53 protein-coding genes and 1 pseudogene (1 of these 54 running past the window's edge) are annotated in these 57,671 nt (G+C 34.0%); 28 read left to right on the forward strand and 26 right to left on the reverse strand.

Going from position 1 to position 57,671, the window contains the following annotated elements; translation table 11 throughout:
* The 3 genes from AABL85_RS08455 to AABL85_RS08465 form a co-directional block, all read left to right on the forward strand.
* Window positions 1-4,627: hypothetical protein (locus tag AABL85_RS08455; protein WP_341309791.1), on the forward strand; the 4,627-nt coding region annotated here is incomplete at its 5' end.
* A gap of 53 nt (window positions 4,628-4,680) precedes the next feature.
* On the forward strand, window positions 4,681-6,219 hold the full coding sequence (locus AABL85_RS08460; RefSeq protein ID WP_341309792.1) for a hypothetical protein: 1,539 nt from the start codon (window positions 4,681-4,683) through the stop codon (window positions 6,217-6,219).
* Between the two features lie 374 nt (window positions 6,220-6,593).
* A complete protein-coding gene (locus AABL85_RS08465; RefSeq protein WP_341309793.1) occupies window positions 6,594-7,220 on the forward strand; it encodes a 2OG-Fe(II) oxygenase in 627 nt (208 codons plus the stop codon).
* Between the two features lie 53 nt (window positions 7,221-7,273).
* On the opposite strand, the gene AABL85_RS08470 is transcribed toward AABL85_RS08465, so the two are convergent.
* From AABL85_RS08470 to AABL85_RS08495, 6 genes are all read right to left on the reverse strand, one after another.
* Window positions 7,274-8,878: a PepSY-associated TM helix domain-containing protein gene (locus AABL85_RS08470; protein ID WP_341309794.1), complete on the reverse strand. Its 1,605-nt coding sequence runs from the start codon at window positions 8,876-8,878 to the stop codon at window positions 7,274-7,276.
* A 21-nt stretch (window positions 8,879-8,899) separates the two neighbouring features.
* A complete protein-coding gene (locus AABL85_RS08475) occupies window positions 8,900-9,190 on the reverse strand; it encodes a hypothetical protein (protein WP_286414932.1) in 291 nt (96 codons plus the stop codon).
* Window positions 9,191-9,193: 3 nt separating this feature from the next.
* Entirely contained in the window at window positions 9,194-9,526 is a 333-nt protein-coding gene (locus tag AABL85_RS08480; protein ID WP_286414934.1) for a hypothetical protein, read from the reverse strand.
* A gap of 221 nt (window positions 9,527-9,747) precedes the next feature.
* Entirely contained in the window at window positions 9,748-10,113 is a 366-nt protein-coding gene (locus AABL85_RS08485) for a DUF1801 domain-containing protein (protein ID WP_341309795.1), read from the reverse strand.
* A gap of 1 nt (window position 10,114) precedes the next feature.
* Complete coding sequence (locus AABL85_RS08490; protein ID WP_341309796.1) at window positions 10,115-10,576, reverse strand: GyrI-like domain-containing protein; 462 nt, start codon at window positions 10,574-10,576, stop codon at window positions 10,115-10,117.
* Between the two features lie 41 nt (window positions 10,577-10,617).
* A complete protein-coding gene (locus tag AABL85_RS08495) occupies window positions 10,618-11,352 on the reverse strand; it encodes a helix-turn-helix transcriptional regulator (RefSeq protein WP_286419528.1) in 735 nt (244 codons plus the stop codon).
* A gap of 98 nt (window positions 11,353-11,450) precedes the next feature.
* Between AABL85_RS08495 and AABL85_RS08500 the strand changes: the two genes are divergently transcribed.
* Both AABL85_RS08500 and AABL85_RS08505 read left to right on the forward strand, forming a co-directional pair.
* Window positions 11,451-13,535, forward strand: coding sequence for a hypothetical protein (locus AABL85_RS08500; protein ID WP_341309797.1), 2,085 nt, complete (start codon window positions 11,451-11,453; stop codon window positions 13,533-13,535).
* A gap of 196 nt (window positions 13,536-13,731) precedes the next feature.
* Window positions 13,732-14,148 carry a hypothetical protein gene (locus AABL85_RS08505; protein ID WP_341309798.1) on the forward strand — a complete coding sequence of 139 codons (417 nt, stop codon included), beginning with the start codon at window positions 13,732-13,734 and terminating at the stop codon, window positions 14,146-14,148.
* 61 nt (window positions 14,149-14,209) lie between these two features.
* On the opposite strand, the gene AABL85_RS08510 is transcribed toward AABL85_RS08505, so the two are convergent.
* Window positions 14,210-14,407: a heavy metal-associated domain-containing protein gene (locus AABL85_RS08510; RefSeq protein ID WP_341309799.1), complete on the reverse strand. Its 198-nt coding sequence runs from the start codon at window positions 14,405-14,407 to the stop codon at window positions 14,210-14,212.
* A gap of 765 nt (window positions 14,408-15,172) precedes the next feature.
* Entirely contained in the window at window positions 15,173-15,853 is a 681-nt protein-coding gene (locus tag AABL85_RS08515) for an aspartate/glutamate racemase family protein (protein WP_341309800.1), read from the reverse strand.
* Window positions 15,854-16,035: 182 nt separating this feature from the next.
* On the opposite strand from AABL85_RS08515, the gene AABL85_RS08520 reads away from it, so the two are divergent.
* Complete coding sequence (locus AABL85_RS08520) at window positions 16,036-16,932, forward strand: LysR family transcriptional regulator (RefSeq protein ID WP_286414947.1); 897 nt, start codon at window positions 16,036-16,038, stop codon at window positions 16,930-16,932.
* A gap of 70 nt (window positions 16,933-17,002) precedes the next feature.
* Window positions 17,003-17,947, forward strand: coding sequence for a YeiH family protein (locus AABL85_RS08525; RefSeq protein ID WP_341309801.1), 945 nt, complete (start codon window positions 17,003-17,005; stop codon window positions 17,945-17,947).
* Between the two features lie 62 nt (window positions 17,948-18,009).
* Here the strand turns inward: AABL85_RS08525 and AABL85_RS08530 are convergent, their stop codons facing one another.
* Entirely contained in the window at window positions 18,010-19,638 is a 1,629-nt protein-coding gene (locus AABL85_RS08530) for an acyl-CoA carboxylase subunit beta (RefSeq protein WP_286414951.1), read from the reverse strand.
* 664 nt (window positions 19,639-20,302) lie between these two features.
* Here AABL85_RS08530 and AABL85_RS08535 point away from each other — a divergent pair.
* A complete protein-coding gene (locus AABL85_RS08535; protein ID WP_286415073.1) occupies window positions 20,303-20,947 on the forward strand; it encodes a DUF47 domain-containing protein in 645 nt (214 codons plus the stop codon).
* 19 nt (window positions 20,948-20,966) lie between these two features.
* On the forward strand, window positions 20,967-22,064 hold the full coding sequence (locus AABL85_RS08540) for an inorganic phosphate transporter (protein ID WP_286414954.1): 1,098 nt from the start codon (window positions 20,967-20,969) through the stop codon (window positions 22,062-22,064).
* Between the two features lie 109 nt (window positions 22,065-22,173).
* Here the strand turns inward: AABL85_RS08540 and prfB are convergent.
* Window positions 22,174-23,272, reverse strand: a protein-coding gene (prfB, locus tag AABL85_RS08545) for a peptide chain release factor 2 (protein WP_341309802.1) whose coding sequence is annotated in 2 segments (ribosomal slippage) — window positions 22,174-23,208 and window positions 23,210-23,272 — 1,098 coding nt in all. Because the reading frame shifts where the segments join, the coding sequence is not laid out codon by codon here.
* Window positions 23,273-23,319: 47 nt separating this feature from the next.
* Between prfB and AABL85_RS08550 the strand changes: the two genes are divergently transcribed.
* Together AABL85_RS08550 and AABL85_RS08555 are read left to right on the forward strand one after the other, a co-directional pair.
* Complete coding sequence (locus AABL85_RS08550) at window positions 23,320-24,345, forward strand: GntG family PLP-dependent aldolase (protein ID WP_341309803.1); 1,026 nt, start codon at window positions 23,320-23,322, stop codon at window positions 24,343-24,345.
* A gap of 96 nt (window positions 24,346-24,441) precedes the next feature.
* On the forward strand, window positions 24,442-24,753 hold the full coding sequence (locus AABL85_RS08555) for a DUF6787 family protein (protein WP_006258589.1): 312 nt from the start codon (window positions 24,442-24,444) through the stop codon (window positions 24,751-24,753).
* Between the two features lie 72 nt (window positions 24,754-24,825).
* Here the strand turns inward: AABL85_RS08555 and AABL85_RS08560 are convergent, their stop codons facing one another.
* The 3 genes from AABL85_RS08560 to dnaA all read right to left on the reverse strand — a co-directional run bounded on the left by AABL85_RS08560 (window position 24,826) and on the right by dnaA (window position 27,545).
* Window positions 24,826-25,551, reverse strand: coding sequence for an SAM-dependent methyltransferase (locus AABL85_RS08560; RefSeq protein WP_341309804.1), 726 nt, complete (start codon window positions 25,549-25,551; stop codon window positions 24,826-24,828).
* A gap of 99 nt (window positions 25,552-25,650) precedes the next feature.
* A complete protein-coding gene (locus AABL85_RS08565; protein WP_016648925.1) occupies window positions 25,651-26,106 on the reverse strand; it encodes a low molecular weight protein-tyrosine-phosphatase in 456 nt (151 codons plus the stop codon).
* Window positions 26,106-27,545: a chromosomal replication initiator protein DnaA gene (dnaA, locus tag AABL85_RS08570; protein ID WP_006258586.1), complete on the reverse strand. Its 1,440-nt coding sequence runs from the start codon at window positions 27,543-27,545 to the stop codon at window positions 26,106-26,108. The genes AABL85_RS08565 and dnaA overlap by 1 nt, the downstream gene beginning before the upstream one ends.
* Window positions 27,546-27,732: 187 nt before the next feature.
* Here dnaA and AABL85_RS08575 point away from each other — a divergent pair, with 187 nt between their 5' ends.
* Window positions 27,733-28,140: an acyl-CoA thioesterase gene (locus AABL85_RS08575; RefSeq protein WP_286414965.1), complete on the forward strand. Its 408-nt coding sequence runs from the start codon at window positions 27,733-27,735 to the stop codon at window positions 28,138-28,140.
* A 137-nt stretch (window positions 28,141-28,277) separates the two neighbouring features.
* Window positions 28,278-29,018: a hypothetical protein gene (locus AABL85_RS08580; protein ID WP_286414967.1), complete on the forward strand. Its 741-nt coding sequence runs from the start codon at window positions 28,278-28,280 to the stop codon at window positions 29,016-29,018.
* Window positions 29,019-29,078: 60 nt separating this feature from the next.
* On the opposite strand, the gene AABL85_RS08585 is transcribed toward AABL85_RS08580, so the two are convergent.
* From AABL85_RS08585 to ribD, 3 genes are all read right to left on the reverse strand, one after another.
* Window positions 29,079-30,116 carry an alpha/beta hydrolase family protein gene (locus AABL85_RS08585; RefSeq protein ID WP_341309805.1) on the reverse strand — a complete coding sequence of 346 codons (1,038 nt, stop codon included), beginning with the start codon at window positions 30,114-30,116 and terminating at the stop codon, window positions 29,079-29,081.
* A gap of 149 nt (window positions 30,117-30,265) precedes the next feature.
* Window positions 30,266-30,892, reverse strand: coding sequence for a YigZ family protein (locus AABL85_RS08590; RefSeq protein ID WP_341309806.1), 627 nt, complete (start codon window positions 30,890-30,892; stop codon window positions 30,266-30,268).
* Window positions 30,892-31,962, reverse strand: coding sequence for a bifunctional diaminohydroxyphosphoribosylaminopyrimidine deaminase/5-amino-6-(5-phosphoribosylamino)uracil reductase RibD (ribD, locus tag AABL85_RS08595; protein ID WP_341309807.1), 1,071 nt, complete (start codon window positions 31,960-31,962; stop codon window positions 30,892-30,894). Before ribD ends, AABL85_RS08590 begins: the two co-directional genes overlap by 1 nt.
* A 34-nt stretch (window positions 31,963-31,996) precedes the next feature.
* Between ribD and prmC the strand changes: the two genes are divergently transcribed.
* Window positions 31,997-32,839, forward strand: coding sequence for a peptide chain release factor N(5)-glutamine methyltransferase (gene prmC / locus AABL85_RS08600; protein WP_341309860.1), 843 nt, complete (start codon window positions 31,997-31,999; stop codon window positions 32,837-32,839).
* 191 nt (window positions 32,840-33,030) lie between these two features.
* Here the strand turns inward: prmC and AABL85_RS08605 are convergent, their stop codons facing one another.
* The 3 genes from AABL85_RS08605 to AABL85_RS08615 all read right to left on the reverse strand — a co-directional run bounded on the left by AABL85_RS08605 (window position 33,031) and on the right by AABL85_RS08615 (window position 39,024).
* Complete coding sequence (locus AABL85_RS08605) at window positions 33,031-34,242, reverse strand: efflux RND transporter periplasmic adaptor subunit (RefSeq protein WP_341309808.1); 1,212 nt, start codon at window positions 34,240-34,242, stop codon at window positions 33,031-33,033.
* A 10-nt stretch (window positions 34,243-34,252) separates the two neighbouring features.
* Window positions 34,253-38,602, reverse strand: a complete 4,350-nt coding sequence (locus tag AABL85_RS08610) for a CusA/CzcA family heavy metal efflux RND transporter (RefSeq protein ID WP_341309809.1) — start codon at window positions 38,600-38,602, stop codon at window positions 34,253-34,255.
* Between the two features lie 80 nt (window positions 38,603-38,682).
* Entirely contained in the window at window positions 38,683-39,024 is a 342-nt protein-coding gene (locus tag AABL85_RS08615; RefSeq protein WP_341309810.1) for a DUF6660 family protein, read from the reverse strand.
* A gap of 258 nt (window positions 39,025-39,282) precedes the next feature.
* Here AABL85_RS08615 and AABL85_RS08620 point away from each other — a divergent pair, with 258 nt between their 5' ends.
* The 12 genes and pseudogenes from AABL85_RS08620 (at window position 39,283) to AABL85_RS08675 (ending at window position 49,335) form a co-directional block, all read left to right on the forward strand.
* Window positions 39,283-40,683 (forward strand): NAD-dependent succinate-semialdehyde dehydrogenase, encoded by a 1,401-nt coding sequence (locus AABL85_RS08620; protein WP_341309811.1) that lies wholly within the window; start codon window positions 39,283-39,285, stop codon window positions 40,681-40,683.
* 308 nt (window positions 40,684-40,991) lie between these two features.
* Entirely contained in the window at window positions 40,992-41,315 is a 324-nt protein-coding gene (locus AABL85_RS08625) for a GIY-YIG nuclease family protein (RefSeq protein WP_286414983.1), read from the forward strand.
* Between the two features lie 289 nt (window positions 41,316-41,604).
* Window positions 41,605-41,934 (forward strand): ArsR/SmtB family transcription factor, encoded by a 330-nt coding sequence (locus AABL85_RS08630; protein WP_286414984.1) that lies wholly within the window; start codon window positions 41,605-41,607, stop codon window positions 41,932-41,934.
* A gap of 65 nt (window positions 41,935-41,999) precedes the next feature.
* On the forward strand, window positions 42,000-42,485 hold the full coding sequence (locus AABL85_RS08635; RefSeq protein ID WP_341309812.1) for a DUF6428 family protein: 486 nt from the start codon (window positions 42,000-42,002) through the stop codon (window positions 42,483-42,485).
* 4 nt (window positions 42,486-42,489) lie between these two features.
* Window positions 42,490-43,391, forward strand: a pseudogene (gene arsB / locus AABL85_RS08640) (ACR3 family arsenite efflux transporter).
* Between the two features lie 669 nt (window positions 43,392-44,060).
* On the forward strand, window positions 44,061-45,470 hold the full coding sequence (locus AABL85_RS08645) for a hypothetical protein (protein ID WP_341309813.1): 1,410 nt from the start codon (window positions 44,061-44,063) through the stop codon (window positions 45,468-45,470).
* 116 nt (window positions 45,471-45,586) lie between these two features.
* Window positions 45,587-46,384 (forward strand): class I SAM-dependent methyltransferase, encoded by a 798-nt coding sequence (locus AABL85_RS08650; protein WP_341309814.1) that lies wholly within the window; start codon window positions 45,587-45,589, stop codon window positions 46,382-46,384.
* Between the two features lie 345 nt (window positions 46,385-46,729).
* A complete protein-coding gene (locus AABL85_RS08655; RefSeq protein ID WP_341309815.1) occupies window positions 46,730-47,296 on the forward strand; it encodes an AAA family ATPase in 567 nt (188 codons plus the stop codon).
* Complete coding sequence (locus AABL85_RS08660) at window positions 47,274-47,795, forward strand: GNAT family N-acetyltransferase (RefSeq protein ID WP_286414993.1); 522 nt, start codon at window positions 47,274-47,276, stop codon at window positions 47,793-47,795. Before AABL85_RS08655 ends, AABL85_RS08660 begins: the two co-directional genes overlap by 23 nt.
* Window positions 47,796-47,817: 22 nt before the next feature.
* Complete coding sequence (locus AABL85_RS08665) at window positions 47,818-48,378, forward strand: Crp/Fnr family transcriptional regulator (RefSeq protein WP_286414995.1); 561 nt, start codon at window positions 47,818-47,820, stop codon at window positions 48,376-48,378.
* A gap of 60 nt (window positions 48,379-48,438) precedes the next feature.
* The gene (locus AABL85_RS08670) at window positions 48,439-48,771 is read left to right on the forward strand and encodes a DMT family transporter (protein ID WP_341309816.1); all 333 of its coding nucleotides are present in this window, start codon (window positions 48,439-48,441) and stop codon (window positions 48,769-48,771) included.
* Between the two features lie 15 nt (window positions 48,772-48,786).
* Complete coding sequence (locus tag AABL85_RS08675; RefSeq protein WP_341309817.1) at window positions 48,787-49,335, forward strand: DUF4269 domain-containing protein; 549 nt, start codon at window positions 48,787-48,789, stop codon at window positions 49,333-49,335.
* Window positions 49,336-49,518: 183 nt separating this feature from the next.
* On the opposite strand, the gene AABL85_RS08680 is transcribed toward AABL85_RS08675, so the two are convergent.
* On the reverse strand, window positions 49,519-49,995 hold the full coding sequence (locus AABL85_RS08680) for a hypothetical protein (protein ID WP_341309818.1): 477 nt from the start codon (window positions 49,993-49,995) through the stop codon (window positions 49,519-49,521).
* A 165-nt stretch (window positions 49,996-50,160) separates the two neighbouring features.
* On the opposite strand from AABL85_RS08680, the gene AABL85_RS08685 reads away from it, so the two are divergent.
* Both AABL85_RS08685 and AABL85_RS08690 read left to right on the forward strand, forming a co-directional pair.
* Window positions 50,161-52,122, forward strand: coding sequence for a tetratricopeptide repeat-containing sensor histidine kinase (locus AABL85_RS08685; RefSeq protein WP_341309819.1), 1,962 nt, complete (start codon window positions 50,161-50,163; stop codon window positions 52,120-52,122).
* The gene (locus AABL85_RS08690; RefSeq protein WP_286415006.1) at window positions 52,115-52,747 is read left to right on the forward strand and encodes a response regulator; all 633 of its coding nucleotides are present in this window, start codon (window positions 52,115-52,117) and stop codon (window positions 52,745-52,747) included. Before AABL85_RS08685 ends, AABL85_RS08690 begins: the two co-directional genes overlap by 8 nt.
* Before the next feature lie 77 nt (window positions 52,748-52,824).
* Here the strand turns inward: AABL85_RS08690 and AABL85_RS08695 are convergent, their stop codons facing one another.
* From AABL85_RS08695 to AABL85_RS08720, 6 genes are all read right to left on the reverse strand, one after another.
* Window positions 52,825-53,553 (reverse strand): FAD-binding oxidoreductase, encoded by a 729-nt coding sequence (locus AABL85_RS08695; RefSeq protein ID WP_341309820.1) that lies wholly within the window; start codon window positions 53,551-53,553, stop codon window positions 52,825-52,827.
* Between the two features lie 157 nt (window positions 53,554-53,710).
* Window positions 53,711-54,568 (reverse strand): AraC family transcriptional regulator, encoded by an 858-nt coding sequence (locus tag AABL85_RS08700; RefSeq protein WP_286415011.1) that lies wholly within the window; start codon window positions 54,566-54,568, stop codon window positions 53,711-53,713.
* A 173-nt stretch (window positions 54,569-54,741) separates the two neighbouring features.
* On the reverse strand, window positions 54,742-55,497 hold the full coding sequence (tpiA, locus tag AABL85_RS08705; protein ID WP_286415013.1) for a triose-phosphate isomerase: 756 nt from the start codon (window positions 55,495-55,497) through the stop codon (window positions 54,742-54,744).
* Window position 55,498: 1 nt separating this feature from the next.
* Window positions 55,499-56,080: a TlpA disulfide reductase family protein gene (locus tag AABL85_RS08710; RefSeq protein WP_286415015.1), complete on the reverse strand. Its 582-nt coding sequence runs from the start codon at window positions 56,078-56,080 to the stop codon at window positions 55,499-55,501.
* A 25-nt stretch (window positions 56,081-56,105) separates the two neighbouring features.
* The gene (locus tag AABL85_RS08715; protein WP_341309821.1) at window positions 56,106-57,182 is read right to left on the reverse strand and encodes an ABC transporter permease; all 1,077 of its coding nucleotides are present in this window, start codon (window positions 57,180-57,182) and stop codon (window positions 56,106-56,108) included.
* Between the two features lie 12 nt (window positions 57,183-57,194).
* Window positions 57,195-57,671, reverse strand: partial view of a BT_3928 family protein gene (locus tag AABL85_RS08720; protein WP_286415020.1) — the 3' end only. It continues 624 nt past the right edge of the window; the window shows 477 of its 1,101 coding nt (coding positions 625-1,101); the start codon falls outside the window, past its right edge — the gene reads right to left on this strand; its stop codon occupies window positions 57,195-57,197.

Below are 57,671 nucleotides of genomic sequence, written 5' to 3' on the forward strand. Positions count from 1 at the left end.
CGGAACTTTCGAGTACTACAATGAGAAAGCAATAAACAAAGACGGTAGCTTAAATGAAGATTTAGCTGTAAAGTTTGATGCCAATACTTTAAGCATTGTAGAAGTATTAGCTGAGGACGAGAGTGGTACTGGAGTATTTAACTTCTATGACAAATCTCAGAAAGAGCCTATAGCTACTATCAATGTACCAGAGAGTGTAATTAACAATATCGTAGAGATCTTAAATGATGAAATAGTTCAAAATAGTATCTATACAACAGTAGCTAATAAGGGGAAAAAGGTAACAGGAGATGAAGCTATTGCAGTAACAGGTGGAGATAAAGCTGCTTTACAGGCGATGACTATCTCGCTAAAAGACGGAGGAGTTACGCCAAAGAAAATTCAAGCAGGAGGTAAAAAACAAATCTTGATTACCAATGAAAAAGGAGAAGTAGTATGGGGAGATGCAACTGATGAAGTGATTATAGATGCTGTTCAAAAGAATGAACGTATTACGCTTTTAGAAGTTCAGGATAATGGAACCTTTGTTTACTATAACGAATTGGCAGTTAATTCAAAAGGAGAAATTATAGGAGAGGGTGTTGAGTTTGATGCTAATACTTTATCTATTGAAGAAAACACACCTGGTATTTTTACTTTCTCAGACAAGAAAGGCTTTATTAAAGATATAGATATTCGTGCAAGTAATATCATTATTGATGATACTACTATTAATTCAGGAAATGACAATGTACAAGATGTTATAGAGACAATATTTGAGATTATCAAAAATATTGATAGTCAGAAAAGAGATTTGAAAGGAAACGGTATTTTAGTTAATAATGGGGAAGTAGTTGCAAATGCTCTTTTAGAAGAAGTAGAATTGTCTATAGCAGATAATGCAATTACAACAGCTAAACTGGATACCAATGCGGTAATAAATACCAAAGTTGCTAATCATGCCATTACAGAAGACAAACTGTGGGCAGGTCAAGGTAGAGAAAATCAAGTAGCTGTAGTACAAGCTGATGGTTCTGTTAAGTTTCAAGAGGTTAATGCTATTGTAGATGGTAAAGCACTTACAGTAGATAATTCATTAGATATTGAAGGTGATGCTTCTAAAGCACTTCTTTCTCCATTAGCAATAAAAGTAAATGACTTAGGGATTGTAACAAAGCATATTGATCACAATGCAGTAACTGCTGATAAAATAGGTTCAGAAGAGGCAAGTAAAGGATCAGTACTTATGGCTCAAGGAAATGGGAATAGCTCTTTTGTTACAGCTGATTCTATTATTGAAGGGATAATGCAGGCTGACTTGAAAGGTGATGAGGAGACCATTCACGTTAAAGATGGAGAGAATGTTCTTTTCGGAAATAAAGATAAAGAAGTTAAGATTAGCATTATAAAAAGAGGAGTTAAAGGCAGTCATATTGCAACAAATACAATTGTTGATGAAAATATTGCTGATACAACAATTACTGCAGCTAAATTAAACGGAGGAGAGAATAATGTCAATGCAGTTGCCACAGTTATTGATGCGAAAGGAACAGTAGCTTATCAATCTCTAAAAGGGGATGCTATTTCGGATAAAGCAGCTCTGAAAACGGATGGTATTATTACAATAGGAGGTTCAAATGAGCAAGCAGGTACCTTACTTAAAGAAGCGACATTAAGTATTGCTCCAAAAGGGATTAATACTACTCAAATTGCTGATAATGCAGTAAATAATTTGCAAATAGCTGATTTGGCTGTTTCATCTGATAAAATTACTTCAGGTACTGTTGGTACAGGAAGAGTATTGTTAAGCGATGTAGATGGAAAAACGAAGTGGGGAGAATTAGATGATATAACAACTCAACTAGCTGGGGACTTAACTACTGATGACATTATTCAATTGACTTCTCAAGACGGAGAAGGAAAAAAGGCATTATTAAAAGATGTAAAGTTAAGTATAAAGGATAATAGCATTACGAAAGATAAGTTAAGTTCTAAAGAAAACGATGTTCCAGTAGGTAAAGATAAAATATTAGTTACCAATGATAAAGGAGGATTTGATTATGTGTCTAAAGGAGCTTTTGAATCTGGTGGTGAGGATTTGTATGTAGGTGATGCATTAGAATTTACTGTAGGTGACGGATTGAATACAGTATTAGTTGAAACAAAGATTGATGTAAAAGAGGGCGGTATTCACACCGGAAAGTTAGCAGAAGGAGCTGTTACGGTAACGAAAATATCTTCTAAGGGAGCTGATAACAATACAGTTTTAACCGCTGATGGAGAAGGGAATGTAGCGTATAAAAAACTTACAGATAGTGCCTTTGAAGGAAAAGGAAAAGACTTGAAAGGAGATAATTCAATTACTGTTACTGCAAATAATAAAGCCCTTTTGAACGATGCTACAATTAGTATTGCAGAGTCTGGAGTACAGAATGAACATATTGCAGGAAGAGCAGTTACAGCAGATAAGATAGGTGCAGAAGGGACAAGTAATGGTTTGGTATTGGTAACTAAAGATGGAGGAGCGGAATTTTCTCCTATATCGGATGCAATTGTTGAAGCTGGAAAAGAAATTAAAGGAGGCAGTGCTATTGAGGTAACAAAAGGAAATAAAGCTGCATTGCAAGATGTAAGTATTGATGTTGCTAATCTTGGGATTACGAATGCAAAAATAGCAGAGCGAACAATTGAAGCCTCTAAATTTAATGCAACAGGTTTTGATAAAGGAACAGTATTGACTTCTTTAGGAGATGGAGAGGCCAAATATGTACCAATGAATAAATATGGTAAAGAATTAAAAAGTGATTCTTCTATTGAAGTATCTTCTAATAAAGCGTTACTTGAAGGGGTAACTATTAAAGTAAAGAATCTGGGGATAGTTACAGATCACCTAGGACCTAAAGTCGTAACAGCAAATAAGATAGGAGCTGATAAAGATAAAGCAGGATATGTATTAACTGCAAATAGTGATGGAGGTGCTACTTGGGAGGCAGTATCTGGAGGTAGTGAAGTAAATAAGGCTAATATTAACGAAAGTAGTACAATTACCGCAACTAAAGGTAGTATAGGATCAGTTTTACAAGATGTTGCATTGGAAGTGAAGGGGTTATCTATAGAAGGTCAGCACATTAAAGATAACGCTATTTCTCCGGCTAAGATTAATGCAAAGGCTGTAACAACAGAGAAGATAGATGTAAATGCTGTAACAACAGAGAAGATAGCTAATAAGTCAGTAACAATCGCAAAGATTGATTCAGAATCAGCGAATAAAGGACAAGTGCTTACTGCCCAGGGAGATGGTACTGTTAAGTATACTAAAATGTCTGATAATGGTAGTTACTTAAAAACAGACCAGGATGGGCCGATATCAATTAAGGCACCAGATCATGGACGCATACTTTTAGCTGAAGCAACAATTAATATTAAAGAAAAATCTATCGATACTAAATATATAGCGAATACTGCTGTTGGTTATGACCAATTACAAACAGATGCTGTTTATGGATCTATTATTAAAGAAAAAGCAATAACACAAGATAAAATAGCAAAAGATGCTGTTGGTCAGGACCAATTACAAATAGATGCTGTTTACGGCTCTATTATTAAAGATAAAGGAGTAACAGAAAAGAAGATTAGTTCTCACGGAGCTAACCAATACAAAGTTTTAACGTCTGATGGAAAAGGAGGAGCAAGTTGGGAATATGTGTCTGTAGATAGTGGTTCTGGAGATTTAGAAAATAGTAAAACAATAGAAGTAGCAGAGGGTAAAGGTAAAGGAGCGTTGTTTAATGATTTAAAACTTGAAGTAATTGGCGGATCTATTGATACGAAGCATATTGCAGATAAAGCAGTTGGTACAGCTGAATTACAAGATGAATCGGTAACAAAAGAGAAGATAGCAGATAATGCTGTTGGTTATGACCAATTACAAATAGATGCTGTTCACAGCTCTGTTATTAAAGATAAAGCAATAACAGAAGAGAAGATAGCAGATAAAGCAGTAACAGAAGATAAGATTAGTTCTCACGGAGCTAATAAATACAAAGTTTTAATGTCTGATGGAGCAGGGGGAGCAAGCTGGGAATATGTGTCTGAAGATAGTGGTTCTGGAGATTTTGAAGAAAGTGAGACAATAAAAGTAGCAGAAGGTGAAGGTAGAGGAGCGTTATTTAATGATATCAAACTTGAAGTAAAAAATGCTTCTATTGAAAACAAACATATTGTAAATGAGTCAATCAGAGTAGAGAAAATAAGTTCTCATGGAGCAAATGAATTCGAAGTTTTAATGTCTGATGGTGATGGAGGAGCTCGTTGGGAGAAAGTATCTGGAGGTGGAAGTAATATCGCATCACCGAAGTTCTTTTACTTACCAGCTATTTATGTTGAAATGGTGTCTGGACAAAGTACTTCTATAGAGCTGTACAATGAGTATAAAACACAGTTTGGTTCACCAATGTTATCAAGCAATGGGAATTCTACTTTACCAGTATACGATCAGGATGAGTTAAACTACTATGTAACCTACTATGACAAAAATGTATTTGAAGATGTAAAATTAGATAGTGATGGGGAATTACATTATAAAGTAAAACAAGGAGCTAAGCCAACAGGTAGAACATTCTTCAATATCGTGTTAGAAGTGAAATAATAATTAATATCCCAAAGAAGATTATATCTTCTTTGGGGTTTAAAAAATGACGTATGAAAAAGTATTATTATTTATTGATAGCGTTTTTAACTCTGCTGACTGTAAAGGCTCAGACTACACATGAGTATCCTTTAACTGATCTTGACTATAATAATTTACCTTCTTGGATAACAAATGATTTTGGGAAAGGAAGTTTGTCAGGACCTACTGGGCAGTCAAGATATACTTCTGAAGGAATTGTATTAACTATAAAAAGAGCTACAACAAGTGCTTTTGCTATTAAAGATTTAAATCTTGATTTGCGCAAAGGAGCAAAGTTTGAGTTTGAATATGCAATGGCTTCTGTAAACTGGAATGATGCACAAGGAGCCCAATATGGAGGAGGAGGAATGACCTTTTTTATTTATGAGGCAGGTCAATCACTTAGTATGGGATATCTTGGAAGTGCCTTAGGATATTCTTTTAATGGATCAACAGCAAATGGGTCAACAGCAATCAAAACAGGACTTAATGGTGCTTATTTAGGTATAGGTTTTGATTTAGATGGGAACAACAAAGAGAGAAGAGGTTTCGAAATGGGAAGTTACGAAACCCGTGAAGGACTTACTGCTCAACGATATGTAGATGCAGGGTTTGATATTAATGATGTAAAGTATGACTATGGCCGTAATGTTTTTGGAAGCTATTACAAAAATCACATTACATTAAGAGGAGCGGGACAAGGTAACAGTTATAAAGGAAATCCTTTGTTGTTGACCAAATATTTTGGAGGTCAAAATGCAGCAAATGAAGTTGCGATGGCAACTCTGGATTACAATACTGGTGATTATAATTTTAGTGGAAGTTATGAAGGAGATGACTTTAATATAGCTGATGGAGGATTCGATTATAGCCCTAAATTTCAAAAGATTGAAGTGGAAGTAAGACCAGATGGAGAAGACGGAGTATATGTGACAATAAAAGGTAATGGCAATGTGTTAATCGATAATTTTTACTACAAACATTCGTTTAAAACCTATGGAGATGGTAAAGTAGTAAACAATGAATATGAAGATTATCAATACAATTATAATTCAAGTATTCCAGATAGAGTTAATATTGGTTTTGCTGCTACTACAATGAATAATCATACTCAAAAAACCATTATTAGAAATGTCAAAGTATCACCAATTGACGAAGGAGAAGACGAAGGTATAGAGTTAGAAGATGAGTATGAAGAAATTTGTATTAGTGAAAATATAGACAGCACAGGAGCTGTTGCTTTTATTGATATACTAAAGGATACAGATTATAATGTAGATTGGAATAGTTTTAAGTTTGTAGATAAAGATGGAAATAAGAAGGGAAATACTGATGACTACTTTAAGGACTACTATGCTGAATGGGAGTATGATAGGTCTAATCGACAAGTTAAAATGACTGTTCAGTTTGATTATTATAAGCCACAAGAAAATTTAGATATTTTTTATACAGTAAAAATAGATGGTGTAGAATCTAAGCCAGCAAATATTTTAGTTAAAAGTATTGAGTGTGGAGCAATAGCTAATCCGCATATTAGAGCGAAGAATGAAAATGAAGAGTATTTGCCTTAAATGACAATGGAGTAAGATAGAAAGGAAGCTTTTAAGCTTCCTTTTTTTTGTCTTATAGAGAGTCTGTTTATGAATCTGGAGCACTAATAGACGGAGTTTTGATGACTTTTTGTAAGTGTGTAGTGAATGTGTAGGTGCTAAAGTATAAAATAGGAATAACCACCTAGTAATAAGGATAGTTTTTTTGGTGAAAATATTGCAGAATATGCTAGAAAAAAGGAAAAAATATTCTGTAGAAAAGCTTTTTTATTTGTCTGCTTTATCAAATCTGTAAAAATGTGTTTAGTATGTATAAATAGGTAAAAAAGCATGTGTTTGTGTATTGATTTTTTTGTCTTGTAATTTATATTTGTATACTTTTTATTTGTTAATGTATGGGTGATTTTGAGATAAATCCATTTTATGAGTTAATAATAGACGATTTAGTTAATCGTAAATACTCAGTGGTTGACTGTTTTTTTTCGGAGGAAGAGGTTAACTTATTAAGAGCAAATTTGCTTTTAAAACAAGATCTGCACAGCTTTAAAAAAGCAGCGATAGGACAGGCTAACGGTGAACAAATAGTAGAAGAAATACGTGGGGATTCTATCTTGTGGCTAGACGAGAAACAGCCCGATGAGGTAGAGCAAATGTACTTCAATAAAGTGAATTACTTTTTAGAATATGTGAATAGAACTTGCTATTTAGGTATTCAAGAAGGGGAGTTTCACTATGCGTGTTATCCTCCAGGTACATGTTATAAAAGACATTTAGATGTTTTTCAGACGGATAGTCGTAGAACTTTATCAGTAGTGCTATATCTAAATGATCAAGATTGGACACCAGCCTATGGTGGACAATTAGCTTTGTATTTAAAACAAGAAGACGGTACAGAGATAGAAGAGATTGTACATGCGTTACCAGGGCGTTTAGTAGTATTTGATAGCAAAAGTATTGAACACGAAGTAAAGATGGTTCACCAAACGCGTTATAGTATCACAGGATGGTTAAAGACTAGATAATAAAAAAAGCCTTTATGTACTACATAAAGGCTTTTTTATAGATTATAATTGTTCTATTCTGTGATGGCTATTTCTTCTTGAGATTTTTTTTCATGTTTATTACGAATTAGTTTCCAAGAGTATAAGGTGATAATAGGAACAATAATCCAGAATAAGTCAATTAGCAAGATATCATGATATCCCTTAGACCAACTTACCCATATCCAATTCCCCGTCATAATACCATTTGCAATAGGAATAAATAACCCAATGATACTACCGATTAATAGACAGTCTCTATTGGTTTTATATATACTTTTACGAATACACAACAAGATAGTGATAGCTAGCCAAGTCCAGAAGTAGAATGAATACACAAAGCTCTGTCCACCAGTAGGGTTAATTTTAACAGCGATAAAGGCTAAAGCCGTTACAGGATACATAGATAGACAGATAGCCATATAAATGTTTGCTAACCAGAAGTTAAACTTGCGTTTGTGCTCTGGTACATTCTTTTTATCTCTTGCTACTAGCCAAATCAAAACACCTGATATAATTACGATACATCCAGCTATTCCAACTAAGAAATAAACAATTCGCGTAGCATACCCTCCAAATGACCCAAAGTGTAATAGATATACCAGATTAGAAAATACATACGTGTAACCGGGATTCACATTTGGATTACTAATTTCTTCCACTTCTCCTGAAAAGACGTGATACTTTATCTCTCCACGACTGTTTAACTGTTTTTCATTATGAGCTCTTCCTAAGAATTCTACAGTCATACTCTCGTCTCCATAATTTTTAATAGAGATATTAGAGATATAAGGATCGTCCCATCTCTTTACAGTTTCTTCTATATAATAATTAAGGTTCAAGTCATGTTCTATAGGCTTGTTTTGATAAACAATTTCTTGAGCTCCTCTATTCTCATAAGCGTCTTTATTAAATTTATCAGCATCACCACCATAACCTAAGGCGATAATAGTAGCTGCTACTATACGGTAGTTTAATAAGAAATAAGCTCCAGTAATGGCAAATATTAATTGAAAAGGAAATGTGATAACTCCTAATGCCGTATGCAGATCAGTCCAAACAGTCTTTAATTTTTCCCATGGTCTAAAGACATAGAAGTTGGAAACTATCTTTTGCCAATGGACTAATAATCCTGTGATTAGGGCAAAAAGATAGATAAAAGATACTAGCCCTGCTACGAAATAACCAAACGGTGAAATATGAATATTCACTAATCCATTTAACTGAGCTAAGAAGTGTAGTCTATATAAGAACTCACCTAGAGAATAAGCATCTTCATAGCTATTTTTCTCTTTTGTTATCGGATCGTATAGTCCGAAGCTGCGCTCTTTGGCTTTCGGAACTAAAGTATCTTGGGCAGAAGAAATATTGTAACCAAAAACTCTACTTCTATCATTCATACGGAATGATATATTTCTGCTCTGTAACCCAAACTGAGTATCTAGAGAATCTAGTAATACATTATAGTTTATTGATGCTATATCAACTTTTTGTTGAGGTTGGTTACTCTGCCAATTGCCAATCTCATTTCTAAAGAATGCAAAAGAACCTGCAAAAAAGATGATGTAAAGTAGTACAGTAATGATAATTCCACTTATCGTGTGTAAGTGAAAGTATTTATTGTAGTTTCTAATATTCATAATGGCTGTGTTGACTTGTTTTTAAGTATGAATAGGGGAGATTAAGTAAGGTGAATAAAATAAAATAGATAAGCAGATATACAAAAGCCATATTTTATAACCATTACCTAGAACGAAGGCTACTATGAATAAAATAGCCCAAAGGGTATATCCTGTAACAAACATCGTTGTGAAAATAGGAGCAGCAGGAAAGAAATACATTAAGAACATATGAAATGTTATACTCACTATAAATCCACCAAATAAACCTGCTGTGATCTTTAAGAAGCGTTGCCAAACGGACGTTTCTAAGTGTTTTTTGTTTGCTGGCATGATTTAAAACATTACAATTTCAATAAATAATCCTAATCCTATTAAACTGATGATGTGCTTTGCCTTAAAAGAAAGCATAGGATACAACGTCAGAATACTAGATCCAATAAACATTAAAAAGATGAAGAAGGTCAAACTACCTACCCCAATACCTTGATAAATAGACTCAATAATTAAGGTCATGGCTAGTAAGGCATAAGCCATTATTTTTGCTGTCTTAGTATTCGTTCTAATCCAAGTAGTTAATGAACATTTCTTCTCATATTTTACTTTTTGAGAAGTATTATAGAGCATAAAGAATGCAAATGCTGTAATTGAAAATAATATAGTATGCATTTTATTTAGATTGAGTAAAAACAAAGGTATAACATATTTTATTGTTTTCAATAACAAAATTTTAAACTTTTTAAGGATAAGAATTATTGTATTTATCTATTGAATTATAGGTATTTATGATTGTTTTTTATAGTGTGATAAGAATTTAAAAGGCTAACTGTATTTACAATTAGCCTTTAAATATTAGGTAATTAATGCTTATTAAATGGTATGAGTCTAAACTATTTTGTCTTAATTAACCCATTTCTATATATGTCTAAAGTTTGTTTTAGAATTTCCAAGATAGTGTCTATAGGCAAATCTTTAGTAGCATTTAGCGATAAGGTTTTCATGCGTTTACGACTACCTATTTCCAGTAGAGGATGGTCAACTAATAGACCTTCCACTATTAATAAATAAGGAGATTTAGGAACTTTAGTTACTGCCAGCAAACAGAACATTCGATTCTTATAACTAAAACAAGGTGTTCCCCATTTAATAGACTCTGTGATATGATCATCTAACTGTAGAATAATACTTCTTAGAGCCTGTAAACAACTTCTATTTGGTTCGTTTTGTCGTAAATAGTATTGCTCCGTTTCTTTCATCTTATTCTCGTATAGCTACATAAATGCTTACTTCAGCATACTGTGGATTCATAGCTTTCTCGTTGTATATTTCGAAATCAGCTGTATATCTTCTATCCCATTGTTGTTCCCATATTTTAAGCCACTCGTTAATTACTAGTCCTTTTGTTAAATCTCCAGTAACAGTTATTTTGTTATAAGTACTCGCCTCTATAGTATGTCCTATCATGCCTTCAGGGATATCAGATAGATTAGATACTTCACAGCCGATAATCGTGGTATACGGCATCGTATGATCGCCTTCATAATTCGTGTACATAGAGTAGACAGCATTACATACTTTATTAGGTATGCGATCTAGCACATTTTCTTTCCAAAAGCGTTCCCATAGTAAAGGAATATCTTGAGCTGATTGGTTTTGTTCATTTGTAGTGCGTACTTCTATTCCGATGATGTGAAATTTCTTTAGAGTTACTTGATTCATATCGATGTTTATTAATTTTGTATAGCAAAAGTAGGTGCTTACTATGACATAGGTATGTCAGGGGTATTCTCATTCGGATAATATTTTTCTCTACATGCTTTTAAATATTGTTCCATCGTGATTTGATGAGGTTCGAATGTCTGTAAGGTATCTTTTAAATGTTGAATACAGTCTAATCTAAACGCTCTAAAGTCTTGTCTTAATCTACAGTAAGCTATTAATATCCAATTGTCCTGTGTAGTATAGATGGCGAAGGGTTCTATGTCTCGTTGACTCCTTTGATTCTCCAATGATAGATAGTCGATAGCAAGCACCTGATGATTTACGATAGCAGATTGTATCTGTATCAAGTAATCACTTGTCTGTGCCTTATCAGGATTGTCTCTTACAATGATGCGTTGAGAGAGTAGATCAGCTTTGTCTTTTTGTGTATAGCGAAGCACAGCTTTTAGTTTGAGTATAGCATTTTGATATTGCTTGATGAGGGAGGCATCTTTGTTCTTTAAGATCAGTTGCTCAGCAGTGATAAGTGCATTTGCCTCTTCTTGTGTAAACATCACAGGAGGTAACGCATACCCATCTACTAGAGAATATCCCTTGCCTTCTTCTGTAAAAATAGGAATACCAGATTGTTCTAGTGTTCTTATATCTCTATACACCGTACGTATACTTACATTGTGTTTTTCGGCTATCTCAGTAGCGGTTACGATACGCTTAGATTGTAACTGAGTGACTATAGCAGTTAATCTATTTAGACGTGGCTTACTTTCAGACATATAGAGATTAAAGAGAATTATTTGACAAAGATACATTCTTGTCACTTGCTTTGCGTTAATAGAGATAAGTATATTTACAACTTCTAAATATTCGCACTATGGCTCAACCAGTAGGACTTCTATCTAAAATAAAAATAACAGATACTAATTATAAAGCATTCTTTAAAACTAAAGCTGTCACAGTGATTAGTGAAGAAATGTATGACTGCGTTCATTATAGATATAAAGACCAATATTTTTATCAATACAACAAAAAGAAAGAAGAATTACTGTGTTTAGTATTCTATAACCACGGCAATAGAGAAACGCTAATAGGTAACTTTTATCAAAGTATAAAAGAGGTAGTCTTATTGGCTTTAGATCACAGTTTTATTGCTTTGACCTTAGATGCGTTTAATTGGACTGAGGTAGATACTTATGAAGTTTTAGAAGAAGATGTTTGGAATATTAAGCAAATAACGAAAGAAGAATTAGCTATAGTACAGTCTATTGCACTGACTTGTTCAGAGCAGTTCGACCAACCTTTTGTAGAGAAATTATTCAACTCTAAAATAGTGGATAGCAATGTAGTGAAGAAAGTTAGCGCGCTACAAGAGAAACACAGACTAGCCAACCTAACTACTTTTGCTAAAGAGGCTACCCCTCTGCGACCTATTCATCTTTTCGGCAATTATTATTATAATGGCAAGGTGGTGTTTAGTTGTAAGTCAGGAGGGCATATATACACAGATATAGACTTAGCCACTTTTAAGCCTACAGTATATGGAGCAGCAGATGCAGAGCATGTATTGTTTCTCGATAAGTGTATCAAGACCAATCCTAAGAAGTTTAAAAGAGTAGCGAAGTATGAGACGGTCTATTATTTATCTGAAGAAGGCGTATTAGATGAGAAAGGCGTATGGATAGAGGGCAGTGATGCAACTACTTTTAAGTTAAAAGAAGACTACCTAGCAGAAGATAGTATTAATCTGTATTATTGGGGCAATGTAGTTTCTAAATCTTCTTTTTCGACTTACAGAGTGGAGAGTTATCCCTATCAGACTGACTTTTTGATCACAGATACAGCAGTGTATTATACTCAATATAAGCTAGAGGTAGATGCTCAGAGTTTTCGTTTTTTAAAGCGGTTAGAAGGTTTGGCTTATTCTTATACTGGTTTTGTAGGAGAGGATAAGGAAGGGCTGTTTGTGTATTTGATAGAAGAGAATAAAGGTCAAGTTATTCGTTCAACAGGATTGTCTATTGATCAGTTGTTACAACTATTTCAAGATAAGTATGGCAATAAATACTGGCGAATGGAAGAAGATGAACGCATCTGCCTAGAGAAACCAAGTGCTACATATTATAAGGAGTTTGCTAAAAAGTGTAAGACTCCATGGGTATTTTATCAAATAAAGGAATTGCGTGATTATGCTAAATTGATTGTTCAGAAATATGAGGATAAGAAGGACGAGGAAGAATTAATTCCGTTTTGGAAGATCTACAGTCTAGTAGAACCTTATTTATGGATAGAAGCAGATAGTTATAAATATGTGACCCTGATGTATTGTATAGAAGGAAAACAAGAACATGCATTAGATACTCTGAGAAAAGCCATTATGTATGGGGCATTTGATGTGATGGAGTTCTTTGACCATCCTTTATTAAGCACTATCCAAGAGCATGAGTACTTTTTAGAATTAAAGGAATATGCTACACAGAATAAGCCGATAGGTTATAAAATCCCAATGCAATTAGAGATTCTAGAGAAGCTCTTAGCACTTCCTCAGTCGATGTATACAGATGGGACGATACTGTGGAAGTATCACTTATACGATAATGTCGATATAGAAGAAGCTATGCGTGAGCATCCACAGTTGACAGATTATTATACGCGTTATATCACTTTAAATACAGAAATGTTTAATCGATTCTTTAAGCGTCATAATCTGATAGATATGGATTATACTCCTTATGAAGAATATCACTGTATGCCGATAGAAGCTTCTATCATTATGCTTAAGTATTATATGCGTATGGCTGATATACCATCGGGCAGTGTAGCTTATATTATCCCACAATTAATACAACGCATGGATAAGATAAAAGAGAGAATTAATCGATTAGAAGGAGAAGAGTATACTCACTACCAAATAGTATATAATAATAATGAAGTTGTTCAAATATTAGAGCAGTATTTCTAAAAGTAAACAAATATTATATTGCTTATTTTTATTGTTAATAAATATATTAGATGAAAAAATATAAAAAATGAAGAAACTAATTGTTTTGTTAATGTTATTGCTGCCATTGCTGATGACTGCACAGAAAGAAAATGAGTATAAGAGTTGATTCTATATACAGACTAACTTTTTAGGAGTAGATGCAGGAAGAGATTTTTTGATAGGTGAGAATATATTCGTTCAGACGGGTGTGGGAATAGGCGCAGGTTATGATGTATGGAATAATAGTATGTCAGTTTCATTTACTTTTAAGAAGCCAATTCCTTATCTGAGAGGGGGACTAGATTGGTATTATAATAAGAATAAGAGAATAGAGAAGAACCGTACTTTAGACAATAATTCAGGTAATTATGTAGGGTTTCAAGCTAAGTATAGTTTTGGAACAGATAGTGAAGAATATATGAATTCCTTAAATAGTGTTCTAGTAAGTGAAGTACATTGGGGAATAAAACGCAAGTTAGTAGGACCAATGTATTACAAAGTACAGTTAGGCGTGGGACATTTTAATGATTACGATTCTAAATACTCAGAAGTATATCCTGTAGTAGGTGTGTTTTTAGGTGCTACGTTCTAAGAAATAATATAACGATACTTTAATAAAAATAAGGCTGTTCAAAAGGACAGCCTTATTTTTATTAAAGTATTTCATACTTTCCGGCAGAAGTTAATATCTTTTGTACTTCTTCTTTCGTCACTTCAGGAGTTCTAACCTCTATACTATGTGTATCTAGAGTGACTGTAGCTTCTATATTAGGATGCTTTTTTAGTTCTTCTTGAATCTTTCCGACACAACTACTGCATCCCATCCCTTTAATTTGATATACTGTTGCCATTTCTTTTTTGTTTAATAATTTATATTACAAATGTAGGATAGTGGGGCATTATCGCTGTTATACGATTTGAAGTAGTTGTTATATAATTTTTTGAAGAGTTTGAAGAAGTTTTTTTTATCACCTTGATGATTCGTATTCTTTGTTTCCTAAGAAATAAAGAATCTTTTTTTTTGTTTTCAAGTCTTTATTTCGTCTTTAAAGCAAATAAAATGAGTTTTTAAAACCTATTTTTAAAAAAAATAATAGGTTATAAGCCTATTTAGGTGATTATCTAAAAAAACAGCTATACTTTTTTTAAAGAGGTTTTATTGTAAGTTGTTGATATTTATGTGTTTATTTGTTTTTGGCTTTTATTAAGTTGATTTAGATATCACTTTAATGCTAGTAAAATAGGGTGTTGTGTTATTCTTCTTCGACTATTGATGGACAATACCCCGTATATAGTGGAGTAGAGTACCTGTTTGCCCAACAATACTTCTTCTATTCTCCACGTATTATCCTTTTACTAAAGGGTATGATAAAATAAAGAAGAGTATCGTACATACCAATGAATATGTCTACAAGAATGAATCATTGTAACAAGGAATGAGTTCTGGAGATAAGATTTAAGAGATTATGTACGATGGGATTAGGATAGCTGTGTTATCCGTAGAAAATAAGCAGTAATACAGAACTCAATATGCTCATCGATAAAGGAGATAAGTCCTGCTTACCGCTTGGTTAAAAATTTGTGTGATGAAGATGTATTGTCTGTGCGATTACGAATTATGATATCTTACTAAAAGCATCTTCACACTGTAAGACCATAGTATCTATAATAGGCATCTTTATATCAAGAGAGTTAAATACTAAGGGCAATTCTGTACAGCCTAGAATCACTCCTTCTACAGAGGAATAATCTTCTATTAATGTCGTAAAGAATAAACACATCTCTTCTGTGATGGTTCCTGTAGCGAGTATAGTTTGGTATTGACCTATTTGAGCTATTTCTTCATTGTTAGGAATGATTACTTCTATACCTGCTTGCTGTAAAGGAGATTTAAAATAATCATCTTCCATCGTGAAGGGTGTACCTAGTAGAAGTACTGTCTTCATATTATGTTTTAGAATGTGATTTTTGGTCAGTTCTATACTGTGTGAGATCGGAATATTAGTTAAGATTTCCTGTTTGATTTCATCGTAAGCTTTGTGTAAGGTATTATTTGCTATCAAGAAACAATCTGGTTGTAGCGATAGTAGGATTTCGATTTCGTGTTTTAAGATGTTAGGTACTTCATCCCATTGGTTAGCATATCTAGTCTTTATATTGTGATAATCTATGCTGTATAAAATAATAGGACAAGAGTGATATCCGCCCCATTTTTCATTGGCCATTTTGTTTAATAGCGTGTAATATAACGCTGTAGAAGGGTATGCTGTACCTCCTAATATTCCTATTCGTTTCATTGAGTTTGTTTTTTAGTTTTATGAAATGACCTTGTCTAAAAAGGACAGTCAAATATAGGTATAAGTAAGGTTTTATCTTTGCGCAAATAGTATAAAATACCCATATTAATTCATTAATTTTGTTGTTTAGAGGAGGAGGAGATGTTGGGAGAGGATTACTTCTATCATAAAAAAGGTTTTATATGTTTGACTTTAGATTAAAGGTGTTTTATACAGTAGCAAAGAGAGGGAGCTTCACAAAGGCTTCTAAGGAATTGTTGATTTCTCAGCCTGCTGTGACTAAGCATATCCAAGAGATAGAGTCTAACTATCAGACCAAACTTTTCGTACGTGATGGGATGAAGATACACCTAACAGAAGCAGGAGAATTACTCTATACCTATGCAGAAGAAATATTCTCTATCTATCGCAATCTTGAGTTCGATATACATGCACTGAATGCTAAGATGGACGGAAGCCTAAGAGTAGGAGCGAGTACTACTATATCACAGTATGTATTGCCTCCTCTATTAGCAGAATTTAGAAAAAAGGTAAATAACCTTCACTTGGATGTAGTATCAGATAATACGAATGCTATCGAGAATCTTCTGCTGAACAAAACAATAGATGTAGGTCTGGTAGAAGGGTATTCTAAAAATCCTCAAATAAAGTATATCGACTTTATAAAAGACGAAATCGTCTTGGTGTGTAGTAGCAATAATGAATTAGCAAAAAGAGGAAGTATTAAACCTCAAGAGCTTAAGGAATTGTCTTTTTTATTAAGAGAAACGGGGTCAGGAACGCTAGATGTGGTGGATACTACACTTAAAGAAATCGGTATAACTTTAAGTGATTTGACTAATGAGATGAACTTCTCTAGTACAGAGAGTATTAAGATGTATTTAATGCACTCAGATAGCGTTGCATTTTTATCTGTACATGCTATTCTAAAAGAGTTGAGGTATAACGAGTTGAGCATTGTAGATATAGAAGGATTAGACATTAGTAGAACATTCTCTCTAATACAGCGTCAAGGCCAAGAAAGTGCTTTAGTAGAGCTGTTCATTCGCTTTGTACAGAACCATAACTTAAAGTTATAGGTTATAACAATTATGTATTTTCTTTTCCTTACTGTATAGAGGAAATTTGTATCTGTAAATAATGATACAAATGACAACAGAAAATAATACTCGTGAGACAATAGGTAAAGTACTTCTAGTAGGGTTAGCTTTACTTAGTTTATTTCCATTTATTTCATCCGCAACAGCATTAGTGATAGGAATAGTATATGCACAGCTATTTGAGAATCCGTATGCAAAACAAACTAAGAAAGCTACTGGACTTCTCTTAAAACTAGCCGTAATAGGTTTGGGGTTTGGGATGAATGTGTATAGTGCTATATCAGCTGGTAAGGATGGTTTTATACTTACCATCTTCTCTATCTTTTTGACTTTAGCATTAGGATTCTTATTAGGTAAATTATTAAAGATAGACAAGAAAATTTCTTATTTAGTTTCTTCAGGTACTGCAATCTGTGGAGGAAGTGCTATCGCAGCTGTATCTCCAGTTATTAAAGCTGATGAGAAACAAATATCAGTAGCTTTAGGAATAGTGTTTATCTTAAACTCAGTGGCTTTAATTATATTTCCTCCTATAGGACATGCTTTAGGCTTGAGTCAAGTAGATTTCGGTCTGTGGTCTGCTATCGCGATACACGATACCAGTTCGGTAGTAGGAGCTGCGGCTAAGTATGGTGACCAAGCATTAGAAGTAGCTACTACTGTAAAACTAGCTCGTGCGCTGTGGGTGATACCTGTAGCATTCTTATCTATGGTATTCTTTAAAAATAAAGGAGGTAAAGTGAAGTTGCCTTATTTTATCGGGTTATTCGTATTAGCAATGCTAGCGAACTCTTATATCCCAGCTGTACAAAGCATAGGACCTTATATCGTAGAAGCTTCTAAAGCAGCACTTACATTAACATTATTCTTAATAGGTACATCGTTATCCTATCGCACTGTGAAATCTGTTGGTTTTAAACCTCTATTAGAAGGAGTAGGACTGTGGATATTCATCTCTGTGACTTCACTGCTATACATTATGTATGTGAATTAGGTAGAGTAGAACATAGAATTAAAAAAAGGCTTTCACATCAGTGAAAGCCTTTTTGGTTTTTATTATACTTGAATAACTCCTAAGTTAAACGGTTTTTCGATAGGAGCGTGGTTTGCAGCTTCAATACCCATAGAGATCCACTTACGCGTATCTAATGGATCAATGATAGCATCTGTCCATAGACGAGCTGCTGCGTAATAAGGCGAAACTTGGTTATCGTATTTCGCTTTAATTTTATTGAATAATTCTTCTTCTTGTTCTTTAGTTAGTTCTTCCCCTTTTGCTTTAAGAGACGAAGCTTCTATTTGTAGTAATACTTTAGCTGCCTGAGCACCACCCATTACAGCAAGCTCAGCACTAGGCCATGCAAAGATAAGACGTGGATCATAGGCTTTACCACACATCGCATAGTTACCTGCTCCATACGAGTTTCCTACTACTACAGTGAATTTAGGCACTACAGAGTTAGACACAGCATTAACCATCTTCGCACCATCCTTAATAATACCACCGTGCTCAGACTTAGATCCTACCATAAAACCTGTTACATCTTGTAAGAATACTAATGGTATTTTCTTTTGATTACAGTTAGCGATAAAACGAGTAGCTTTATCCGCAGAGTCAGAGTATATCACTCCTCCGAATTGCATTTCGCCTTTTTTAGTCTTTACTACTTTACGTTGGTTCGCTACGATACCTACAGCCCATCCATCGATACGAGCATATCCTGTGATGATTGATTGTCCATACCCTTCTTTGTACTCTTCGAATTCTGAGTTATCTACTAGACGTTTGATAATCTCCATCATGTCGTACTGTTCATTACGAGCTTTTGGTAAGATACCGTAGATGTCTTCTTGAGCTAAAGCAGGTTTGACAGCTTTGATACGATTGTACCCCGCTTTGTCAAAGTCCCCTATTTTATCAATGATATTTTTGATTGTGTCAAGGGCATCTTTGTCATCTTTAGCTTTATAATCCGTTACACCTGATATCTCACAGTGCGTAGTTGCTCCCCCTAATGTTTCGTTGTCAATGCTCTCACCGATAGCTGCTTTTACTAAATAACTACCTGCTAAGAAGATACTACCTGTCTTGTCTACGATAAGTGCTTCATCACTCATAATAGGAAGATAAGCACCACCAGCTACACAGCTACCCATTACAGCCGCTATCTGTGTAATACCCATGCTACTCATGACAGCATTGTTTCTGAATATACGTCCGAAGTGTTCTTTATCAGGGAAGATTTCGTCCTGTAGTGGTAGATAAACACCTGCACTATCTACTAAGTAGATGATAGGAAGTTTATTTTCTATTGCTATTTCTTGAGCTCTTAGATTCTTTTTTCCTGTGATCGGGAACCACGCACCTGCCTTTACAGTAGCGTCATTTGCTACTACGATACATTGTTTTCCTTTTACATAACCTATCTTAACAACTACACCACCAGAAGGACACCCTCCATGCTCTTCATACATACCATCTCCTGCGAAGGCACCGATCTCTATACTATTAGCTTTGTCGTCTAATAGGTAGTCGATACGTTCGCGTGCAGTCATTTTGCCTTGTTCGTGTAGTTTAGCTATTCTTTTTTCGCCACCACCTTGTTTTACTTTTACTAATTTTCTTTTTAAATCAGAAAGCAAAAGCTTATTGTGGTCTTCGTTTTTATTGAAGTTTATATCCATAGTTTGTTGGGTTGATTCACTGTTGTCTGTGGTTTAGTACAGGTTATATTTAGAGAGTAAATAGTGTACTAATCCTTGATCGTTTTCGCTAAAATACAAAATATACTAGAATTTTGGCTACCCAAAAATAAGGAGATGAAGTTTTTAAAGTCCTGTATATTTTCTTTTGTTCATATTATTAGCATTTATAGTGAAAGTTGTTGAAGTAAAAAGAGGCATAAGTTTAGGAGTATAGTTAGAAAACGTGTATAATTTATCGATTTATAAAAGTGTGGTAAAGTATATTCATTACTAACTCATGACGATAGTATGAAGGATATAAAACACTGTGATAACAAAGGTTAGATACTTAGGATATAATCATATTGCCTTTTAAAATTAAATACTAGAAATGGTGAATATTAAAATAAAGTAGAAGAAATACTTGATAAATTGTAATTAATAGGTATGATTGTTGTTACCAAATATGAATATGAGCTAGAAAGAGTATTTTTATTACATAACATTAAATTAATATTGGGAAATAGGTTTATATTTGTAATTCAATCAGTTATGTTTTTAATATAAAGTAGGAGTATTAATAAAGTCGTAAAAATTAACGTTAAGGAAACATTGAGCTAACTTAAAAGAGTTACTTTTGCGCCCGATTATTATCATTTATAAGATGTCATTAAACAATATTTTTCAGTTTTTAGTGCCAAAGGATAAAGTGTTTTATCCATTATTTGAAAAGGCAGCAGGTAAGATTAAGAAACTATCAGAAACTTTAAATGAGGCAGTAAATGCTCCAGCAAAAGAGAGAGAGAAGTTATTAAAAGATGTAGAAGTATTAAAACAAGAAATTGAGGCTATCGCACAAACTACGCGTATGGAGCTTGGAAAAAACTTCATCACACCTTTTGACCGTGAGGATATCCACAATTTGATTACTGCTGTAGATGATATTGCAGACAATTTATCAGATGCTGCATCTCGTATGAGACTGTATCAAATAGATAAAGTAACTAAACCTTTGCGCAAATTAACTGAGGCAAATTTAGAGGCTTGTAGTGAAGTAGCAAAAGGGCTTTTAATCTTAAAAGACAATAAGAACTTTGCGACCTTGTCAGAGATTAGTAAGAATATTTCTCGTTTAGAGCGCAAAGCAGATAAAGTATTCGATAAAGCAGTTGCTGATATTTTTGAGAACGAAAGTAATGCAATCGAAATTATTAAATATAAAGAGGTAATGTCTGCATTAGAGACTGCTACGGATAGCTGTAGAGATGTAGCTAATGTACTAGAGACGATCACAGTAAAATACGCTTAATTAATCAGAAACATTATTTATGGATTTTTTCTTAGGAATGTTTACTAATCAAGCTGGTATTATGCTGATGATTATCATCGTATTGGCATTAGGCTTTGATTATATTAACGGTTTTCACGATGCGGCGAACTCTATTGCTACTATTGTGACAACAAAGGTGTTGACACCATTCCAAGCCGTATTATGGGCAGCTGCATTTAACTTTGCTGCTTATTTTATCTCTCTCTATATCATCGGGGAATTTAAAATTGGTAATACGATAGCGAAGTCAGTGAATGAGAACTTTATTAGTTTAGAAGTTATATTTGCTGGATTAGTAGCCGCTATTATTTGGAATTTATTGACTTGGAAGTTAGGTATTCCTTCTTCTTCTTCACATACTTTAATTGGAGGATTTATCGGTGCAGCAGTAGCTCATGCAGGTGGTTTTGCTCCTGGAGGAGAGGATGTTATTGTGTATTCAAAAGTGATTCCAATCTTCTTATTTATCTTCGGAGCTCCATTTTTAGGTATGATATTAGCTTATTTTATAACTGTAGCTATTATGTGGATTTGTAGAAATGGAAACTCTCATAAATGTGATACATGGTTTAAGCGTTTACAGTTAGTATCTTCAGCATTGTTTTCTTTAGGACATGGTGGTAACGATGCTCAGAAAGTAATGGGTATTATCGGTGCGGCTGTTATCTTCTATCATGTTAATATTGATATGGATGAAGCATATTTAATAGATGGAGTAGATACATTTAAAGTATTCGTAGAACATTGGTGGTGGGTTCCATTAGCCTCATTCATATTCATTGGATTAGGTACTTTATCAGGTGGATGGAAGATCGTGAAAACGATGGGATCTAAAATTACTAAAGTAACTCCATTAGAGGGTGTTGCGGCTGAGACTGCAGGTGCTGTTGCGTTATATGTGACTGAGCATTTAGGTATTCCAGTATCGACTACACATACGATCACAGGTTCTATCATCGGGGTAGGAGTTACTAAACGTATCTCTGCTGTTAGATGGGGAGTGACTATTAATCTATTATGGGCTTGGGTATTGACTATACCTGTATCGGCTATTATAGCAATGGTAGTTTATTATTTGATCACATTCTTTATGTAAGCGTATAGTTTAAAAGATATATAGAGTGGTACAGCGATGTGCCACTTTTTTTATTGGGTGATACAGTCTGCTTTAATAGAATAAAAAAAGGAGCTAATAGCTCCTTTTTTTATTCTTCATCTTTTTGTCCCATCATCATTAAATACGCTTTTAAGAAGTTATCAATCTCTCCATTCATTACAGAATCTACATCAGTAGTTTCGAATTGTGTACGGACATCTTTGACTAGTTTATACGGATGCATTACGTAATTACGTATTTGCGATCCCCATTCTATTTTCTTCTTATTCGCTTCTATTTCATCACGCATTGCTTGTTTCTTCTTCAGCTCTATTTCGTATAATTGAGACTTTAAAAGTTGCATAGCCTTGGTCTTATTATCTAATTGGGAACGCGTTTCAGAGTTTTCAATAATAATACCAGTAGGGTGGTGACGTAATCGTACCGCTGTCTCTACTTTATTAACGTTCTGTCCACCTGCCCCACTAGATCGCATAGTCTCCCAAGAGATATCTGAAGGGCTAATTTCGATTTCGATAGTATCATCTGCTAGCGGATAAACATAAACAGATACGAATGAGGTATGACGTTTAGCATTACTGTCAAATGGTGAGATACGTACTAAACGGTGAACTCCGTTTTCGCCTTTTAAGTATCCGAAGGCAAACTCTCCATCGAACTCTAAGGTTACTGTTTTTACACCAGCAACTTCTCCTTCTTGGTAGTTTAACTCTTTTACATTAACGCCATTCTTCTCTCCCCACATGATGTACATACGCATCAGCATAGCTGCCCAATCGCAACTCTCTGTACCTCCTGCACCTGCTGTAATCTGTAGTACAGCACTCATATTATCTCCTTCGTCAGAAAGCATGTTCTTAAACTCTAGTTCTTCTATGATCTGAAGAGTTTTTTTATACTGTTCTACTACTTCTTCTTCTGTGTATTCACCCTCTGCATAGAATTCTAAAAGGATCTTTAATTCTTCTAAATTAGACATAGCAGATTCATAGCCCTCAACCCATTTCTTTTTGGATTTAAGCGCTTTAACGATAATTTCTGCTTCCTTAGGATTATTCCAAAAGTCAGGAGCAAAAGTTTTTTCTTCCTCGTTTGTTATTTCGATAAGCTTCTTATCGATGTCAAAGATACCTCCTTAACGCACCAAGGCGATCAATAATATCCTTCTGTTGTTCTGTGGTTACCATAATTTTTAATACTTTTATAGCACAAAAATACTTATTCCTATCAATTTATGGAAATTAATTTAATCAGTGATACAATCACTAAGCCTACACCTGAAATGTTGAATTACATGATGAAAGCAAGGGTAGGAGATGATGTTTACAAGCAAGATGGAAGTACTAATGAATTAGAAATTGCTGTAGCTGAGTTGTTTGGGATGGAAGCAGCCCTTTTTTTTCCTTCAGGAACAATGGCAAATCAAGTGGCGATAAAGTTACATACACAACCTGGTGATCACTTAATTTGTGATAAAAGTTCACATATAAGTATGTTCGAAGGAGGAGGAATAGCGGTACACAGTGGTGTGAGTTGCGCCTTAATAGATGGAGATAGAGGACGTATTACAGCAGAACAAGTCTTAGAAAACTATAATGACCCAAATAATATTCACTTACCAATAACTAAATTAGTGTGTATAGAAAATACAACTAATCTTGGCGGAGGAGCATGTTATGAGTTAAGTGAGATAGAGCGCATTCGAGAGGTGTGTAATGAAAAAGGATTAAAGATGCACTTAGATGGAGCGAGATTGTGGAATGCATTGGTAGCTAAATCACAACATCCAAGTCAGTTCGGTGCTATGTTTAATACGATATCAGTATGTTTTTCTAAGGGCTTAGGTGCTCCTGTAGGTTCTGTTTTGTTAGGATCGAAAGAAGATATTAAGAAAGCTATTCGCCTTAGAAAATTAATGGGAGGAGGAATGCGTCAAATAGGTTATTTAACTTCAGCTGCTTTATTCGCTTTAAAAAATAATGTAGGCCGCCTGCAAAGAGATCATTTTAGAGCGAAGCAAATAGAGATGGTTTTAAATAAGAAAATATGGGTTAAGGAGGTTTTGCCTGTTCAAACTAATATCGTCGTTTTTAGACTGCAAGAAATAGCTCAAAACAGAGTCTTTATAGATAAGTTGAAACAAAAGAATATATCTATCAGTGATATGGGAGGTGGATGGCTTCGTATGGTGACACACTTAGACTACCGTGAAGTAATGCATGAGTATGTAATAGAAGCTCTAACTAAGCTAGAATTGTAGAGGGTGAATTAAGATAGTGTAAATCGTTTATTTAGTAATATTTATGTTTTTAGATCAAGTAAATTGATTTACCTTTGTTTAGAATTAAATTAAATAATGGAAAAATTAAAACAACGTTGGGGAATTACATCAAATTGGCAAATGGGTGTAATTTTATTAGTTTTTGCAATTACAGGTTCAACTGCAGCTTATATATCAAAACCTATTTTAACTAGTATAGGATTAGATCGAGCTACAACTAACCCGTTTATATATTGGGTTCTGTATATTGTGTTAATTCTACCTGTTTATAAAGTTATTTTGATTTGTGTGGGTACTATATTTGGACAGCATCGTTTTTTTTGGAATTTCGTGATGAAAATGCTGAGAAGAATGGGGTTTGGTTCTCTTGTACCAAAAGATAAGTAAGAAGTTTACCAATTATTATATTTATAAAAAAGCTGAAAGTGTTTTTGATACTTTCAGCTTTTTTTGTTCTATTTAATTCTTGTGAATGATAAAGATACAAGGTCTTTTGTGTAAGTCTTCTTTTGTGTTTTTCCATTGAGCGGCTGGTTTAGTCTGGATAAACTCAGTCTCTAATGTGATATCGCAAGCCACACAGATAAGGGTGTTGGGATTTAATATCTGAACCATATCTTGTAACAGTTGATTGTTTCTATATGGAGTTTCTATAAATAATTGCGATTGGTTTTTCTCTTGAGAAGTCCTTTCTAAAGCTTTAAGAGCACTCTTTTTATCACTTTTATCTATTGGTAGATATCCGTTGAAAGCAAAGCTCTGCCCGTTCATTCCAGAAGCCATAACGGATAGTAGGATAGAAGAGGGGCCCACTAACGGAGTTACTTTAATATTTCTTTTATGAGCTAGATCTACGATAACTGCACCAGGATCAGCGACACCAGGACAACCTGCTTCACTCATTACTCCAATGCTTTTTCCTTCTAATAAAGGTTTGATGTATTCTTTGTGTTCACTTATTTCAGTGTGTTTGTTTAAAGGAAATAGAATAAGCTCTGATTGTTTTTTTTCAGGGCAGATGCTTTTAATAAAACGCCTTGCTGTTTTTTCATTTTCAACAATGAATATGTCAAGCATTTCGATAGCGCGTTTCACGGTTTGTGGTAAAACGTCCATAGGATTTGTAGTGTCTCCTAAAGTGATAGGGATTAGGTATAGTGTACCTGTAGGTATATTATTTGTCATTTGTCAAATTTCTCTCAAATAGGGTACAAAGGTAAAGATAAAGTATAGTACAAAAAAGAAAAGGAAGAAAATGACTTTCTTCCTTTTGCTTACATATATCTAAGATTTTAAATCTTTGGCTATTACATTACAAACTTCATCTAAAAGATGAAAGACATGTTCGAAACCATCATCTCCTCCAAAATATGGATCAGGTACTTCTAGGTTTTGACCAGGGGTGTTTTCATTAAGAATTAACTTTACTTTATTTTTAGCTTCTTGATTAGGTGCTAATTTAATTACATTTTCGTAATTAGATTTATCCATCACATAGATGCGATCAAAGTTAGTAAAGTCACTTACTTTAAACTGTCTTGCTCGCTGTGTAGTTAAATCAATATTGTATTTTTTAGCAACAGCTATTGATCGTTTGTCTGGTTGACTACCTATGTGCCAATCTCCAGTACCAGCTGAATCAACAAAAAAACTTTCTGTAGAAAGCTTTGATTGTAATATCCCTTCTGCTAAAGGCGAACGGCAAATATTGCCTAAACAAACCATCAATACTTTTGTCATTACATACTGAATTTAATATTTATATCATCGTGGAATTTTTTAAATTCCTTATCCGTTTCTAATAAATTATCCACAGTTTTGCAAGCGTGTAATACTGTAGCGTGATCTCTATCTCCTATCTGTGAACCGATAGAAGCTAAAGAAGCTTTAGTATATTTTTTAGCAAAGAACATAGCTAGTTGTCTAGCTTGTACAATGTTTCTTTTTCTTGTCTTAGAACGTAATGTTTCTGTGTCCATTTGGAAATAATCAGAAACAATTTTTTGAATATAATCGATAGAGATTTCTCTCTTCACACTCTTCACAAATTTCTCAACAACTTGTCTTGCTAAGTCAATTGTTACTTCACGTTTATTAAATGAAGATTGAGCGATTAATGAAATGATAGCTCCTTCTAGTTCTCTAATATTAGAGTTTACATTTTTAGCTACATATTCGATTATCTCTTTTGGCATATCTACTCCATCGCGGAATAATATTCCCTCAACAATTTTTACTCTTGTTTCAAAATCTGGGTGTGATATCTCAGCGGATAATCCCCATTTAAAACGAGATAAAAGACGTTGTTCAATATCTTGGATATCGACTGGTGCTTTATCAGAAGTAAGAATTACTTGTTTGCCATTTTGGTGTAAATGGTTGAAAATGTGGAAAAACACATCCTGTGTTCCTGATTTACCTGATAAGAATTGAATATCATCGACAATAAGTACATCTATTAATTGATAGAAATAGATAAAGTCATTACGTGTATTCTTACGTACAGAGTCAATATACTGTTGAGTAAAGACTTCAGCAGAAATATACAATACAGTTTTTTCTGGATAAAGATCTTTAATTTCAACACCAATAGCATGTGCTAAGTGAGTTTTTCCTAATCCAACTCCTCCAAAGATAAGAAGAGGGTTAAATGAAGTACCACCTGGTTTATTCGCTACCGCCATACCAGCAGAACGTGCCAATCTATTTGAATCACCTTCCAAGAAATTATCAAAAGAATAATTTGAATTTAACTGAGATTCGATTTTTACGTTTCTGATTCCAGGAATTACAAAAGGATTTTTTAATTCTGGGTTTTTGTTCTGAATAGGTACATCTAACTCTTGAGGCTTTACTGGGCCTCTCTGTGTACTAGGTAATTGTTCTGTATAAGGTTGTTTGTTTCCAGAAGGAGTTTCCATCTGAATCTTATACAATAACTTTGCTTCAGCTCCTAACTGTTTTGTTAGGGCTACTTTTAGGATTTTTACATAGTGTTCTTCCAACCACTCGTAAAAAAACTTACTAGGCACCTGAATATAAAGAGCATTCTCTGTAAGCTCAATAGCCTTAATAGGCATGAACCATGTCTTGAATGCTTGTTCTTGGATGTTATCCTTTATGAATTCAAGACAATTATTCCATACAGATTCTGCTGTCTTAATTGTATTATCGTGCATTTTAGGTTAGAATTATAAAAACAGTTACTACTTTTGAGGGATTTTCAAGGGGAGAAAATGACCTCTTATTTCAGTGGCAAATATGTGAACAATTTTTGGGATAAAAAAACCTTTTTGTCATTGCAAAGTATAAAATAATTTGTTAAGTATAAGAAAAAAAATAACTCACAAGTTTATTAGAAAGAATATGAAATATTTTGATTACAAGGTTCGTGTACGTTACGCGGAGACAGATAAAATGGGTGTTGTATATCATGGAAACTATGCGCAATACTTTGAAATAGGGAGAGTTGAGTGGTTGAGAAACTTAGGGATATCGTATAAGAAAATGGAGGAACTAGGTGTTATGTTACCTGTGGTGTCTCTGACGATGAATTATAAGAAATCTGCTTTTTATGATGATGATTTAACTATACGCACTATTTTTAAAAAGCTTAGTTCTGTGAAGATAGAATTTGATTATGAACTATATAATGAAAAAGGTGATTTATTGACAACAGGTAATTCTATTTTAGTGTTTGTCAATATGGAAACAGGAAGACCAATGGCTGCTCCAGATTATGTTGTTAATAAAATTAATACGATACAAGAATAGTGTTGATTATTTAGTAGTTTAAAACAGATTAAACTATCTCTTTTTTTCTTTTTATATGCTTTAAAAGGCAAAAAGATAAAATTAGGTACAGTAATACTTAAAACAAATATTTATATTTACACAAAAGATTATAAATTATGAAACCAGTATATTGGCTGATGAGCCTAGGTACACTTTTATCAATAGGAACATATGCACAAGAATCAAAGTTATTAGATGGTCGTGTACGTCTATATGATGGGAATGTAGTGCCTGTTACTATTGAGAATAAGAGAAGTAAGGAAATGACTAAAGCTGATGGGCGAGGGTATTTTATCATGGATGCAGCAGTAGGGGATACTATTCGTTTTTCTGATAAGAAGTTAGCTTCTGTTAATTATATTATTGGCAAAGAAGATTTGAATGCTAGTAGATTTAATGTACTAATGACTAAAAAAGGGCAGTCCTTAGATGAGATTATCATTGTTCGCAAAGATTTTGGTGATGACTTCTTTGAAGGTGTTCCTAATAAGAATCTAACAGCTGCAGAGAAAAGATATAAAAAGAACAATACTGTTTTTTCTTCAACATCGAACTATGGAATGGGAATTAGCTTAGATGCCCTGGTTAATATGTTATCTGGTCAAAAGAAGAAAGATAAACAGGCTATTCTTTATGAAAAATTAGATATTAAAGTACAGCAGTTTTTAGAGGATTACACTAGAGAAGAATTATTAGAGGATTTTAAAATACCTCAAGAGCGTTTGGAGGCATTTCTTTATTATGTAGTTGCACAACCAAGTTTTGAAAAAATAAAGGTAGAGCGAACAGAAGGTTTTAAACTTTATTTAGCTCAAGAATATATTGACTTTTTAGGGTTTATGGAGTTAGAAGAATAATGTTTTTATTGTAGTATAAAAACTTATTATTATAAATAAAAACTGAGTGATAGTGCGCTATTATTCAGTTTTTTTATTGGTTTTAAGTATAAAGTTAGAGATATCAAATAAAACATTTTTGCTATAAGCTTTACGCCCTTGAAAGACAAATAACCATTTTTTCCATTGGGGCCATTGTGAATCTAGTTGATAATTAAAAGCTTTAGAATTAAGTAAATTATGTGTGCTTTTGGGGTACACTTTGAGTTTGGTATCCTTGTTATTTCTCAATGCAGTGTTTTGTCTATACAGGTCAGCATTGCTTTCAGCATCTACGGTTAGATCTTCACTTCCCCATAAAGCTAGTAATGGTCCTTGCATATTTTGTAGATCAATTGATGAATCTGCCTTGAAATTTCTTGCTATAAATGATAATCTATCAATATCAATTTCAGAACTTTTGATTAGACACTTATTAAAGTCAGAATATAGTTGTTGATCTGCATTAATAGTAGAATCTACCTTATGTTTTATATTTTCATATTCAAGACCTTCGAGCTCTAGTTTTTTCTGGTTAAAATAATTACTTTGATCTTCCCAATTAACTGCACCACCTATAATAACAGAAAAAGCGGGATTGTTCATAATTGCTGCTTTAGGAATAACCCAACCACCTTGTGAAAAACCTAAATAACCTATTCTATCAGAAGAGATTCCCTTCTCATTAACTAAATAATCAAAGGCGTCTTTTGCTTCTATAGCTCTATCTGTAATAGATTGGTGAAGCCAGTTTCCTTTACTTTTATCAACTCCTTTTTTATCCCAAGTAAACACAGCAATACCTTGGTCAACTAGATGATGAATTAGTGGCAAATAAGTGGAATTAGAAGTTTTATTCTGTGGACCATCTCCGTGAATAAATATTGCAACAGGAGCAGTTTTGAAAAACTCTTTTTTAGGAAGATATAAAGTTGCAGACAATTCTTCTCCTTGTGAAATAAAGACTACTTTCTTTTGTTGAATCGTTGTATCATCAAAATCTTGACTTCCTAAAAAGAAAAAATAAAGAAAAATAATGAGAAAGGTAGTGAAGATTGTCGCAAGTATTTTCCAACGCATAGTTATATTTTTAATCAAAAATAAGCTCATACGTAGATAAAAAAGCAATATATTTGACTCAACAGTGTTTTTTTAGCGCTGAAACTACAAAAAGGAGAACGAGCTAGTTGTAGCTAATATAGATTATGGAGAGAATATCAAGAATAAAGCTAGTAAGCCTCATCTGTTTCTTCGAGAACTTTTACTTCATAAAATGGGACAAAAGCAGCAAGAGCTTGTTCATATTCATTTTTGCGTATAGAGAGTTCTATTTCACAACTCATTTCCATCTTTTGATTTAGAATGTTTAAATCTTTTTCTTTGATGATACGCATGACATTATTCATGTCTTTGTATTCAAAGCGAACTTTAAACTTCTTGTCAATTGTTTTCTCTATAATATCTGCTTCTTCCATGGCCATCTGAGCTGCCGCACGATAGGCAGTGATAAGTCCGCCTACGCCCAGTTTGATTCCACCGAAATAACGCACCACTACGATTAAAATATCTGTGACCTCATACGATTGTATTTGACCATAAATAGGAGCGCCAGCAGTATTACTAGGTTCTCCATCATCATTAGCACGATAGTATACCTGCTCTGCCCCAAGCTGAAAAGCATAGCACCAGTGACGCGCATTATAATGCTCTTTCTTGATGCGATCGATAATTTCTTTTACTTCTTCTTCTCGTTGAATAGGAAAAGCATAGCCAAAAAACTTACTATTCTTTTCTTTATACAATACTTCTTCTGTCGGTTTACTTATTGTCTTATATGAATCTAATGTTTCTGCCATTATTTGCGATATACTATTCTTAATTCGTTGTCTAAAATACGATGTTTTACTACTTTATCAAATCTTGAAAGGTGAGGAGCTGGGATACCTTCAATTATTGGTGTATCTCCAATAAAGATTCTTGCCTCATCCCATAACCCTACATCAATAAAATGCTGAAGTGTATGCGAGCCTCCTTCTACAACCACAGACATGATCTGATGTCTGTATAAAATATCGAGAATCTGAGGTACTAGAGGTTGATCAAAATCAGCATATTCATAGGTAAGATTACTACTAGAGTGAGTGTCTTTATTAGCTGTGATACAAATCGTTTTAGTACTATTATCTTTAATGCTAAAGGAGTTGTCTATTTTGCCAACTCTATCTATGAATACACGGATAGGACTTTTGCCGTACCAATCTCTTGTAGTAAGAGAAGGATTGTCACTAAGTACTGTCTGTGTACCTACTAAGAAAGCCATTTCTTCACTTCTCCATTGATGTACTAATTGTTTCGAATAGGCATTCGATATCCAGAAAGGTCTATTAGTAGTTCTTTGTATAGGAGCAATAAAGTGATCTATAGATTCAGCCCATTTTAGGATAATATAAGGGCGTCTTTGATTGTGAAATGTAAAAAAGCGCTTGTTACTATCTTGGCATTCTTTTTCTAACACCCCTACTATTACTTCTATTCCTGCATCACGCATTTTTTGAATACCTCTCCCGCATACTTTTGCAAAGGGATCTACAGTACCGATAACCACCTTAGGTATCTTTTTTTCGATCACCAAGTCACAGCATGGAGGAGTCTTACCGAAGTGACTACACGGTTCTAGACTGACGTATAAAGTACTTTCTTTAAGGAGCTCTTGATTCTGAACAGATGCTATTGCATTAGGCTCAGCATGAGGACCTCCATAAGGAGATGTGAAGCCTTCTCCGATAATTCGATTGTTGTGTATGACCACGGCTCCTACAGAAGGATTAGGCATAGCAGCATAAGTTCCTTGTAGTGCTAACTGAATACAGCGAGAAATATATAATTCGTGTCTTTCCAAAATTGATAATAATGTATCTTTGAACAAAATTAAACTAAAACATTTGTTTTTAAAGAATACTATGCAGATAAAGTACTACCAATCCTGTTTTAAAGAGAGTTTAACTCCTATTTATGATGCTGTGGAAGCGGAGCAATTATTTTTGATTGCTTTAGAAGAAATAGAGGGGAAGACTAGAATTGATCTAGTTATGAATCCAACAATGCAGACAGATAAGGTAGCAGTATGGGAATCTGTATTAGAAGAATTAAAACAAGAAAAGCCAATTCAATATATCTTTGGACAAGCCTATTTTTACGGATTGACCTTTAAGGTAAATGAATTTACTCTTATTCCGAGAGCAGAGACAGAAGAATTAGTAGAATGGATAATAAATAGCGTCAATTCATCTAAACCTGTTAGAATATTAGACATCGGAACAGGGAGTGGCTGTATAGGGATAACACTAGCAAATGAATTACCTCTTGCTAGAGTTACTTTAATGGATGTTTCTGATAAGGCTTTAGAAGTAGCAAAACAGAATGCAGTAAGTAATGGAGTGGCTGTAGAAACGGTTTTACAAGATGTATTACAACTTGAAAAGTTGAAGGGTAAGTATGATATTATAGTGTCTAATCCTCCTTATGTACGCAACTTAGAAAAAGTTGAAATAAAAAAGAATGTATTAGATTATGAGCCTCATCTAGCTCTATTCGTAGAAGATAATGATCCTCTGATATTCTATAGAAAAATAGCTCATCTAGCCAATAACGACTTACAAACAGGAGGTATGTTATTCTATGAGATTAACCAATACTTAGGAGAGGAAACTAAAACATTGTTTGAATCACTTGATTTCACAGCTGTAGAGTTAAGAAAAGATATGGTAGGGAATGATAGAATGATTAAAGCTATTAAACTATAAGTGAGTAAAGGAGTACTATTATAAATACTAAATATTTTCTTGCTGTATATAGCCGAATAATTGCTGTATTTATGGAGTATTGTACGCAATTCTGATGAGATTATAACTAAGCAATAATAAGATTCTGTAGAGCATGATATATGAATGAGTAAAGGCTATCGATATGATAGCCTTTATTTGTTATAACTAGATTAATGAGCGTGTCCACCGCCTCCTTCGTTTTTGATCAAGTGACTTTGGATATAATAAGCACCAGATAACACTATTTGACTGTCTTTAGGAATATCTTGTAAGATTGCTATTTGTGAATATCCTAATTCTGATACTCCTGTTTTTACTTCTATTCTTTGGAAGTGATATGACATACCACTCTCTTCTTTATGAGCTTCTTCTAAGATGAAAATAAACTCACGTCCATCTGCTTTTACAATCGCGTCATTAGGCAGAGCATCTACTGTTTTTTCTCCGATGTGTACTAATGCATTTACATAGAGGCCAGGTATAAGAGTCTCAGGTACATTGTCTATATTAGCATGTACAATTACGGTTTTAGTACCAGGTTCAAAAGATTTATTGATACTAAAGATAGTAGCTGTAACTTCAGATTTATTGATGTTAGTAAAATTAAAAGAGACCTTTTGTCCTATTTTGATAAAAGGCATATCTTTTTCATACACCAGTAGATCTAAGTGAATTCTTGAGTTATCTACAATAGTAAATAACGATTGTCCTGCCATAATATTAGTTCCTATTTTTACAGGAATAGTGGCAATGTTTCCAGATATAGGAGAGACTATTCTCAGTGACTTAGAGATAGATCCAGGAGTTGTATTCACTAAACTTAGTCTATTGCTTAAAGATTGGTATCTCGCGCGTTCTATATTTAAGTCTGATTTAGTCTTCTGATATGTCTTTTCAGAGTTGACATTCTCTGCTCTTAAAGTTTGCTGACGTTTATACTCTAGCTCTAAATATTCTAATGTGTTTTTAGAAACGAGGTATTCCTCTTGTAGCTGGATATACTCAGGACTATCTATTGTTGCTATAGTCTGTCCCTTTTTTACATAGTCTCCTAGATTTACATTGATACTTGTGATTGTACCACTTAAAAAAGAAGATACATCAGCCTGACTTTGCGCAGGAAGCTCAGTATTACCATTTACGCGAATGACATCACTTAAGTTTTTTTGCTGTATTTGTCCTAGTTGAATGTTAGAAGCAGTGTATTGAGCTTGGTTAAGCTCTACCTCTTTATTAGCAGACTCTTCTTTCTCTTCTTTTTTTGTAGTGCTCTCTGTTTTTTCGTTTTCGTGATCATGACCAGAATGATCTTCTTCAGCATTCTTACAACTAAAGAATAGAATACTTGTAGCTATTGATAAAAATATAATCGACTTTTTCATTTCTCTGATATTATTGGTTTACTAAATAATGTAGGGTATTGTGACTTAGGTTATACTGTAGAATAGCATCTAAGTAATTCATCTGAATCGCTAGTGCTGTTTCTACAGACTGAATGTATTCTACATAAGAGATATCCCCATTATTATAAGATTTCTTAGCGTGATCTTTGATAAGAGCAGCGTTCTTTAAAGCATTTTCTTGATAGTAATCGATTACTTTCTCTTGTGCTTTGATAATGTCAAATTGTTGTTGGACATTTTCTTCTAATTGTTTGTGTAGGTATTCTTTTTGCAATGTAGCTTGTTGTATTTCATACTTCATCGCTTTTACCTTAGCATTTTGACTACCAAAGAAGATAGGTATAGAAATTCCAACTGTATAACTCGGTACACGCAATTCTTTCCCATAAGTGACAGGTAGTCCATTACTTCCTGTAACCGTTCCTGAATCAGATTTTATATTATAACCTAATGAGAAATCAGGTAAGAAGTTTGCCTTCTCTAGTTTTCTATTTGCTTCTATTGTTTCTATCTCTTTTTCTGCTAGTTGAATAGTATTGTTTAAACTCAAATCAAAGTCAACGTCCGCTTCGTGTTTGTCATATACAATATCAGTGTTCATAGGAATGAAATCTTCCTCTAAGTTTAATAGAGCTTTAAGTTTAGAAGTCTCGTTGTCTATCCCTGTTTTATTTTGTGTAATCAGCACTCTTAACTCTTGTTCTTTAGCAGCAGCTACATTACTTTCCATCAGTGTTGTTTCTCCTGTTTCATAGCGAAGCTTAGCTGATTTAGAAAAATCCTTTAATAAGTCTGCTTGTTCTTTGAGTAATACTTCTTTTGAAAGAGCATATAATAAGTTTTCCCAAGCTTGTCTTACTGCATACTCCGTCACATTAACAGCCCCTTGCTGTTGGATAATCGCTGTCTCGTAAGCCTTGTTTAGAACAGACTTTTTCTTTCCATAGGTGAATGGAGAGAAAGATTGAGAAATAGACAAGGTAATGTCCTTTTTCTCTTTAGTATCTAAATACCCAAAACCTGTTGAGATATCTGTTTTAGCTAGATCAAAGTACGTTCCTATCATTTGCTTTTGAGCAATTGTATTATACTCTGCTGCTTTTATTCCTTTATTATTGGCTACGCTTAGTTCTAAAGCTTCTTGTAATGTAAGCTTCTTGACTTCTTGTGCTTGTGTACCTATCCCTATTAGTAATAATAGAGTAGAAGCTACTATAGCTTTATTTTTTTTGCCTATTCCCAATCCTTTTTCTTCATAGTAATAGATAATAGGCAAGACGATTAACGTTAAGATAGTTGCAGATATTAACCCTCCGATAACTACTGTAGCTAGAGGTTTTTGTACTTCTGCTCCAGCACTAGTACTCAGTGCCATTGGTAAGAAACCTAGAGAGGCTACAGCTGCTGTAAGTAACACAGGGCGTAGACGTATTTTAGTTCCTTCTATAATTCTTTCATATAAATCCATACCTTCTTTTTTAAGTGAGTTAAACTGACCGATTAGTACGATACCATTTAATACAGCGACTCCGAAAAGTGCGATAAATCCAACTCCTGCTGAGATACTAAATGGCATATCTCTAAGCCATAATGCAGCTACTCCACCAATAGCAGAAAGAGGAATAGCAGTAAAGATCATTAAGGACTGTTTTACTGATTTAAAAGTAAAGTATAGCAACACAAATATTAATGCTAAAGCTACAGGTACAGCTACCATTAATCGGTTTGTTGCTTCCACTAAGTTTTCAAATTGCCCTCCATAAGTGATAAAGTATCCATCAGGCATATCTAGTTTTTTATCTAAGATAGCTTGAATGTCATTCACCACACTTTTTACATCTCGTTCGCGGACATTAAATCCTAATACAATACGTCTTTTACCATCTTCTCTACTGATCTGCTGAGGACCGTCTTCATAGTCGATATTAGCGATTTGTCCTAATGGAATTTGTTGCCCATTCGCTAATGGGATAAACATATTTCTTAGGTTTTCAATATCTTGTCTAGAATTGCTTTCTAAGCGTACGACTAGGTCAAATCTCTTTTCTCCTTCATAAACTACACCTGCAGTTTCTCCAGCAAATCCAGCTCTTACGACTTGACTGATTTCAGATATGGTAAGTCCATATAACGCAAGTTTATCTTGATTATACTTAATCGATATCTGTGGCAATCCGCTTACTCTTTCTAGCTTAGTACTAGCTACGCCAGGTACACCAGAGATTAGACCACTTATTTCATCTCCTATACTCGCTAGGCGATCTAGATCGTCTCCAAACACTTTAATCGCTACATCACTTCTTACTCCGGTCATTAGTTCGTTAAAACGCATTTGGATAGGTTGAGAGAACTCTGTCGTTACTCCCGGTATTTCTTCTAGCGCCTCTTCCATTAGAGAAATAAGTTCTTCTTTGGTTTTAGCTGAGGTCCATTCTTTTTTCTCTTTTAAGATAATGATCATATCGGCAGCTTCCATAGGCATTGGGTCTGTAGGAATCTCAGCACTCCCTATTTTTGAAATCACCATTTTTACTTCAGGGAAGCGCTCCATTAGAATCTGTTCTGCCTTAGTCGTAGTCTCTATTTCTTGAGATAATGAACTACCAGATGAAATGATAATATGTGTAGCTAAATCTCCTTCGTCTAGAGTAGGAATAAACTCTCCTCCCATACGACCGAAGACAAATAAAGCAATGGCAAATAATCCAAATGCAATAGCTAGAACAATTCTTTTTATTTTAAAAGCACCTTCTAATAGAGGTTTATACCAACTGTATAGTTTGTCTATAATCTTATCACTAAAGTTCGGTTTTTCTTTTCCTGCTTTCTTTGATAAGAATAACGAAGAGGCCATAGGTACATAAGTAAGCGATAAGATAAATGCTCCTAGAATAGCAAATGACACAGTCATGGCCATAGGGCCAAACATTTTTCCTTCAATACCTGTTAGTGCTAAAATAGGTAAGTACACAATCAAGATAATAATTTCACCGAATGAAGCACTTGTTCTTATTTTAGAAGAAGCAGTATAGACCTCATTATTCATTTCCTCTTGTGAGAGTGTTCTATTTTTTCCAGCATGAAGTCGATGTACGATGGCTTCTACAATAATAACTGCACCATCGACAATTAACCCAAAGTCAATCGCTCCTAAACTCATTAAGTTACCACTTACACCGAATAACTTCATCATAGAGATAGCAAATAATAAAGCCAAAGGAATAACAGAAGCTACGATTAGCCCTGCTCTCCAGTTTCCTAAAAGCAATACTAGTACAAATACGACAATCAGAGCTCCTTCGATAAGGTTTGTTTGTATTGTGCTAACTGTTTTATCTATTAATTTAGTTCTATCTATAAAAGGTTCTATTGCTACCCCTTCAGGTAGTGTTTTTTCTATTTGAGTGATTCTTTCTTTTACCGCTTTGACCACTTCTTGTGTATTGGCATCTTTGAGCATCATCACCATACCACTCACATCTTCACCTTTTCCGTCTTTAGTCACAGCTCCATATCGAATACTGCTTCCGATGCGTACTTCTGCAACATCGCGGATAAGTACAGGAGTACCATTGTTATTTTTAACTACGATTCGTTCGATGTCTTCTATGCTTTTCACCATACCTACACTTCGGATGAAGTAAGCATAAGGTTTTTTGTCTATGTAAGCACCTCCGGTATTCTCGTTATTGGCTTCAAGTGCGTTAAATATTTCAAGAATAGAGGTATTCATGCTATTTAGCAAGTCTGGTTTTACCGCTATTTCGTATTGTTTTAATTGACCTCCTAGAGTATTTACTTCAGCTACACCTTTTACACCTACCAGTTGTGGTTTGATAATCCAGTCTTGTATAGTACGCAGATCCATACTATTATAGTTGTTTTCATAGCCTTCTTTAGGATATACCACATATTGATATATTTCACCTAGTCCTGTACTCACAGGAGCTAGTTCTGGTGTTCCTACTCCTTTAGGAATTACTTCTTCAGCTGTTTTTAATTTTTCAGATATTTGATTACGAGCCCAGTATATATCTGTGTCTTCTGTAAATACTACAGTGATCACACTTAGTCCAAACCTACTGATAGAGCGAAGTTCTGTTATATTAGGAATAGGCTTTACAGCCTGCTCGATAGGATAGGTGATGAATTGTTCCACTTCTTGTGTTGCTAGTGTAGGAGAACTAGTGATAATTTGAACTTGATTATTGGTTATATCAGGTTGAGTATCCATAGGCAAATTCATCACAGAATAAGTGCCAAGAGTGATTAACCCTAAAACAAATAGTCCCACGATAAACTTGTTACGGATACTAAAATGTATGATTTTATCTAACATGATAGTATTAGTATTAAATGTAAATAAGTGTGTTTGACTTCTATTAACGAAAGGTTAGAGAAGTTAAGTCTATGAAGTAATTATGCCACTATCTTAGGTGGTTGCCAGATAGGGTATTCCATCTTAATCACAGAATCTTTGTGATTAATAGGATCTTTGTGATTGTCTTTTGATGGTAGAAGCTCTATTACATCTGTCACCTCTGCAAGGGTTAAAGACACTGCACAGCAAGAACAGCTACACAGAGGCGAACATGCATCGTGATCTATGTCTAGATCAGTTTGTGCAACTGAAGTTAAATGAATAGACTCCGTATTCTGAGACATAGGTACAGCAGCATAACTATCCGCACATGGATAGAAACTTATCGCTAAGAATATTAGCGATAGGAATAAGTTTAATATGCTTTTGAACTGTTTCATAAGACAAATATAGTAGAAAGAGATGAAATGATAAAACATAAGCTATGTCTTTGCAACAGTGTTGCATAGCTTAATGTGGTAGTGGTAGATTAGTAAGACTATTTTTTTATAGTACAACAGCCTTTGTTTTATAAGAATGGCTTGTGTTATTCAGACTTATATTTGTTATATTTTCTTCAGTATTAGGTTTTTAACATAAGTTTTTAAGTGTTTCATTTTCAATTAAGTAAATTAGTATGAACTTAAAAAAATATAATTATGAATACACAGATAAAATCAAGTATTAAAACAATTAACCCAACTACAGGAAAAGAAGAAAAAGTATATCCTGTTATGTCATCTGAAGAAATAGATAAGATCTTAGCTAAAGCGGACAAGACCTTTCTGACATGGGGCAAAACAATGATAAAAGAAAGAGCAGCTATTATTCATAAAGTAGCGGAAACTTTCAGAGCACGTAAGGAAGAATTAGGAGCTTTAATCACTCGTGAGATGGGTAAACTACACAGTGAAGGGATAGGAGAAGTATTATTATGTGCAGACATTTTTGACTTCTATGCTACTAATGCAGAAACCTTATTAGCAGATGAAAAGATAAACACTCCACACGGAGAAGCATTTATCAGTAAAGAACCTATAGGGACTATACTTAGTGTTCAGCCATGGAACTTCCCATTCTACCAGATTACTCGTTCTGCTGCTCCTAATCTTATGGCAGGGAATACGATGGTGTTAAAACACGCTTCTAATATCCCTCAGTGTGCAGAGATTATGGAAGTGATCTTTAAAGAATGTGGTCTGCCTGATGGAGTATATACTAATTTATTTGTACCAGGAGCATCTATAGAAGCAATTATCGGTGATCCTAGAGTGAAAGCTGTAGCATTTACAGGAAGTGAGCCAGCAGGATCAAGTGTAGCTGCTGCAGCAGGTAAACATATTAAGAAAACGACACTAGAGTTAGGAGGTAGTGATGCTTTCGTCGTACTAGATGATGCAGATCTTAAGAAAGCAATTAAGGGCGCTGTAGAAGGTCGACTATGGAATGCAGGTCAAGTATGTGTATCGCCTAAACGTCTTATAGTAGATAAGAAATTAGCGAAAGCATTTATTGAGGGAGTGACAGAACAAGTGAAAAAAGTGAAAGTAGGGGATCCTATGTCAGCTGATACTCAGTTAGCACCTCTAAGCAGTGAAAAGGCTAGAGAAGATGTATTAAAACAAGTGAAGAAAGCTGTAGAACAAGGCGCTAAGTTAGTCTATGGTGGGAATAAACTAGACAGAGAAGGATGGTTTATGGAACCAACTATTCTAACAGGTATCAAGAAAGGTATGGATGCTTATAGCGAAGAGATATTCGGCCCTGTATTTATGATTTATGAAGTAGAGAATGAGGCAGAGGCTATCGCATTAGCTAATGATACAGATTATGGATTAGGTGGTAGTGTATTCACAGAGAATAAAGAAAGAGGAGTGAAGGTCGCTCGTCAGATCGCTACCGGAATGGTGTATATCAACCATGTGACAGGTATCTCACCTGAACTACCTTTCGGTGGTACGAAGAAGTCAGGGTATGGTAGAGAACAAGCGAAATACGGTATCCATGAATTCGTCAATGAGAAATTGATCAGAGTAACTGATATAGATAAAGCTTATTAGTAGTAATAAGTACTTTTAATTGTTTAAGTGGAGGGTGTTCTTTATAGAACATCCTCTTTTTATTGGTTAATAAATTTATACCATCAAAGAACATGGTATTTTAAAAGAATATATCCTCTGCTAAATACTGTGTACAATTACTAGTGTGATGTTTCGTTTCACTCAACATGACATACTGTGTGGTTAGTTAATCCACTCACTATGTCTTTCTGAGCGTAGCGAAGAATCCCATTATATTAGTTCTGTATAATTAATTAAATTATTGTTGAACGGCGTTGATTTTGTGCATGCTACTTGAAAAAAGTATTATGTATAAAGATTATAATGAAAATAGCCCTAATGGATATCATACTTATTATGTGTATATCTTGACAAATAAGTATAGAACTACATTTTACATAGGAGTTACTAATAATCTTACACGCCGTATAGATGAGCATATCCAATCTGTTAGAACTAAAAAACAAAATTTTACAGCTAGGTATAAGCTTACAGATTTAGTCTATTTTGAAAAGTATACTTGGATATTGAATGCTATTGCTCGTGAAAAGGAATTAAAGGGATGGAAGAGAGAAAGAAAGCTAAATTTAATAAGGTCAGTTAATCCTTTGTTTACTACATTGCTTCTTTAATTTATTAGCTATATTCTTCTTAATGTTGCTAAGAATGCTATTTTGAACGCTTTTTTTGGGAGCAAGTTTTATACTTTAGGAGAGATATTTTACAGTCAAACATTTAACTAAAATAGTATTTTACTATGTTATTCATTGAAGTGCTGTATGTTAGACGCAAAGTATTGCATCTCTACAGGATATTGATTGCATATATATTACCTCTAAATAGAAAATGGTTTATGTAATTAAAATATTTTGCTATTTCAATAATGTATCGTAATATTGCGATGTATTAAATGGACAGATTATGGGAATTACAAAAGCAGAATTGTTTAGCGAGAAAAAGAATCGGTTAGCGAGTATGTTTAAAGTATTAGCGCATCCAGCCAGATTAGCTATTCTTCAGTACATCATTAATCAGAAAGCCTGTATCTGTAATGACTTAGTAGAAGAATTAGGTCTTGCACAAGCAACCATATCTCAACATCTGAAAGAGTTAAAAAACAGTGGTCTTATTAAGGGAAGTATAGAAGGGAAGTCTGTCTGTTATTGTATAGATGATGCTGTATGGAATGAATTTGCTCAAGAATTTGGATTATTCTTTGCACAATCTATTCAAAATAACGAATGCTGCTAAGGCATTTTTTTAAACTAACGTATCGTAATATTACGATGTAATAATAAGTATTAAAATTTAGAAATATGAAATTATCAGAAGTAAAACAAGTGTTAGCAACCATGCAAGACGTGGTATTTAAATTAGAAGACGGTAATAGTGTGCCCTCGCATTTTCATATTACAGAAGTAGGGCAGATTGATAAAAACTTTATTGACTGTGGAGGTACTATTCGACATGAACAGAAAGTAAGTTTCCAGTTGTGGTTAGCTGAGGACTATGATCACCAACTTAAAGCAGAGAAATTATTGCATATAATAGAGTTGTCAGAGCGTTTGTTATCTATCGTTGATGCTGAAGTAGAAGTAGAATACCAGCAGTCGACTATAGGTAAATATAATCTTGGTTTTGATACAACTAATAAGCACTTTGTATTACAAAATACCTTGACAGCGTGTTTAGCAGAAGATGCATGTGGTATACCTGTATCTAAACCTAAAGTAGTTCTGTCTTCTTTAAAAGCAGAATCTTGTTGTTCACCTAATAGCGATTGTTGTTCGGATGAGAAATAAAAGGATGAAATTTTTAGATCGCTACCTTACCCTTTGGATATTTTTGGCCATGATATTAGGTGTCGGGGTCGGTTATTTCTTTCCCCGCATTCAAGATCTTATGGCATATGTCTCAGTAGGTAGTACTAATATTCCGTTAGCGATAGGGTTGATTGTGATGATGTATCCTCCATTAGCTAAGGTGGATTATAACTTATTACCTAAGGCATTTAAGGACAAAAAGGCATTGACTTCATCCTTACTATTGAATTGGGTGATTGGTCCTGTTCTTATGTTTGTGTTGGCTATTATTTTCTTGAGGGATCAACCTGATTATATGATTGGTGTTATTCTGATAGGATTAGCTAGATGTATAGCGATGGTTTTGGTTTGGAATGATTTAGCAAAAGGAAATAAAGAATATGCTGCTATGTTAGTAGCGCTGAATAGTGTGTTTCAAGTGCTTTTTTACAGTGTGTATGTATGGCTTTTTATCAATGTACTTCCTGCCAAATTAGGTTTGGCTACTTATGATGTACATATAGAGATAAGTGAAGTGATACAGAGTGTCTTGATTTACCTAGGAATTCCCTTTTTAGCAGGGTTCTTAAGTCGAAAATACTTGGTGAAATACAAAGGAGAGCAGTGGTATAACCGCAAGTTTATTCCATTTATTTTGTATTGATGTTTGCCATCAGTTTTTGGATGAACTATCGTATGAAATTACCTTATGATCACAATGCTGCTATCGCTTTCACTGCTTCAGGAAACAACTTTGAATTAGCTATTGCCATTGCTATTGCAGTTTTTGGAATACATTCTCCCCAAGCTTTTGTGGGAGTAATAGGACCCTTGGTAGAAGTACCTGTCTTAATTGCTCTTGTAAGACTAAGCTTGTATTGGCAAAAGAAATATTATCAAAAATAAATATAGATAGAGACGTAGTTCACCACAGAACTGCGTCTTTTTGTTATACTATCTATTCGAGAAAACTATCTGTACTTTTTTTGTTCTCTCTCTTCTTTTTACTGTTTTTTAATGGTAAATAGCGTTTTTTACCCTTCTTTTTCTAGTTAAAGCAGTTATTTTGACCTTTATACAACCAATATTTTAAAAAAATGTATCATTTTTTTTAGATGGTTTTTATGTTAAAATATTGATTGTTAGTGTTTTGTTTGTTTTTTATACTTTACTAATATCTGCTATACCCCTAGTAAAAATGGGGTATGTAGCGAAATCCTTGGACAATTCATGGACAATACCTAGAGAATAGTGGAGGAAAGCGATGGTTTGTCGAAGGATACTCCTTTTATTATCCAGCTATTGTTCTTGAATTAGCTCTTGTGATTCTATTGAGTTGGAAGAGAATTATATTGATAAATAGTCATGAAGATGTGTCAGGATGTGTTTAGAAAAATAGAGTAGTACGATGGATATAGAATATGTGTTTATTATAAGTTATGGGGTTGTTTATTGTATTTAGAATTTATATTTAATTGAAGTAAGTTTTTTATGTTATTAATCTTATAACTTTATAATTGTCAGTGTTTTATTTTTATCTATCTTGGACTATACTAAACACATCTAAATTATATTATGAAAAAAGCATATTTACTAGTATTGATTTTCTTTACATCAATGTATTCATTTGCTCAAGAAAATGCACCCTTATTAACGGGAAAAGTTAATATTTCTATTAAAGAAGGAACCTTTGAATGTGACTTGACTTTATCAGATATTCCGCAGCTAAAGAATTATTATATTCGTTTAAACTCAGGCATGAATCCTTTACATTTTAGAAGTAAGGAACCAAATGACTTTTTAATTTATGCAGATAAATCATTTAGCGATTCAACTTCAACAGGAGAAACATTAGCTTACTATTTTGCAGATAATACTAAGAAAGGCAAGTTTCTACCTAAATCTTTGCAGATAAAATATGTGGGTAAATTTCCTGTAGCTACTGATACTATAGAGAATTATAGTAGAGAGGATTGGAAAGGTAATATAGCTTTTAATAATTATTCTGTTAGAGCAGATGGGAATCAATCAGGTTGGTATCCTGTTTTATACGATATAGATAAGGATGTAATTTATGACAAAGTAAAATATGATATTGAGTTAACATGTAAGGATTGTACTACGCTTTATATTAATGGGAATATACCTGTGAAGAATCAAACTCATCGTTTTAAAAGTGATGTACCTCAAGAATTAGCTATTTTTAGTGGAGACTATAAATATTCAAAAGTTGATAATACCTATTTATTAAATCCTGATATTGATGAAAGTCAAATAAAAGAATTTGGGCATTTGATAGAATCATTTAAAAATTATTATACCAATAATATCGGTATTCCATTTGAACAAGAAACGGTATTTATAAATACTACACCTACTTCCAAGAACAATGCTTGGATGTTTGTATCTTATCCTAGTATATATACTATTGGTTGGGGAAATAATGGATTGAAAAGTATTTTTAAGCCTAAGACACAGAATTGGTTTAGACCTTTTATAGCACATGAATTAGGACATTATTACTTTGGGACTTATAAGGTGTTTAATTCAGAGTTAGGAGATATGATGAGTGAAGGATTTGCAGAATATCTATCTTGGCAATTAACTAAGGATGTCTTAGGTAAGGATATTTATAAAGGGATAGTATCTAGAAAGATAGATGCATTAGATAAGTTTAAAGAGGCTGTTATTCCATTCAGTAAAATAAAGTCTCAAGAAGAGTATTTAAATAGAGAGTTATATGTGTATTACTATGCACCTTTGTTATTCGAGGCAATACAAAAAGAAATTGGAGATATGCAGATGTGGAGTTGGTTAAGAAAGATTCTTATGACAAAGACTGATTTTACAAACTATGATTTTCTATGTTCTACGTTAAAAGAGACAATAAAGGATGAAAAGAAGTTTGAAGAGATAAAAACAAAGTATTTTGAAGGGAAAAACTCTATAAATAATGCTGTTGAACTAGTAAAAAAAGAGTTTTAATTTTAAAATTATATTAATGGTCTCTGTATATCCTTAAAATAGATAACCTCTGTGGAAGATTTATAAATAGGAATTATTATTTTTAACCCTCTTAAAATAGAAAGAGTAAACTAATCATGGACACAAATAATAATTATATAGAGATCAATAAAAAAACGTGGAATGAAAAGGTGGCTTTGCACGTAGATTCTGAGTTCTATAATATGAAAGATTTCTTGGCAGGGGAGACTTCTCTAAATGAGATAGAGTTAAACTTGTTAGGAGATGTTAGAGGGAAGAAGATTCTTCATTTACAATGTCACTTTGGACAAGATACGCTTTCGTTAGCTAGAATGGGAGCAGATGTAACAGGTGTAGATCTGTCTGATAAAGCTGTAGAAAAAGGGAGTGAACTAGCTCAACAGTTAGGACTAGATGCTCGATTTATTTGTAGTGATGTGTATCAACTTCCAGAGGTGTTAGAGGAGCAGTTTGATATCGTATATACCAGCTATGGGGTTATTGGATGGTTGCCAGATATGAATAAATGGGCTGAGGTAGTTTCTAAGTTTGTCAAACCAGGAGGTAAGTTTGTTTTTGTAGAGTTTCACCCTTTTGTATGGATGTATGATTATGACTTTACTAAAGTAGAGTACTCTTACTTTAATGTGGAGGATATTGTAGAAACAGAAAGCGGAACCTATGCAGATAGAAGTGCAGATGTACAGTTAAAGAGTGTTAGCTGGAATCACAGTATTGCTGAGGTGGTACAGAGTTTAGTAGACCATCAATTGCAAATAAAGACCTTCGAAGAACATAATTATTCACCTTATTCTTGTTTTAACCATGTAGTAGAGATAGCTCCTAAGAAGTTTCAGATAGCTCCTTTTGGCGATAAAGTGCCATTGGTCTATGCTATCGTAGCAGAAAAATAAGTATGATGCGGATTATATATATGAGATAATAAAGTATAATCCGTGCCTCTAGTTGAGTCTATATATAGCGTATATTATAGTATAGAGTGAATAGAATATGAGGTGTAAATCTATATCTATAGTGAGGTGGTAATGCGTTTATTCTTTTGGGATTAGGATATTTTGAGTAAATTTGCCTTACTACTTTAAGGTTGTCTTCTATTTTAATGACTTCATTTTTAGAAAAGTTTGTAGGTGCTACTACAGTGATTGCTTTTCGTTTTTCCTAAGAATACCAGTATCAGTAAAAACAGTTTTGCTCTTGTTGAGGTTATCAATAAGAGTGAGTAATACCATATTTTATACATGAACATACCACGATTCTATATATTTACAGGAGGGCCAGGTAGCGGAAAAACGACGTTACTTCATGCCTTAGAAGCTCAAGGATATACCGTAATGCCTGAAGTGGGGAGGGCTATTATCCAGCGCGAACAAGCTTTGGGTAGTGATGTACTGCCTTGGGAGAATAAACAATTATTTTATGAAGCGATGTTGTCTCAGTCTGTTTATGTTTACGAACATTGTATAACGGATGAGGTTATATTATGGGACAGAGGAATACTCGATAGTATAGGCTATGCCGTATTAGAAGGATTAGATATAAGTGAGGCACAGCATAGTATCGCTTCCAGTCTTCCCTATATGCCAACTGTCTTTATCTTACCTCCATGGGAAGAAATATATACACAAGACAAAGAACGTAAACAGGATATGGAGATCGCTATGGCAACTTATGAGACAATGAAAACAACGTATCAACGATATGGTTACACCCTAATAGAGGTACCTAAAGGGACAGTAGATGAACGCGTAACCTTCATAATGAATCAATTAAAAAAAGAAGAGAATGAAAGAAATAATAGAGACTGATAGAGTGATAATTCGCCCTTTAGAAGAAGGAGATGCAGAGGGAATATTGGCTTTAGACGGAGATATCCGAGTGTTAGAGTTCTTAGGTAAGAAGCCGATAGGGAGTAAAGAAGAGGCGCTCGGCGTTATTAGATTTATTCGTCAGCAATATGAAGACTTCGGCATCGGTAGGTGGGCAGTGATAGAGAAAGAAACGAATACTTTTATTGGGTGGACAGGATTTAAGTATTTAAAAGACGGACCTAGTGGAGTGGCTGAATACTTAGATTTAGGATACCGCTTTATCTACGAGGCATGGGGTAAGGGATATGCTACTGAGACTGCAAAAGCGTGTTTAGCATATGCAGATAAACATTTGACAACATTACCGATACATGCTAGTTCTGAAGTAGGTAATGATGGCTCTAGACATGTGTTAGAAAAAGTAGGTTTTAAAGTAGTCGATACATTTTTAGATGAAGGTGTGCCAAATTTTTGGTATATTAGACTTGAGAAATAAAAGGCTATAACGAAGGAACGCTATGAATATGTTAATTAGATTATTCGAGCAATACGGGTATTTATCACCAATGTGTAAAGAAGCTTTGGAGAAAAATACTCAGATATTTTATAAGAGAAAGGGGGAGTACTTACTAAAAAAAGGACAGCTGTCAGGTAGTCTTTATGTTTTAGAAGAAGGCTTTGTGCGTGGATTCTATATGCATAATGATCAAGAGATAGATGTGTGGTTTGCTTTTGAACAAACGATCATGGGATCTACTTATCAGATGTATAAGAGCAAAGCTTCTCTTGAGTTTATACAATGTATGGAAGACTGTGTGGTACATGCGATTCCAAACCAAGTTATATTTCGCTTTTTTAAAGAGTATCCAGAGCTAAATCTTATTATGCGTCGTGCGACAGAAGACTATTGTTTAGAGTTAGAAGATAGAGCTTTTCAACTTCAGACTATGTCTGCCACAGAGCGATACCACAGATTATTAAAAGATCTAGGGAGTGATGTGAATAGAATTCCTTTAGGAAATATCGCATCTTATCTAGGTATTTCCCAAGAAACACTGAGTAGAATCAGAAGAATTTGACATATATCAAAAAAGTAGCCCTCTGTTGAGGGCTATTTTTGTGACGTAAATAAATGATATATGAAGAATTTTATGTTTTTAGCAGTAGCTATCGTTTGTGAAGTAATAGGTACAAGTGCTTTAAAAGCATCAGAACAATTTTCTAAATTAGGAGCTAGTGTATTGACTGTAGTGATGTATGCGGCTGCATTTTATTGTCTAAGTCAGACTCTTCGCACTATTCCTGTGGGGATAGCGTATGCGATATGGTCAGGAGTAGGTATTGTTTTAGTAACTTTGATAGCGATACTACTGTATAACCAAAAGCCAGATGTACCTGCTGTGTTAGGGTTAGGATTGATTATAGCTGGGGTAGTTGTAATCAATGTATTCTCTAAAATGAGTGCACATTAAATAACAAATAGAAGAGTGAGTGATATTAATTTTAAAGAGCTGAGCTATCTAAAAGAGGGAAACAAGGTACAACAGCGAATAGCTGAGGTACTAGAACAAGGATTAGTAATGGATAAGTTACGTAAGTTTGATCCTGTATTAATTGGTACTTTTCCGATAGATATTGCTATTGAAGGGAGTGATTTAGATATTGCTTGTTGTTATCAGAATAAAGAGGAGTTTATACAAACGGTACAACTTTCGTTTTCGTTTATAGAAGACTATACTTTGAGAGAAACAGAAATAGGCGGTATGCTTACTGTAGTAGTCAACTTTACAATAGAAGAATTTCCTATAGAGTTATTCGCTCAACCTAGACCTGTAGAAGAACAAAATGGTTATCGACATATGCTCATTGAATATGTCATCTTAAACGAGAAAGGAGAAAACTTTAGGCAAGAAGTAATAAAGCTGAAAAAAGCAGGGATAAAAACAGAGCCTGCTTTTGCACAGTTATTAGGGTTAACTGGCAACCCTTATGATAGCTTATTAGTTTATGGTAATAAGGAGTTAAACAGAAGGTAATAAAGGAATTGTGGGGCTAATTTATTAGAATGTAGTATCTTCTTAAATATAAAATTACCCACTATAGGTACTAACACCTATAGTGGGTAATCGTTAACAAACATCTCATGTAAACATCTTAGACAACTAATAATAAAGATGCTCTAGTAACTAAACAATACTTGAGAAAGTAATAAGAATGTTTTAGAAAGCGTATTGTTTAGAGAAGTCTTTACCATCTCCTGATAAAGTTAGTTCTTCATTAACCAATACTTTTCCTCCTTTTTCTATTTTATAGTTGATTGGTAAACTCTCTCCATAGTTAATAATCTGTACACTATTAGCAAAAGCGTTGATAGGTTCAGTAGTTTCGATTACATACGTTTTAGTACCAGCACCGAAGTCGTTCTTCGCTAAACTAATAGCAGACTCACCTGTTCTAACTTTACCGTTTACTTTCCATACATCTGTCTTTCCGTTAAGTGTTCCTCCTGCATAAGTTAGAGAAACAAAATCATTCTCACCTACATTAGTTAAGGATACTGTCACTTTGTAAGTATTCTTTTCTAAAGCTGGGCTGTCAGTGCTATTATCATCACTACTACAAGCTGTAGTAGATAAGCCTAATGTTAAAACGGCTAATACACTTAAAAAAGCAGTTCTTAATTTTGAGTTTTTCATGTTTTTTGTTTTGTTTTATATGTGAGTTACAAATATCAGTAGATTGGCTTTTTATGACAATCACAGAATACCATGAATCTGTTTCTAATGGTTTACCATTAATTTTTGAATAGTAAATGATGAATGTGTTTTTATTGTGATATTTGTATTTTAATACGCTATTCCATGTTGAAAAACTTTTATCTACTTATTTCTATTACCTTATTCATTTCTTTTAGTTATGCTCAGCAGTTATTACCTCTAGATGAAGAAGGTTACTTTAAAGAGATAAATAAACAAATCGAGACAAGTAAGAATGAAAAGACAAGATTAGAGAATTATTTGTTTCTATCAGAGCTTTATGCTCCTACAGATAGTGTGAAAAGTAAGGATGCGCTGACTAAGGTATTGTCTTCGCCTCATAAGCATTTGTTGTCTAAAGGTGTGATAGCTTATTATCAAGGGATTTATGAGACTAATCAAGGGAGTAAAAGCAAAGCGAGGCGATATTATGAAGAGGCGATTAAAGACCTGAAGGAGGATAAGGAAAATGTAGATGTTTTAATACGAAGTTGGTATAACTACGCATACGTGCAAGTAGAGGATAAAGGGTATGAAGTCTTACTAAAAATGCTAACAGAGAAATGTATACCTTTAAGTGAAAAGGCAGGGAATAAGTTATATCTAGCTTATGCTAATACACAAGTAGGGTTGACCTTTATGTCAGTGGGACAATTTGATAAAGCAGAAGAGTACCACTTTAAAGCTTTAGAAGTACTAAAGGAATTGCCAGAAGAGGGAACTATTCACTTGATTACCTACTTTAATTTAGTGAGTAATTATTGTTATCAAGCTAATAGCTCTGATGCTAAGGTGTATTTAGATAAAGCTACTCGACTTATAGATCAATATCCTAATTCGAGACAGTATCCCAATTATTATTATCAATTAGCCATGTATCACACCACTAGACAGGAATATAAACTTGCTCTAGTAAGTTTAGATAAAGGGATAGAATTATCTAGACAGATGAAACAACCTAAGCTAACTCAAATGCTTTATTTTCGCGTTTATAATGTATATCTAATGCAGCGTGATTACACAGGAGCTAAGCTTATTTTAGAACAGATCTTAAAGGATAATATCTTGAGTAAAGAAGCCGTTAATCGGAAAATAACTTTTACGCAATTAGCTGCTGTTAATGAGGTGTTAGGCGATTATAAAGAAGCTTATCAATGGATGAAGAAATCAAGTGTATTAGGTGATAGCCTCCAACAACAAAAACTGTTGGAAAAGATGAACGAATTAGAGATTATACACGATACTCATGATAAAGAAAAGACGATTAATCAATTAATGCAAGAAAAGAAGGAAGATGCTTTGATTGCTAAAAATAGAAATATGCGTATGCTGTTTTTAGCAATAGGGCTAGTACTAAGTGTAATCATAGCCATATTAGTTTTTCGAAATTATAAAAATCAACAAAAGCTAAATAAACAGATCAGCATAAGCCATAAACAAGAATTGATAAACTTAGAGAATAAGCGAAAGTATGAAGCCTCTCAGGCTGTATTAATAGGAGAAGAGCAAGAAAGACAACGCATTGCTCAAGATCTACACGATAGTATGGGAGGTATGCTAGCCAATATAAGGATGTCTATTTCTTCTAAAGACACAAGTGAATCAAGTGTACTCTTGGATAAAATAGATAAGTCTATTGTAGAAATGAGAAGGATATCTAGAAACTTAATGCCTGAGACATTAAAAAATCTAGGATTGGAAATAGCTTTAAAAGAACTGTGTGGGTCTATGACGTATGAAAAAATGATTATCCAGTTTGAAGCATTTAATATAAGCACGACTATTCCTTTTCAGACACAGTTAGTTTTATATCGTATAACACAAGAGGTATTGAGCAATGTAATTAAATATGCTAAGGCAGATAATGTGATTGTACAAATTAGCCAAAACGAAGACTTATTGACTCTGACAATAGAGGATGATGGAGTAGGGTTTGACACTACCGAAGTAGTATATGGGTTAGGTATTAAAAATATAGAGAGTAGGGTACAATTAATCAATGGAACATTAACTATAGAGTCTCAAGCGGGGCAAGGAACAACGATAAATGTAGAATGTAATGTGTAGTAAAAATAAAATTACTTTAGCTATAGTAGATGATCACCCAATGATTTTAGAAGGATTGAAATCATTGTTTCAAGTAGGTGAGAAGTATCAATTATTCTTTTTTAGCAATGGGAGAGCGATAGTTGATTTTGTACAAGAGAATAGAATAGATATAGTATTGCTCGATGTAGTACTCAACGATGGTAGTGGATTGGACTTTTGTAAAATTATTAAACAGAAATCCCCTAGTACTGTAGTGATAGGTATAAGCAATCAGGAAGAGAGGAGTATTATCTTTCGATTTTTAGAAAATGGGGGTAATGGTTATATTCTCAAAAATGCTGATGCTAAGGAAATAGTCGAATGTGTAGAAAGAGCTATTAATGGAGAATTAGTCTTGAGTAAGAAAGTACAAGAGATTATGTTGACTCAATTATCTAACCCTGTAGAATTGCCTCGTTTGACTAAAAGAGAACAGCAAGTATTACACGCAGTATCTAATGGCTTAACTTCTGCAGAGATAGCTGATAAACTATTTATTTCTGTTATTACTGTAGAAACCCATAGAAGGAATTTACTGCAAAAGTTTAAAGCAAAGAATATGTTTGAACTTGTAAAAATAGCTACGGAGAACAAATTAATCTAACTTGTCCTCCGTAGGTGTCGCCTGTTTATTGAGTAAATTGAATTGGATAATAGACATTAATTTCTATAATCTAGTTATTATAAGCCAACTTTTCCTTGTACCCAAAAAGGTTGAGTAATTATATTATTAGAAGACACTCCTTTTGCTCTAAGTGCTTTTCTGAATTTCTGAATGCTTTTGCCATTGCCCATTAAATAGAATTGTCCATGTATTAATTTGTTCCATCGATATGGATCAATAGAATCTAGATAATCTACCGCAGGATACACTTCTGTATCTTCTGATTTCTGGATAAATTCCATATTAGGTAAGCAAGTATTCGCATATGCAGTGGATGCTTTGTCGATTTCGAGTAATCCCTCTAGTTTGTGATTGTTTGTTTTCATAGCTTCTTGTAAGGCTTGACAGAAACCAATACAAGTATCATCTCCATAGAAGAAGTGGTAATAAGTATTTGAATCATATACATTTTGTCCTCTAGGAAGACTTGAAATAAGCTTAGAACCTTCAGTTATTTCTTTGAAAAAAGTAGTACCAGGCCCTTTGGCTTTTTGATGAAATATTACCTCAAAGTATCCCTCTTCTTTATTAAAGGTACTAGGAGTGTAATTGCGATATTCTGTATCTGATATCTGGATTAGTATCGCTTGTCCTATTTCATATTTAGAATTTGACAGATCTCCTGTAAATCGTATTCTCAATAATTCATTTGTCAATTGTTCTTTTTTAGTGATAGTTACAGTGATGAACATCTTACTCCATGCTGTCTTAACTATCGTACCTATTAGTTTGGGAATCTTTGGCATATTGTTCTTTTTTTGTTGTTACAAAGGTCTGAATAATCAGTTCTTTAAGAGTAAAACTTTAAAAGGAGAAGATTGGATAAAAAGAGGAGAACGGCTAGTGGGGAGAAAGAGGTAGAACAGAAGTTTTATTAAAAAAGAGCTTAATTCACAAAAAGAATTAAGCTCTTACAGTATCTCTGAATTGTAACGGAGTTTGAAGAGTTAGCTTTTTAAACATACGAGAAAAATATGTATGGTCTTCAAAACCTAGATTAAAGGCAATCTCTTTAACAGGTTTATTCGTATAGTAAAGTAAACGTTTGGCTTCGTCTAGTATGGACTTCTTTAACCAATAACTAACTGTCTGTCCCGTTGTTTTCTTCACACAGTCATTTAGATGTGCTGTCGTAATATTGAGCTCATTAGCAAAATAAGAAGGGAGGTTCAGGTGTGTCTGGTGTGTGATTAAACGTTTAAAGTTACTTGTAATCACTGTTGGTTGTGATTGAACTCCTAACTCGTTGTTTTGTAAATTATGTGTTGTTTGGGAACAAATACTGTACAATGCGGTTGAGAATAGTCCATTAATAATCTGCATCTTATGTTGACTATCCTTAGCAGTGTGCTTCTTCATTAATTCAAAAGTAGTAGCAAGCATTTGCATCTCATCTTCTTCTATGTTTAGAAGTTGCTGACTCTCAGGTAGAGTGTATAACAAGTCATTGATATCGTTAGGAATCCTATACTCTTGTATGCCTAAAAGATAACCAGTGAAGTCATCACTAATGTGTCTAACATTGTGTATTTGATGAGGTTTAACGATAAGTATATTATTGCGTAAAGCAGTGAATGTTTCCATCTCACAGTCCATTCTCATCTCGCCATTAGTTACAATAGAAATCACGTAATAATCATCTCTATGGGTATGGTTAATGATAGCTTTTTTCTGCTCTATATGCGTATGATCTTTTACATAAATACCACCTAAGGCTTTAGGGGACTGGCTGTAAGTGATAATATCGTTAGTATGAGTCATTATATTGTTATTTAATAGACTACAAATATACTATAATTATTTAGAATCTATTTAAATAGAGGATGAATACTTTCGTAAAGAAGTGTGAAATAAGACAATATGTACAAATTATGTCATATAAAAAGGGCATAAACTTGATAGTTTATGCCCTTTAAGAATATTATAAAGTGCTATTAGTTAGCAGCGTTAACGATAGCTACAAAATCATCAGCTACTAAAGCTGCTCCACCGATAAGACCTCCGTCTACATCTGGCTTAGAGAAGATCTCTTGAGCATTGCTAGGTTTAACACTTCCTCCATAAAGAATAGAAGTATTTTCAGCTACTGATTTGTCGTATTTTCTTTCAATCTCTTGACGGATAAATGCATGTATTTCTTGTGCTTGCTCTGGAGAAGCAGTCATTCCCGTACCTATAGCCCATACCGGTTCATAAGCGATAACGATATTGCTCCACTGCTCTTTGGTAAGGTGGAATAAACCGTCTCTTAATTGATTGAAGATCACGTTTAAGAATTGTTTGTTCTCTCTGTCTTTAAGTTCTTCTCCGATACAGTAGATTACGCGCATATTATGACGTAATGCCGTATTTACTTTATCAGCTAATACAGCATCTGTTTCATGGAAGTAATGTCTTCTTTCAGAGTGTCCAATAATAACGGTCTCAACTCCAATAGCAGTAAGCATTTGTGCAGATATTTCTCCTGTGAAAGCGCCTCCTTCAGCTTGGTGCATATTCTGCGCAGCTATTTGTACATTAGTACCTTCTAGGTGAGCTACAGCACTAGCTAAGTTTACAAATGTTGGAGCTACAATCACTTCAACTTCTTTTCCAGAAGGTAATTTTTCAATTAACTCGTCTAATAGAGTGTGCGTTTCTGAATAAGTTTTGTGCATCTTCCAGTTACCCGCAACGATTGAATGTCTCATATTATTGAATTTTTTTAAGTAAGTCTTTTATTTGATCGAAGTTTTTCTCAGTAGCATTGTACAATGCAATTTTACCTTCTTTATCAACAACGATATAACGTGGGATCCAGTTTAAATCTAATGATTTACCGAAGTCTCCTTTCATTCCTTTCCCTTCTTTAGAGTAGTAGTGAAGACCTTCAATACCGTATTTTTCAATAGCCTCTTTCCAAGCTTCTTCTGTTTTATCTAAAGAAAGATTGACAAAAACTACGCTAGGAAACTCTTTTTTAATCTCTTTCATCGTAGGAACAGCTTTGATACAGTCAGGACACCATGCAGCCCATACATCGATTACTACAGCTTTACCTTTTTGTTGATCTAAGATTTGTTGTAACGTAATAGCTTTGCCATCTAGTTCAGCGAAGTCTTGTTCTAATGCTCTTGTGGCAAATGCAGTTGTATCTTTTACTTGTTCTACTTCAGGTGTAGTATCTGCGTCTTCTTGTAGTGTAGTTGATACTTCTTCTGTTTTTTGAGTCTGCTCTTTACAAGAGGCAAATGTAATAGCGACTAATGCTAGGGCTAAAAATATCTTTTTCATTGTTTATATATCTGTTTTATTGTTTCTAATTTAACTTGATTCTCGGATCGAGATAAGCATATATCAAATCTACTAAAATAGTAATGATTACGAAAGAAGAAGAGATAATAAGTACGGCTCCCATAATGACTGGTAAGTCTAATGTGTTTAAAGCATCTACTATTTCTTTTCCCAATCCGTTCCATCCAAAAATATACTCTACAAATACTGCTCCTGCTAACATAGAAGCAAACCATCCTGATAAAGCTGTAACTACAGGGTTTAAGGAGTTTTTTAGAGCGTGTTTGTATATGATTTGTGAGGTACTTAACCCTTTTGCTTTAGCAGTTCGGATGTAATCTTGATTTAAGACTTCTAGCAATGTGTTTCTCATCAATTGAATTACGACAGCTAAAGGTCTTATTCCTAATACAACTGCCGGTAATATAGCATTCTTTAGCATTAGATGTCTTCCTTCGCCAAAGTCGTCTACTTCATATAAACTACCTGTCATAGGTAGCCCTGTGTAACTATGCAGTACATACCCAAATATCCAGGCAAATAAAATAGCACTAAAGAAAGAAGGAATACTCATCCCAAAAGTACTAATAATAGCTATTGTTTTATCTAGCCATGTATTTTTAAATAGTGCAGATATAATCCCTAAAAGTACTCCTATGAATAAAGCTAGGCCTATAGCTAGCACTGCTAGTAATATTGTATTGGGTAGAGTCTCTGCGAGTATAGTACTCACTTTTTTTCCACTTTTCTGAAAGCTCTCTCGTAGATAAGGAGCTTTTAGCATTAGGCTGTATTTCGCAGTACTAAAAAGAGTTGTTCCCGTATATTTATCCGCTGTATTAAAGCTATAATCCTCTTCATTATTGCTGTGAATAGAGATAGGGGATAAGTCGTTTAGATAGAGTATATACTGTTTCCCTTGAGGCTGGTCAAAGCCGTATTTCTTTTTAATTGCTAACAATTGTTCTGAGTTTTCATTTTGATCCAACATCATTCTGGCAGGATCACCAGGTAAAATATTAAACAAAAAGAATACTACAGTAACTACACCTAGTAAGGTGAAGAAAGCGTATAATAGTTTCTTTAAAAAATAACTTAACAAGAGGTATAATGCTTATTTTAAGTTTACAGATTCTCTGTCGTTCCAATGTTTTTTCTCTACAATCACTCCATTTTCTAAAACAACGATACTAGGGTTACCGCGCTCTATTGTTTTAAGTGTCGTTCCATCACAAGTGTAGTAATCAAAAGGCAATTTATACTTCTGAACTGTCTGTTTTATCAAGTCTTGATTAGAAGCTGTCATACCTGCGACTACATATCCTTTAACAATTGCTTTATTGGCAAAGTCTTTCATCGCTTCTAACCCTTTTTCGTCAGCTCTATTTAAGTCATACGAAATAAGCATTACTAATTTTGGCTCGGTTAACATCATTGGCAATTGGTCAAAGCCGTCTTTATCCATAGTCAAGTCATGAATAGGAGGTTGGTATCCCTCAGAGATAAGTTTCTCTTCTCTTCTCAGGTATTTAGCACCTTCTGGTAATTTAGTTAATTCTTTATCAGAGAACTTGCGTTCTTCTCCATTTAC

Origin of the sequence: Myroides odoratimimus (assembly GCF_038039805.1) — a bacterium.
Lineage (GTDB): Bacteria > Bacteroidota > Bacteroidia > Flavobacteriales > Flavobacteriaceae > Flavobacterium > Flavobacterium odoratimimum_B.

Bases quoted from the DNA above. Each gene is read 5' to 3' on its own strand.
- AABL85_RS08530 (WP_286414951.1), bottom strand. From the start codon at position 19,638: ATGGATATAAACTTCAATAAAAACGAAGACCACAATAAGCTTTTGCTT.
- AABL85_RS08460 (WP_341309792.1), top strand. From the start codon at position 4,681: ATGAAAAAGTATTATTATTTATTGATAGCGTTTTTAACTCTGCTGACT.
- AABL85_RS08695 (WP_341309820.1), bottom strand. From the start codon at position 53,553: ATGCCAAAGATTCCCAAACTAATAGGTACGATAGTTAAGACAGCATGG.
- AABL85_RS08620 (WP_341309811.1), top strand. From the start codon at position 39,283: ATGAATACACAGATAAAATCAAGTATTAAAACAATTAACCCAACTACA.
- AABL85_RS08520 (WP_286414947.1), top strand. From the start codon at position 16,036: ATGTTTGACTTTAGATTAAAGGTGTTTTATACAGTAGCAAAGAGAGGG.
- AABL85_RS08650 (WP_341309814.1), top strand. From the start codon at position 45,587: ATGGACACAAATAATAATTATATAGAGATCAATAAAAAAACGTGGAAT.
- AABL85_RS08630 (WP_286414984.1), top strand. From the start codon at position 41,605: ATGGGAATTACAAAAGCAGAATTGTTTAGCGAGAAAAAGAATCGGTTA.
- AABL85_RS08480 (WP_286414934.1), bottom strand. From the start codon at position 9,526: ATGCATACTATATTATTTTCAATTACAGCATTTGCATTCTTTATGCTC.
- AABL85_RS08580 (WP_286414967.1), top strand. From the start codon at position 28,278: ATGAAACCAGTATATTGGCTGATGAGCCTAGGTACACTTTTATCAATA.
- AABL85_RS08535 (WP_286415073.1), top strand. From the start codon at position 20,303: ATGTCATTAAACAATATTTTTCAGTTTTTAGTGCCAAAGGATAAAGTG.
- AABL85_RS08510 (WP_341309799.1), bottom strand. From the start codon at position 14,407: ATGGCAACAGTATATCAAATTAAAGGGATGGGATGCAGTAGTTGTGTC.
- AABL85_RS08465 (WP_341309793.1), top strand. From the start codon at position 6,594: ATGGGTGATTTTGAGATAAATCCATTTTATGAGTTAATAATAGACGAT.
- AABL85_RS08610 (WP_341309809.1), bottom strand. From the start codon at position 38,602: ATGTTAGATAAAATCATACATTTTAGTATCCGTAACAAGTTTATCGTG.
- AABL85_RS08670 (WP_341309816.1), top strand. From the start codon at position 48,439: ATGAAGAATTTTATGTTTTTAGCAGTAGCTATCGTTTGTGAAGTAATA.
- AABL85_RS08515 (WP_341309800.1), bottom strand. From the start codon at position 15,853: ATGAAACGAATAGGAATATTAGGAGGTACAGCATACCCTTCTACAGCG.
- prmC (WP_341309860.1), top strand. From the start codon at position 31,997: ATGCAGATAAAGTACTACCAATCCTGTTTTAAAGAGAGTTTAACTCCT.
- AABL85_RS08635 (WP_341309812.1), top strand. From the start codon at position 42,000: ATGAAATTATCAGAAGTAAAACAAGTGTTAGCAACCATGCAAGACGTG.
- AABL85_RS08565 (WP_016648925.1), bottom strand. From the start codon at position 26,106: ATGACAAAAGTATTGATGGTTTGTTTAGGCAATATTTGCCGTTCGCCT.
- AABL85_RS08655 (WP_341309815.1), top strand. From the start codon at position 46,730: ATGAACATACCACGATTCTATATATTTACAGGAGGGCCAGGTAGCGGA.
- AABL85_RS08560 (WP_341309804.1), bottom strand. From the start codon at position 25,551: ATGACAAATAATATACCTACAGGTACACTATACCTAATCCCTATCACT.
- AABL85_RS08485 (WP_341309795.1), bottom strand. From the start codon at position 10,113: ATGAAAGAAACGGAGCAATACTATTTACGACAAAACGAACCAAATAGA.
- AABL85_RS08490 (WP_341309796.1), bottom strand. From the start codon at position 10,576: ATGAATCAAGTAACTCTAAAGAAATTTCACATCATCGGAATAGAAGTA.
- dnaA (WP_006258586.1), bottom strand. From the start codon at position 27,545: ATGCACGATAATACAATTAAGACAGCAGAATCTGTATGGAATAATTGT.
- AABL85_RS08680 (WP_341309818.1), bottom strand. From the start codon at position 49,995: ATGAAAAACTCAAAATTAAGAACTGCTTTTTTAAGTGTATTAGCCGTT.
- AABL85_RS08615 (WP_341309810.1), bottom strand. From the start codon at position 39,024: ATGAAACAGTTCAAAAGCATATTAAACTTATTCCTATCGCTAATATTC.
- AABL85_RS08645 (WP_341309813.1), top strand. From the start codon at position 44,061: ATGAAAAAAGCATATTTACTAGTATTGATTTTCTTTACATCAATGTAT.
- AABL85_RS08585 (WP_341309805.1), bottom strand. From the start codon at position 30,116: ATGCGTTGGAAAATACTTGCGACAATCTTCACTACCTTTCTCATTATT.
- AABL85_RS08660 (WP_286414993.1), top strand. From the start codon at position 47,274: ATGAAAGAAATAATAGAGACTGATAGAGTGATAATTCGCCCTTTAGAA.
- AABL85_RS08710 (WP_286415015.1), bottom strand. From the start codon at position 56,080: ATGAAAAAGATATTTTTAGCCCTAGCATTAGTCGCTATTACATTTGCC.
- AABL85_RS08525 (WP_341309801.1), top strand. From the start codon at position 17,003: ATGACAACAGAAAATAATACTCGTGAGACAATAGGTAAAGTACTTCTA.
- AABL85_RS08495 (WP_286419528.1), bottom strand. From the start codon at position 11,352: ATGTCTGAAAGTAAGCCACGTCTAAATAGATTAACTGCTATAGTCACT.
- AABL85_RS08700 (WP_286415011.1), bottom strand. From the start codon at position 54,568: ATGACTCATACTAACGATATTATCACTTACAGCCAGTCCCCTAAAGCC.
- tpiA (WP_286415013.1), bottom strand. From the start codon at position 55,497: ATGAGACATTCAATCGTTGCGGGTAACTGGAAGATGCACAAAACTTAT.
- AABL85_RS08690 (WP_286415006.1), top strand. From the start codon at position 52,115: ATGTGTAGTAAAAATAAAATTACTTTAGCTATAGTAGATGATCACCCA.
- AABL85_RS08475 (WP_286414932.1), bottom strand. From the start codon at position 9,190: ATGCCAGCAAACAAAAAACACTTAGAAACGTCCGTTTGGCAACGCTTC.
- AABL85_RS08555 (WP_006258589.1), top strand. From the start codon at position 24,442: ATGGAAAAATTAAAACAACGTTGGGGAATTACATCAAATTGGCAAATG.
- AABL85_RS08575 (WP_286414965.1), top strand. From the start codon at position 27,733: ATGAAATATTTTGATTACAAGGTTCGTGTACGTTACGCGGAGACAGAT.
- AABL85_RS08685 (WP_341309819.1), top strand. From the start codon at position 50,161: ATGTTGAAAAACTTTTATCTACTTATTTCTATTACCTTATTCATTTCT.
- AABL85_RS08550 (WP_341309803.1), top strand. From the start codon at position 23,320: ATGGAAATTAATTTAATCAGTGATACAATCACTAAGCCTACACCTGAA.
- AABL85_RS08590 (WP_341309806.1), bottom strand. From the start codon at position 30,892: ATGGCAGAAACATTAGATTCATATAAGACAATAAGTAAACCGACAGAA.
- AABL85_RS08625 (WP_286414983.1), top strand. From the start codon at position 40,992: ATGTATAAAGATTATAATGAAAATAGCCCTAATGGATATCATACTTAT.
- AABL85_RS08605 (WP_341309808.1), bottom strand. From the start codon at position 34,242: ATGAAAAAGTCGATTATATTTTTATCAATAGCTACAAGTATTCTATTC.
- AABL85_RS08665 (WP_286414995.1), top strand. From the start codon at position 47,818: ATGAATATGTTAATTAGATTATTCGAGCAATACGGGTATTTATCACCA.
- AABL85_RS08470 (WP_341309794.1), bottom strand. From the start codon at position 8,878: ATGAATATTAGAAACTACAATAAATACTTTCACTTACACACGATAAGT.
- AABL85_RS08500 (WP_341309797.1), top strand. From the start codon at position 11,451: ATGGCTCAACCAGTAGGACTTCTATCTAAAATAAAAATAACAGATACT.
- AABL85_RS08540 (WP_286414954.1), top strand. From the start codon at position 20,967: ATGGATTTTTTCTTAGGAATGTTTACTAATCAAGCTGGTATTATGCTG.